Source organism: Colwellia sp. MB3u-41, from assembly GCF_014076845.1.
Lineage (GTDB): Bacteria > Pseudomonadota > Gammaproteobacteria > Enterobacterales > Alteromonadaceae > Colwellia_A.
Window position 1 is genome coordinate 115,344 of sequence record NZ_JACGUT010000084.1, and the last position, 57,671, is coordinate 173,014.

Genomic DNA, 57,671 nt, shown 5'->3' on the forward strand with positions numbered 1-57,671 from the left:
ATGTCAGAAAAAAACGATGTTTTTATAGGGAATTCTTATGATTATCTTTCGTTATTTACTCAAAGAAGTCGCTAAAACTCAATTAGCGGTATTTTTAGTGTTGATGACTATATTTATCAGTAATAAGTTTGTCAGTATTCTTGATGATGCGGCAGAAGGTGGCACTCCCGGACATTTGGTTATGGTCTTTATTGGCTTGAAAATACCTGATTTAGCGGGAATGATTTTGCCCCTGAGTTTATTTTTGGGGGTTTTACTGGCTTACGGGCGTATTTATGCCGATAGCGAAATGACAGTATTGCATGCCTGTGGAGTCAGTGAATGGTATGTGGTGCGTGTTACGCTTATTTTAAGTTTAATTACGGCCATTTTTACCGGTGTTTTTACCTTATATCTGTCGCCAATGGCTTCGGAATACGAGTATCAAGTTAAAGAACAGCTAGCGACAGATTCGGGTTTAAGTTCTCTTATCGCGGGTCGTTTTCAAACAACAGGTAATGAAAAAGCCGTTGTTTTTATTCATGATAAAAATCGTGATGATAATACCTTTGAAAAGGTTTTTGTTGCACAGTTACCAGATAAAAAAGCCACCGATAAAAGCATTATCAATGCAAGTTTGGTTTATGCACAATCGGGTCAGGTGATTGAAGAAGATAGTGGCTCTCAGCGTTTAGTGCTGAGTGATGGTACGCGTTATCAAAACGATACGAAGAGTAAGGAGTTCAAAGCAGTCTTTTTTGATAAATACTATATTCAAATACAAGATCAAAAAGTGGCGCACAAAAATCGAAAATTAAGGGCTATTCCAACGCCTGATTTATTCAAAGATGACACCGCGCAATATAGTGCTGAAATACATTGGCGTATTGCTTTTCCTATTGCGTGTTTGATCATGACTTTAATCGCAGTACCATTAAGTGTTGTGAACCCAAGGCAGGGGAAGTTTGCTAAAATGTTACCTGCATTATTGTTGTTTTTAGGGTATTTTTTAATGCTTACTGCGGTACGTTCTGGCGTTGAATCTTCAACCATACCTAAAAGTGTAGGGTTATGGCCTGTACACTTTTTTGTATTTGTTTTAGGCGTAAGCTTACTGGTTAAAGATCGCAGTAGCTGGTTGAAAGTGAAAGCTAAATTGCCTCAGTTAATGCGAAACTTTACTCGTAAAGGAATATCATCATAATGCGTATATTAGACATATACATTGGCCGAATTATAGCATCGACGACCTTTATAACATTATCCGTTTTTGTAAGCCTAAGTGGCATAATTAAATTTGTTGAAGAAATTAAAACAGTAACAGAAGGAAAGGGCGATTATGATATTGCTCATGCCGCTTTATTTGTGCTTTATAAAATCCCCCCTGATATTGAAATGTTTTTTCCAATGTCGGCATTGATTGGTGGTTTGATTGGTATGGGCATGCTCGCATCAAACAGTGAACTTGTCGTTATGCAAGCCGCAGGTTTGTCTCGTGTAGATATTATTAAGTCAGTGATGAAATCAGCGACTATTCTTGTGCTTATTAGTATGGCTGTAGGTGAGTGGTTAGCACCTGAAAGTGAATTGGCGGCAAGACAACTCAAAGCACAAGCCATTTCAGGAGGAAGTTTGATTCCCTCTGCTGATGGTACTTGGGCAAAAGATGGCGATTATTTTGTTCATATAGGCGAAGTAGAAGACAAAGGTAAATTAAATGATGTTCAAATATACCGCTTTGACAAATCATTAAAACTAGCCAGTTGGCTGTCTGCAGAGAGTGCCATTTACCAAAAAGATGCCTGGCAGTTACGAGATGTTGTTGATACCCATTTAAATGAAAATAAAATGACTAAAGAGTTATCATCTATTAAAATGTGGACATCGAGTTTAACCCCTGAAAAACTGGGTGTCGTTATGGTAAAACCTGAGCTTTTATCACTACGTGGCTTGTCAGAATATTTAAGTTATTTGGAAGAAAACAATCAAGACCCTAGCCGCTACGTGTTAGCTTTTTGGCGAAAAATAGTTCAACCTTTAACGGTAGCGGTAATGTTATTACTTGCATTATCCTTTGTCTTTGGGCCTTTACGATCTGTTTCTATGGGCGCAAGAATTATGATGGGGGTAGCGACGGGAATTTTGTTTTTTATTACTAATGAAGTACTCGGCTCGTTAAGTTTAGTATATCAACTGCCTGCCGCTTTTGGGGCGCTAATGCCCAGCTTTATCTTTGTGTCGTTAGCGTTATATTTAATGAATAAACGGCCCAGTTAACACCTTTATTTGAGCATTATTTCACTTGTCAGAGTTCGCAGGGTAAAAGCTTTTTATCCTGCTCTGGTATACTATAGACGACCACGATTAGCTTCTAACGTTAAAAGCACAACCTCTGTCTTTGTCAGCCTATCTTGTAAACTCAACTTATTTTTACGATCAAAAATTACGTTAAGGTTTCCTAGACCAAGTAGCGTAGGTAGCAATCTTTTTAAGCCAGTAACTTTATTGATTAAAGAACCATCTTGATTTTGGACACGTAAACGCCACGCTTTCATTCCTAATGTTTGACCTGTCTTAGACCAAAACCAAATAAAGAAAAATGATACCCAAGCAATTTTCCAAAATTCATTTGGCCATTTTAACCAGACCGTATTGGCGATGGTATCAGAAAAGTGATCATAGCCTTGCAATCCAAACAAACCAAAGTGAAAGCCTAAGTACATGAGTAGAAAAGATATTGCACCTGCGGTCATGTAAACCGCAATGGCAATTAACAGATCATAAACCCAAGACGCTAAGCGGCGACGAAAACCAGCTCGAGGGAAAGTTTCTACACTATCAGAAGTTACAGATGTCATTAAAAGCCTAAAAGAGTGAATATAAAAATTTCAACTATTCTAGCAAAGCTATTGATAAAAATTAACCAATGAAAATTTAAATAATTCTGTAAACATCACAAACGTATAAATATTCAGCAAACAGTCGGCTGAGTAATAAAATATATTGCTAAATTAACTGATGTTCGTATAATGCCGAACAGATTCATTAATGCAGTCATTTTGATGAAGAAGAATTTAAATTTTTGGTAAATATGGTGGTACGTTATTTACTTACAAAGCTTTGCAAAGTTATTTGGTAAATTCAGAAAATTTTGCAAAGCTTATAAAGCTTAAATTCCTTAGCCGCAGTGGTGGAATTGGTAGACACGCCGGATTCAAAATCCGGTTTCGAAAGAAGTGACGGTTCAAGTCCGTCTTGCGGTACCACATATAGATAGCCCTGATTCGAAAGAGTCGGGGCTTTTTTTTTTCCGAAAGATAATATTAAATAGTTAATTTATGAACCGCTATAATATGCGTGTTTATCTAATAGTATTAAAAAGGTTTTTACATGGCAGCTACAGCGCACGCACTTCATATATTGGTTAAGCACAAAGAAATTGCCGAAGATATTCTTAAGCAGTTAGGTAAAGGCGCTAAGTTTCAAACGTTAGCTAAAAAATATTCGTCATGCCCGTCTGGTAAAAAGGGCGGTGATTTAGGCGAGTTTAAACGAGGCCAAATGGTACCTCAGTTTGATAAAATAGCCTTTAAGGGCGCAATATTAGAGCCTCATCTTGTTAAAACTAAATTTGGTTGGCATGTGATTAAAGTGCTTTACCGGACTTAACTTGTAACTACTTTTCTTTAGGCGTCATTGGTTTAACATCGCGTAGATTTAAGATAAATATTAATAGTTCAAAAAATTTTGAATGAAAAGTGTTTGTCGGTAGGGTCAAACCGCTGAAATGACTAAATTACTGTTATTGTCAGTGTTAGTTTTGTAAATAAAATCACAAAGGTTAACCATCACTGGATAAGTTTGGCCATAAATGATGTTGTTAAATGGACTTACAGTGAGGATCTCATGATTTTAAGTCAGTAATGTTGCGGAGCTGCAAGCACTCATTATATTGCTTAATCCTATAAGTAATCATTTTTAATAAAATTATAACCCGTTAATATTTTACTATAATTTACTGCATTATCTGTATCGACTTTGCTTTGCTTAATATTGTCCTTTGGTTTATAACTAAATCAATCCTGTTAATAAATTACACTAATTAATGATTAAACAAACGATAAAAATCAATTCTATTCGACTGAGAATAATTTTTTTAATAATTTTGATTTTTACGATTGTATTATTGTTTTTTTCATATTTTTTAAAAGATTTTATTACTGGAGTCGAGCAAGATTTAGGTAAAAAAATGGTGCTTCAACATGCCATTATCAACAAAGAAAAAGTCATTAGTCATTTTACACAAAACTTAAATCTAATTAAACGTTCCTTACTCAATAACACGTATCAAGATTGGATGAAAAATAACGATAATGAAAAATTTAAAGAAAAAGCGATTCAGTCTATTGAAGCCGATTGTCAAGTTATAGAATGTTATGGCTGGTTTATCCTTTCAATTAACCCTCTTACGAGTATTGATTGGAACCAAGGGAGCAATACCATAAAAACGGTTCCGCTTAAATTAGAAGAAAATTCTTGGTTACCAAAGAAGCTAGAAGAAAATAATGAGTTTTATGTCGATGCTGACATTAATACTATTGATGGTAATACCTACGTTTTTTTTGATTATTTAGTAAGGGATAATGATCAAGTGATTGGAACAGTTGGAAGCTACGCACAAGTTTCAACAATTGCTAATCAAATACTCAGTTCCTCTGACCAAGATATTTTAGATGTACTTATTGATAATCATGGTGTATTTCGTACAAGTTTGAATGAAAATACCAGTCGTTACCATCCAACGCTTGCAAAGTTTTTGTATAATAAGGAATGGCATCAAGTCATTGGAGGGGATTTAGATAAAAGTAGTTTAACGCAGCTAAAAAATAATACTAACAGTGATTTAATAAAAACGATTGATATCACAATTAATGAAGTTAACTATATTGCCGCTATTGTGTATATCGAGGAAATAGAGTGGTATGCAATGAGTTTGTTTTCAAAAAAAGCAATGGAAGGAAGTATTGTTATTATTCCTCTATTATTAGTGGGTGCTTTGTTACTGTTTAGCGTTATTGGACTCACACTTTATTTTTTGAATAAGCTGATTTTTAAGCGACTTATCGTGATGAATAAATCAGTTAATAATATTGCATCAGGTAATTATAAGTACTTAATTAAAGATTCTAACTCAGATGAATTAGGTACTTTAGCTCAAGGGATAAACACCATGAGCCAAGAAATTTCAAAAAATTTATCAAAAATAAACTCTCAGAATGATGCGCTAAATGATGCTATTGATAAAGCAAATGCAGCAAATAATGCAAAATCTATTTTTCTCTCCAACATAAGTCATGAAATTAGAACCCCTATGAATGCAGTGTTAGGTTTTGCTGAAATAGGAAGAAACACTCACTCTTTATCTGAAAAAAATGAATCACTTGACCAAATAGAACTTTCAGGTGGGCACTTGCTCCAAATAATTAACGATGTATTGGACTTTTCTAAAATAGGATCAAAGCAATTGGAGTTGGAAAATATTGGGTTTAGCTTTAGTGCTATTCTTGAAAAAGTCACACAAATCTGTAGGCCTAGTAGTGATAAAAAAAATCTATCGTTCAACATCCTATTAGATGATTCTATACCTAGGAATTTAATTGGTGATCCTTTGAAAATAGAAAAAATCATCATTAATTTGGTTAGCAATGCTATAAAATTTACTGAACATGGCTGTATTGATATAAATACTCGTTTAAAAAAACAAAACGAAAGAGGTGTTATCATCGAAATAAGTGTTAAAGATACAGGAATAGGTATAACGCCAGAACAACAAAAGAACTTATTTATAGTTTTCTCTCAAGCCGATAATTCTATCACCAGAAAGTTTGGTGGCACAGGATTAGGATTAGCAATAAGTAAACAATTAGTTGAATTGATGTGTGGGGGAATAACACTAAAAAGTGAACCTGATAAAGGTACTGAATTCAAACTCACTATCCCGTTAGCATACTCTACTGAAAAGTTAGATAATGAAAAAAAAGAATCATCCTATTTTGATTTAGTAAGGTTAAAAGCGGCTTTTTATGGAAAAAAAATATTGCTAGTTGAAGACAATAGAATTAATCAAATTGTAGCCAAAAAAATGCTAGCGCCATTAAATATTTCAATTGATCTTGCAGAGAATGGCTTACAGGCAGTAGAAAGAATGAGGACAGACACTTATTCGTTAGTGTTAATGGATATACAAATGCCTGAGTTAGACGGACTTCAAGCTACAAAGCAAATTAGAACATTTGATAATGATACTATAATCATAGGTATGTCAGCGCACGCTAGTATCCAAGATACTGAAAAAGCGATTAAATCAGGAATGAATGATTATATGACTAAACCTATTAAACAAGAAAAAGTGTTTTTGATGATGTCAAAATATATCTTTTAGTCTGTAAGTAACTCACACCAATAAATCTTGTCTTTAGAAGCAAAATCACCCGAAGTACAGGGATACGTTTCTTAAACGTTCAATAGCAATAAACTTTATGTTATGCCCACAATAATAAAATTAATACGCTAGTAATAATTAAAGCCATCCCTAAGAACTCTAGTAAAGATATTTTTTCTTTAAATATTCTATAGGTAATAAACAAGGTAATAAAAAACTCAACTTGCCCTAATGCTTTTACATAAGCGGCATTTTGAAAACTTGCTGCAGTAAACCAACCGATAGAGCCTATGACACTGGTTACGCCAACAAACAAACAAATACGCCAATACTTAACCATTTGCAGTAATTGATTTTTGTCTTGAAAATAGACATAAATAAAAGATATAACTGATTGAACGGTGATCATAAAGACTAACGTGACCGCAGCACTGAGTAGTAAATCGGTTTCTAATGCTAAACTTGATTGTCTTATCAGTAATGTTGTTATGGCCAAACCTAAGCCAGCAGCAAGGCCAAATCCAGCACCCGGGTTACGAAATATATCGTCAAAAGTAAATTTTACTTTTGACGCGAGTAAAACACCGACAACACCAACAGCAACAGAAAACCAACCCAGGTAAGTTAAACTTGTCGAAAAGAGTAAGGTGCCAACAACTGCAACTAGAATAGCCTCTGTTTTTGCTAAACTAGAAGCGACTGAAAAATTACGATATTTAAACGCAATAACTAAGCAGACTGTACCAATTATTTGGGTAAAACAAGCGATTACTGCATATTTTAGGAAGTTTGGATTAATTGTTGGCATGGCTAGCTGGCGATATTCAAGTATCCACCATAGATACAACCAAGCAAAAGGTAACGCATATAAGTAGCGTACGCCAGTAGTTGCCATGGCATTTAGGTGGTTTGAAAGCTGCTTTTGTCCAGCGGTGCGAATGGCTTGCATAAGCGCAGCTAATAAAGTGAAGTAAATCCAAATATCCAAAAAAATTCCTAAATATTATTTTATGCTTGTTTAATAAATAGCTGCAGCGTGAAAGTGATCGTATTACTTTTATCTTGTAGATAAATGAATACCAGCTAACATACAGCGAATAGAGCCCCCAGCGATTTCTATTGTAGATACATTAATAGGGACAATCTTAACGTAATTTTTAATCATCAATATCTGACTTTCAGTCAACGAATTATAGGCTGTTGTAGACATTGTTAAAATATTACCATTAGGTGTAGAAAGCTCTAATGCATTGCCGGCAAATTGACATATTTGCTCATAGGTTAGTTCAATGATTTCTTTATCACTTTGCTGAAAACGATCGATTAAACTTGTGCGTTCGACTAAGTTTTTAACACAATCTAGTCCAATAAGCACAAAGTTAGTCGCCATACTCATTAATACATTGGTATGGTATACGGCCACATTATTATCATCTGTGGCGGTAAATGGAACTGGCTGATAATCGAAGTCCTTACAAAATTGATTTAGCACGCATTCACTCATGCGATTTGAAATAACGGCATAAGCATATCTATTTGAATGGTCTAATACCATAGAGCCTGTGCCTTCCAAAAAAAGATGCTGTTTTTCGAGCATAGAATAATCGACAACTTTATTGACTTGATATTTTTTTGATAATAATTTTATGATTTCAGGGTTCTTTTCTTTGCGACGATTCTCACAATACATGGGGAAAATGCCAATAGTGCCATCTTCATGTGTTGTAAACCAATTGTTCGGAAAAACAGAGTCCGGCGTGTCTTTTGTAAAGTCATCAAAAGCATGGACGGTAACACCATGTGATCTCAATATTTCAATCGTTTTTTGAACCTCTTTTCCTGCTTCTGCTGCAATATATTCAGCTGACATAGCCAGATTTGTCTGTTGAAATACATTATCCGCAGCCGTTTCAGGGTTCGCCATGAAATGGTGCGGACGGATCATAACAACAGCTGAAGGTGATTGATTAGCGTTTTTCATTAAGGTGTCCTTTAAGCTAGAAAAATAACTAGTTAAGTCATGTAAAAAGATTTTTTTGATCGGTAAGCTCAGGCACTAACTCGATAATTTCGCCGATGTTATGTCCCACGATTAGATCCTTGAGTAATCTCAGCGCTGAATAATCTTCCAATGCAAAAACAACCGAATCAAAGATGGTAATATCATCAGCTGAAGTTCTACCAAGGTGCTTGTTAGCAATCACTTGCCAAAATTCAGTAACAGGGTGATCGTTGGCAATTGTTGAATGTCAGTAAAAATAGTCAAAATAATTCCTTGGTTAATTAATAGGAATTATGAACCTTATAAGCGGCAACTATTAGTCTAAGCTTTTCACTAAATTGATAACTAACTATGCAGTTTGCTATGTGTTTTTTTTATTTTGATAGGTTTCTTTGTGGCTAGCAGGTTAATTGTGTATGACTCATTAAAATATAATTTTCAATGAGTCATGATTAACTATGATCTAACTTGATGGGAGGAGAGTAAAATACTGGTTTCAGAAGCAGAAATTTCAGGTATTCCTCTTATTCTACATAATATTCTATCAAACTCTTTAAGTGAACTTGTTTGCAACTCAACAAGCATATCCCAACGACCATTAGTTGTATGGATAGTACAGACACTAGGCTCTGACATTAGGGCAAACTTAACATTTTTAGTTGAACTGCCCTTTATTTCAATATTCATATGAGCACGAACCAAAGACATTTTATCATCAGTTTCTGTCGAGACTAATATAGTATAACCTGTGATGATATTGCGCTTCTCTAATTTGGTTAATCTATTTTGTACTGTTGCTCGAGAAACATTAATTTTTTTAGCTAAGTCTGATACAGAGGTACGAGCATCAGTTCGAAGTATACTAATTAATTGTCTGTCGATATTATCAAGTTCGCTCATACTGAAAGAAGACCTTAGCAAATTGTAATTATATTGTGTAATACTAGTTAATTAACGAACTAATTAAAAGCACATGTTTGTGCCACAATAAGTTCATGAATATTCAAAAAAGAATAATATGAAAATAATCTTAATGGGTATAATCGCATTACTGTTAAGTTCAAACGCATTTGCATCCGAGCTAACTATCGATCAACATATTGATCAGCTACTTGTACCTATAGCCGATTTATTTACCCGTATCATTTTTTACAGTGTTGATGTGGCAGGAACTCAGTTCCCGCTCATTGTTATGTGGCTTATCATCGCTGCTGTGATTTTTACGGTCTATTTTGGCTTTCTTAACATTCGTGGATTTTCTCATTCTTGCAAGGTTATACGTGGTGATTTCTCAAATCCTGATGATCCAGGTGAAGTAAGTCACTTTCAAGCATTAACCACCGCACTTTCTGGCACTGTAGGTTTAGGTAATATTGCCGGTGTCGCTATTGCTGTTTCAATTGGTGGGCCTGGCGCGACATTTTGGATGATTGTCGCTGGTTTTATGGGCATGTCTACAAAATTTCTTGAATGTACTTTAGGTGTAAAATATCGGCACATAAATGCGCAAGGACAGGTTCATGGCGGACCTATGTATTATCTTAAAGATGGTTTAGCGGAATTAGGCTTTAAAAAGCTTGGTAAAGTATTAGCGAGTTTCTTTGCTGTTTGTTGTGTAGTGGCATCACTGTGCGGCAGTAATATGCTGCAGTCCAACCAAGCCTTTCAGCAATTTGTTATTGCTATGGGTAATGAAACGAGCTTTTGGGCAGACAAAGGTTGGCTCTTCGGTAGCTTACTCGCTGTTGTGATTGGTGTTGTTATTATTGGTGGTATTAAAAGTATTGCTAAAGTTACTGAAAAAGTAGTGCCCTTAATGGCCGGGCTCTATTTGTCAGCGGCTCTTTTTGTTTTGGCCTATCACTATACAGAAATTCCACATGCGGTTAGCCTTATCGTTAATGGCGCATTCAATCCCATAGGTGTTGTTGGCGGTATTATTGGTGTGATGATTCAAGGCTTTAAACGTTCAACATTTTCAAGTGAAGCTGGTGTTGGTGCCGCTTCAATTGCTCACGCAACCGCCTCTACAAAAGAGCCAGTTAGAGAAGGTTATGTGGCGTTACTTGAACCTTTTATCGATACAATTGTTATCTGTACTATCACTGCATTGGTGATTGTTATTACCGGGGCTTATCAAACAACAGAGGGTATTGATGGGGTTGCGTTAACCTCTAGAGCTTTTGCCAGTGTTATTTGGTGGTTTCCTTATGTGCTTAGTATTGCAGTTTTGATGTTTGCCATTTCAACCATGATTTCATGGGCATATTATGGCTCTATTGCTTGGGGATATTTGGTGGGGGAATCGAAAGTGTTAGACTTGCTTTATAAAGTCGTTTTTTGTATGTGTACAGCCCTAGGTGCTTCAGTAAGTTTAAATGCTGTTATCGCAATTTCAGATTCGATGTTTTTTTCGATGGCTATTGCAAATATCATTGGATTGTATTTATTGGCGCCACAAGTCAAACTTGATTTGAAGCAGTACCAAAAAACATACTGCCCCAAATAATGTAAGGTTAAGTTATTGTTTTAATGTATTTTGATATATCACTAAAATTTAACAGCAAAACCGACCGATATACTTCCCTCAAGCCACATACTATTTTCTAATAAAGCGTGACAGGTGGTTCCTTGACAAAATAGTTGATTATCCTCTTCAATATAGCTTGCGTAACCTCGAAGTTCAGTAACAATTGCGAAGTTACTGGAAAGTTCGTAGCGGGTACCCAAAGCAACCGTGACTGAAGGGTATATTTTGTCTTTATTATCAGTTTCAAAAAATGTTCCACCAATCCCTAATGATACTGTTGAAACATAGCTTTGTTGTTTAAACTGCGCAACACCACTGAAATGTAGATAGGTAACATCAAAGGAATGTACTTGTAAATCAGTCGTACTGATGAAGTTATGACTCACCGTATTGAGTAATATTTGCCCTTGGCCCTTAGGTGAATCTTGCCACGCTATAGCTAAACCATAATTGGTAGCATCATTTACAGCTAAATCAATACTACCTTGACTGGTTACTAAATCGGAACTGAACATCTGCCCTATAAAGGGAGTGATTTCAATATCTCGAGCATCGCTTGAAAAAGGTAAAAGTAATAAAGCGGTATTGATAAATATGATGTAGTTGAAATTCACAGACATTAATAACGTTCGCATTTTATTACCTTTTTCAATAAACAGTAAACAATACTGTTATTATTAGCTTTATTACTAGGAAAATTCAAGCTTTACAATGTTTTAGTTATCTGCAGCTTACCTGCTTGATTATTTAAAAAGATAAGTAATTGTTCAAATATCTCAACACCAATTGTTTGACCTTGGCTGGCAGTTTCTTTATGAGCAGTTACTAATTCAAAGCGGGGTAAAATTTTTGTTATGGTCTGACCATTTTCATTATTTACTATCTGTAATACTCCAGCGTTAACAATAACTTTAGTGATTTGTAATAAGGGAAGTGTCACTTTACCTTGTTGCTCATCCTCAATAACGCTTGTTGCCATAATCAATTGAGGGATATTCTTTTGAACGGTGGATAGCAGTGTTTCTGCATTTAAACTCTCTCTGTTGATATGAAACAATGCGTTTAAGCCATTAATGGTAATACTGTCAATGATGATGACGTCTTCGCTTAAGGTATCTCTGTCAATCACTAAATCAATTGAAGCAATACTAACTGTCGGCTGGGTAGACGCTTTAAAGTTTGTTGGTTGAGAAGGGCTGAACACTAAATTGGTAATGGTACCGCTACTTTGATAGCCCCGCATGGTGACATTTTCAACATTTACATTTTGCTGGCTTAGTTGGGAACCAATATTTTGAAGTTGATTTTTAATATGAAAGTTTAAAGAGTCACTGGCTAAGAACCATAGCGCAGCACCACATGATAATAATAAAACAAAAGCTATGGGTGCAAATTTATTCAAGGGGTAATCCTAGGTGAATAGCAAAAAATTATTATAACGTACTTTTATTATTGAATTTTACTTGGATAAATATTTTATGTGAATCAAGTGTCAACCAGGATGTTTTTTATTCATCTTGATTAAAAACAATACATGATATATAAGATAGCTGAATAATAAAAATCAATAATATTAATAAAGATTCAAAATAATAATAAAAATAAGGATCGTTAATGGTGAATATCAATAAAAAGTTATGGTCATTTAATTTTGGCTGTTTAATTGCGGGTACATTTTTTTGGTTAACCAGTTTTGGTGTTTCTGCTCCAATATTTGAAGTTTTTTATGATTACCCTCATTTTATACTTCATTATTATTCAAGTTTAGTAACCGCCTTTTCAGCTTTTCTACTTACCAGTGTTATTATCTTTATTATGGGGCGTTTTTTTAATGTTTGTGCAAGTGAACATACTTTTTGGTTAGTTTTACCTAGTTTAGGATTTATTATTTTAGCTATGCTCTTTAGTCAATCAATATTGATCACTATGTTGTATGCCGCATTTCCTGCACTTATTGTTATGTTTACTATTGCGATAATGAGACGAATGCCTAAATATAAAAGGCTAGTATAGTGTATGTTAAATTAGGATATATTGTATGCAATAATGGCTTGGTGATATGATAATTCATCTTACTCGCTAATTAGCTATTAAAAAATTACGCAAACTCTTTCAGCGGCAACGTTGAATCGTAATTTACTCTATCCAAAATTAATCAATGCGTTGCAAAAATATTTTACTGAAAATATAATGTTACTTTTCCGTATACATTTTGATATTGAAAACCCTCAAGAAATCCGAGAAATAACATTATTGATAATGCAGGCAAGGCAAGTAGGTGATGTTGATGGTATTAAACTGCTTACAGTAGCCCCACAATTAATAGCAGCACATGCAAGTGTTCGTCGGATTAAAACAGTGTATGTCTGGGGCGAAGTTTATTGAAAGCTCAGCTTGTTTTTCCGCAAATTAAACAGCTAAATATTCACTGCGAAGCCATTGAAAATTTAAAAGAGTTTGCCAATAAGGAGGATACTATTTCTTGTGCTACGCTAAGTACAGAACCATTAATTTGGGGGGGAATGGTTACAAAAAGGTTATATTTAGACATGGTTGCAGATTATCGCCCTGATATATGTGAAATGGATGATCAATGTTTACTACGCTAAAAATTTTTTGTAGATAATATGGAAAGTGCATTACGTGAAACTGGACATTTGGTTATCTCGTTGCAAACTAAAGTGATACTACCTGAACATATTAATGCTGATTTATTTCCCTGTGTAGTCACCAGTATATTTTTGAGAGGAAGTGAGAAGATATTACTATTTTTAAGTCAGTAGTACATGCGTTGGAAGACCTTATCGCGGCTAAGCTTTTTGCAGAATATGTTCATATGAGTTTGTAACGTTAAATATGTTGATTTTAATTGTTTTTTAGTATGTTAATGTTGTTTTTCTATTGACATTAAACAGCATCAATATTTTAATGATGCATATCTTGTTTCAATATTATGGGCACTCTTACCCATATTCTTACTTTTAATTGATGGTGTGATAAATGGATAAATCTGGATCATTTAATAGTAAATTAAGCCGCAGGGTACTTGTTTACATATTGCTCTGTAGTTCTGTACTATCTATTAGCTCAACTTTCCTTCAATTATATGTTAATTATGATGAAAGTCTTACTACACTAAATCAACGATTTGATAATATAGAAACAAGTTATCTTCAGTCTATATCTACAAGTTTATGGGATTTTAACGAACCTCTCGTACAGCAACAGATTCAGGGTATTGTTAAATTACCTGATATTAGCCATGTTAAAATAGTGACTGGCTTTGGTAAAACCTATCAGTTTGGCGATGAAGATATTTCGGCTGACAAAGAGGTAGCATACCCTATTTTTTACAGTGGAAATGATATTGGCGTACTGATTGTTACAGCAAGTTATGACGATATATATCATCGGCTTTGGCAGCAAGCGGGCTTCATACTTACCGCTGAAGTGATTAAAATTTTTATTGTGGCTTTTTTTATTATTTTTATTGTTCATTGGCTTATAACTCGCCATATTTATCATATTACTTATTACTCTCAACAAGTCGCTGCTGAAAAAATAGATTCGCCATTAGTGTTAAACTCGCGGCCCAAAGTTAAAGACGAACTTGATGAACTTGCCGATACTATTAATCACATGCGAACAACATTGAAGAATGATATTTTAAAACTTGAAGATGCTGAAAATGCATTAATTAACCTTAACGGTGAACTTGAGGTAAAGGTTTATGATCGCACGTCTAAGTTGGCATCGAGTAATAATCAGTTACAGCAATCATTAGACGATTTAACTTTAGCAAAAGATCAATTAGTACAATCAGAAAAAATGGCTTCTTTAGGGCAGCTTGTTGCTGGTGTTGCGCACGAAGTAAATACCCCTTTGGGGATTTGTGTCACTTCAATTACAGCTTTGAAAGAAAAAGTGTTGGAATTAAACCACTCAGTAGAAACTGAAAACCTGACAAAATCACACTTAACCAAAACGCTTGATCTATTGATTGAATACCAAAATATTATTGAAAGGAGTTTGAACAAAGCGGTTGAATTAATTAGGGGGTTTAAATCAGTTGCCGTTGAACAGCATACAGACCCTGAATTGAAAATTAATTTATCCACTCATGTGAATGATGTTGTCAACACAGTAAAAACACTTTTCAAACGTAAAAATTATACGATTAATATTGAAGTAGACAAAAAAATCAATTTAATAACCTACCCAAGCGCATGGAATCAAATTCTCACTAATTTTTTAACAAACTCTCATATACATGGCTTTGATGGAATCGAAAATGGTGAGATATCTATAAAATTTGTTGCGTATAATCGCTTTTTAACGCTCACTTATAGCGATAATGGCAAGGGCTTACATGGTAGTGTGGTCAACCGTATCTTTGATCCTTTTGTCACGACTAAACGTGGTCAAGGTGGTTCAGGATTGGGCATGAATATTGTTTATAACTTAGTCGATGCAAAATTAAAAGGCACCATTAAATGTTTAGAAACAACACAGGGGTGTAGTTTTGAAGTTAAGGTGCCGATAAAAAATAAAAAAGGAGCGCTTGAAGCATAGATTGTCTATTTAAGTAAAACGCAAAAAAGCCGTCAAGGCTTTTTTAGTGTTCGTTAATACCCGCCTGATATTATTTCTGTTTTAATCTAGCGTAGATAATTGGTTAATTGATTTATCAGTATCGTCTACAAATAATACTGAAATAAACTGCTGCAATTTATCATTAAAGATGATGGCAAGCTCAAAGTATTCGTTTTTAGTTGTTGTTTTGCATGTGCTATATTCTGTTATTCCATTGTCAGGTTTTAACAATGGTTTTACTTTTTCGCCACCTTCATTAGCCAATTCAGAAAAAGCTGTCATACAAGTGACACTCTTAAATTTTTGGTTAATTTGAATTGTTTTTGATTCTGCTGATGCAGTCGAAAGTGTACAGCACAATCCAATGATACTGAATATGGCACTCAAGGCTACCGTTTTAAATTGTGATTTCATGTTGCGATCCTCGTCTTATAAATTCACAGAGCATTACTATTGTAACTAAAATGTGTACACATTAACTATAAATTGTAAAAAAACATATTGCTAGGGGTTTAAGCTCAATGGTTAAAAAATTGGGTTTAATAGCCTAAATACGCATACACTTGTTATAAATTATCAATAAATAGATGCAGTCATAGTAGACAGGTAATTACCGTGTAAAGTTTCACCGGGCTGAAAATAAAAAAAGAAATATTGTGATAAATATTTCTTTTTATAATGAGAGCCCAAATAAATTAACTATGCTGTTTTACCTTAAGACGATAGCTATGTAATAGAGGCTCTGTATAACCATTAACCTGTTTAGTACCTAAAAAGACTAAATCACAAGCGGCTTTAAAAGCGATACTATTTTCAAAATCATGTGCCATGGATAAATAGTTAGCATCATTTTCATTTTGACTATCGACTACTTTGGCCATTTTCTTCAAACTGGCTAAAACTTGCTCTTCACTGCACACTTTATGGGTTAGCCAGTTTGCCATATGTTGACTGGAGATACGTAAAGTTGCTCTGTCCTCCATTAAGCCAACATTATTAATATCAAGTACTTTTGAACAACCCACACCTTGATCAATCCATCGAACGACATAACCTAAAATCCCTTGTGCGTTATTGTCTAGTTCATCAGATATCTCTTGATCACTCCAGTCAGTATTTTTAGCCAGAGGAATTGTTAAAATATCATCTAGGCTAGCGGGCAAACGTGCTGATAATTCTTTTTGTAGAGCGAATACATTCTCTCTATGGTAATGCAAAGCATGTAGGGTTGCCGCTGTAGGGGAGGGAACCCAAGCCGTATTTGCGCCTGCTTGAACATGATTTATTTTAGTTGCTAGCATATTCAACATTTGGTCTGGAATTGGCCACATGCCTTTACCTATTTGTGCTTTACCACTGAAACCACAAGCTAAGCCAACATCAACATTGTTATCTTCATAAGCAGCTATCCACGGTGTTAATTTGATATCTGCTTTTTTGGCCATGATACCTGCTGCCATTGAAGTATGAATTTCATCTCCGGTGCGATCTAAAAAGCCTGTATTAATGAAGACCACACGAGATTTTGCTTCGGCGATACAAGCTTTTAAATTAACACTGGTACGGCGCTCTTCATCCATAATGCCCATTTTTATGGTGTTCTTTGCTAAATTTAATGCATTTTCTACTTGCTCAAATAAAGTATTTGCAAAAGCAACTTCTTCCGGGCCATGCATTTTAGGTTTAACAATATAAATAGATTTTTCTGCACTATTACAATAGAGAGCTTTTTCTGAAGTGCTCTCTAAATTGGTGGTAGCAATCAATGAGGTAACCATGGCATCAACAATGCCTTCAGGCACTTCAGAGCCGTCAGCTAATAATATGGCATTATTTGTCATTAGGTGGCCAACATTTCGAACAAACATTAAGCTACGACCTTTCAGTGTTAAACTTTTACCATCAATTTGATGATACTTTCTATCAGCCGCCATTTCTCGTTGAATTTTTTTGCCATTCTTCGTGAGTGTCGTGGTTAAGTTGCCTTGCATTAAACCTAACCAGTTTTTATAAGCAATGACTTTATCTTCTGCATCTACCGCTGCCACAGAATCTTCGCAGTCCATGATGGTGGTTAAAGCCGATTCAAGAGTGATGTCAGAAATACCGGCATTGTCACTTTTTGCTATTTCACTTATTTCATCAAAGTTAATCTCAAAATGTAATCCATTATGTTCAAATAAGAGTGCTTTGGGGGTTTTAGAGTCCCCCTGGTAGCCTTTAAAAGCATCAGGTTTTTTCAGTTCCGCTATAGCACCATTTTCAAGCTGAATTGATAATTGAGCACCTGATATTCTATATTGGTTTGCGTGCGCATGACTTCCTTGTGTAAGTGGAATGCTTTGATCTAAAAACTGTCGTGCAAATTCAATGACTTTTTGGCCACGAGCAGGGTTGTAAGCCATCGAATTTTCAGCACCATTTTCTTCAGCAATAACGTCACTACCATAAAGTGCATCATATAAACTGCCCCAACGTGCATTTACGGCATTAAGTGCAAATCTAGCATTCATTATGGGAACCACTAATTGGGGCCCCGCCATTGTTGCTAATTCAGCATCTACATTTTGTGTCGTTATTTTGAAATCTGCTACCTCAGGTACAAGATAATTAATGTCGTTCAGAAAACGTTTGTAGGCAGAAAAATCAAATTTATCGCCAAAGTTATTCTGATGCCAACAATCTATTTTTTCTTGTAAATCATCACGCTTTATTAATAAAGATTTATTAATAGGACTCAGTTCTTCAATAATCACTGAAAAACGTTGCCAAAATTCAGTAGGCGAAATTGTACTATGAGGAAGTACATCTTGTTCAATAAAGTGATGTAAACATTGAGCTACTTGTATATTTTGGGTCTTTACATATTGGGTCATCATACTTTCCTCTTGTGCAATAATTCACGCAAGTTGTTATTTGAATGTTGTGTCATGGCGTAAAATTTTTTAAATCGCCCTTAAAAATAGGCATAAAACATAATTAATGACGTTATCTAAGTGCAATGTAGGAGGTATTATTTTTTCATGCAATAGCTGACAATTATTATGTGGGTGGGCTAACTTACTGTTTTTTATTTAACATATAAGTCTACCTTGGTAATTCATTGATAAACAAAGAGTCTTTTGTTTTTTGTTTTGTTTTTTCATTAAGTGACAATAATTATTGTTATTTATAATAGTTATCATAAATATTATGAATGTAAGTTGTTTTATTTGTTTTTTCTGTGAATGTTAGTTTAACGGCATAATAAACTTTATCGGTTAAACAAATAACACACGAGCTCTTTATACGATTAATCCAAGCTACTGTAAAAAATGGGCTAGTGTATTAATGATTAAAGGGCTAAATATTGCAGTAACTACCGCTGAAATAATCAATGCTAAAGAGCTGTAGGCGGCATGCTCATAACTCACCTTACTGATTGTTGCTGTGCCAAGTGCGTGGCTGGCGGCACCAATTGCTAGTCCTTGCGCTTTAGCAGAGGTAACATTGATCAATGAAAGCCAAGGTGGGCCTAATAGAGCACCAAATAATCCAGCTAAAATAATCGCAAATGCGGTGATTGAATTATTGCCATTTAGCTGCTCTGTTAATGCAATACCTATAGGTGTTGTCACTGACTTTAAAGAAAGCGAGACGGCAATATCATATTGATTAATTATCCATAAAGTCATAATAAAACTTATAGAAATAGCAATAAAAACACCCATCAATAACAGTATTAATATATGTCGCCATTGTTTTCTAATGGTTTGAAGGTGCTGATATAGCGGGAATCCCAGAGCAACAACAGCAGGTTCTAAGAGTTTATTTAATGGATAAGTGGCTTGATAATATTGTTCGAACGGCACGTTAAAAAATAATAAAAGGGGGATCAGCGTTAGAATCGATAACAGCATTGGATTCAGCCATGCTTTTTTTAATGATTTTTGAAGGCGAGCATAAACTTGATAAACTGCAATAGTAAGCACTATATAGAGTAAGCCGGCGCTTAGCGTCGTTATAAATGTTGGACTTATCATTTGCTCAGCCCTTCATCGTCTACTGACGCTTGTTTATTAAGTTGTCGCTGATAGCTGAGCCCAACGAAGGTGAGCAATAAAAATGTAGTCAAAAATATGATCGCCACTAAGGCAAAGCCATGATTCTTGATGAGTTCAAAATGATTAATTATTCCTACCCCTGCGGGAACAAAGCACACTGCCATGTTAGCAAGCGCCCATTCAATACAGGGTTGAATTCGTTTAGCATTAAGAAGTCGATAATGAAGTAAAGCGGTAAACATCATCATGCCATATAAACTTGCAGGCAGAATTGGCAAAAAAATCTCAATTGCTTTCCCTGTTAGCAAACAAATACCCACCGACAAGATACTGTAAATTATATGACCTATCATTTTTTATATTACCCTTGTTCTGCCGCCTCTATAACCAATTGTCTAAACCAAATGTGGCTAGCATCATGGTGTAATAACGGGCTCCAAATCATTTTTAATTCGATATCTGGAATGTCAAAAGGGGGGGGGACAATTGTATATTTATGATCATCTTTATGAAGCATTGCTGCTTTTGTAGGTAGAGTAGCAATTAAGCCGTCTTCATAGGCGAGTTGCATGGCGACATGATAATTACGGGTAAAGACCTTTATATCTCGGTGCTTACCTAAACGGGCCAACGCTTCATCTACCCATCCTAATTTTTGTACATCTTTAGGGTCCATGCCCACGCCAACCCCAAAGCCTGTCTTTGATACCCAAACATGTTTTGATGAAAGGTATGTGTCTAAATTAAATTCGGCAACATAAGGGCTCTCAGCACTCAACAAACATGAGAATGAATCACGCCATATTGTTTTTTGATGAAAAGACTGTGGTAATTCATCAAAACGATTTATGGCCATGTCAATTTTCCCGGCTTCAACATCATGAAAAGTTACATCACTTGGTGTCATAATATCAATGGTGACATTTGGAGCAATTTCATTGATCTTTCTTAATAAACGTGGCAATAACGTTGAAGCAGCATAATCACTCGCCATAATACGGAAAACACGTTGGCTATGCTTTTCATTAAATTCTTCTTCGCCTTGCAGTGCCTCTTCAAGTTCTAATAAAATTTTTCTGATCACCGGCGCTAAAGCTCTAGAGCGTTCCGTGGGCACCATACCGTCTGATGTTCTTACTAATATCGGATCGTTAAACAAATTTCTGAGTCTTTTTAAACCGTTACTCATAGCTGGCTGGGTAATATTAAGCTGGCTTGCTGAGCGGGTAACATTTTTTTCTCTAAGTAAAACATCAAGATAAATAAGTAGGTTTAAATCAATTTTAGCAATATTCATAGTTTTTATGACCAATAGAAATAATATAACTAATGTATATGTCACGAGCAGAAAAATAAATCAAGAAGTTTTCAGTACTAAATAAAATTTTAGATCTAATTTTTTAAGACTAAAGTCTTGTTTTTTGTTTTTTACTCATTGAAAAATATGAATATATATTTTTATGTGATTATGTATTTATCTTGTGAATGGTAGTGATAGATATTATATATTTTAAGAATACTCTCAGTATGTTCTAGACTTTGTGTTGTTCGGTATGTTTGCTTTTATATTTACTTTCATCACAAATGCTAAAGCGAACAACACCATTTAAAAAAATTACAGACTCTTGGAGAGTAACATGTCTAATTATCAAAGTGCGATAGAAGCAGTTCAAGCAATTAAAGCCAATGCAGGAAGCTCTTGGGATGCTATAAACCCAGAGTCAGTTGCTCGTATGCGTGCACAAAACAGATTTAAAACTGGTTTAGAGATTGCTCAATATACTGCAGACATTATGCGCAGTGATATGGCTGCTTTCGATGCTGACAGCTCTAAGTACACTCAATCGTTAGGTTGCTGGCATGGTTTTATTGGCCAACAAAAAATGATTTCTATTAAGAAACATTTTGATGGTCAAACAGACCGTCGTTACTTATACCTTTCAGGTTGGATGGTTGCTGCATTGCGTAGCGAATTCGGTCCTCTTCCTGACCAATCAATGCATGAAAAAACCTCAGTAGCTTCTTTGGTTGCCGAACTTTACACTTTCTTACGTCAAGCAGATGCCCGTGAACTTGGTGGTCTTTTCCGTGAACTAGACGCTGCAAGCGATGGCGATAAAGCCGCTATTCAGTACAAAATTGATAATCACGTTACACATGTTGTGCCAATTATTGCCGATATCGATGCCGGTTTTGGTAATGCTGAAGCGACTTACATCATGGCTAAGCAAATGATTGAAGCTGGCGCTTGTGCCCTTCAAATAGAAAACCAAGTGGCTGATGAAAAACAATGTGGACATCAAGATGGTAAAGTGACTGTTCCTCATGCTGATTTTCATTCAAAAATTCGCGCATTGCGTCATGCATTTTTAGAACTAGGTATTGATAACGGTATTATCGTTTCACGTACAGATTCTGAAGGTGCTGGCCTGACTAAAGAAATCGCGGTTGTTAAAGAGCCAGGCGATCAAGGTGATATTTATAACTCTTTCCTAGACGTTGAAGAAATTGACGTAAGCGATATGGCTGAAGGCGATGTGTGTTTCAACCGTAATGGTAAGTTAGTTCGACCTAAACGTTTACCTTCTGGTTTATACCAATTCCGTCAAGGTACGGGTGAAGAGCGTTGTGTATTTGACAGTATTGAAGCGATTAAAGCTGGCGCAGATTTGCTATGGATAGAAACAGCAACACCAAACGTTGCTGACATTACTGCAATGATGAATGAAGTGCGTAAAGAAATTCCAGATGCTAAGCTTGTTTATAACAACAGCCCATCATTTAACTGGACACTTAACTTCCGTCAACAAGCATACGATACCATGGTTGCTGCTGGTGAAGATGTATCAAACTATGTTCGTGCTGATTTAATGAATGTTGATTACGATACGACTGAGTTAGCTGCATCAGCAGATGACAAAATTCGTAGCTTCCAATCAGATACAGCACGCGAAGCAGGTATTTTCCATCACTTGATTACATTACCTACTTATCATACGGCTGCGTTATCTACGGATAACCTTGCTAAAGAATACTTCGGTGACCAAGGTATGTTGGGTTATGTTGAAGGTGTTCAACGTAAAGAAATTCGTCAAGGTATCGCCTGTGTTAAACATCAAAACATGTCTGGTTCAGACATGGGTGATGACCATAAAGAATACTTTGCCGGTGAGAATGCCCTTAAAGCGGGCGGAGCGAACAACACTTCTAACCAGTTCTCATAATAATTAAAAACAGTTTTCTCTAGAAGTAAAAACCGAATAACATTTATTGTTATTCGGTTTTTTTATGTACAGGATGTACGGTATGTCGTGGTGCCATGGATGGCAATGAGCGGCGAATGGTCAGGATGTACGGTCATGATTTTTGTTCCAGACAAATCGTAAGTACCTACATCGATGTAGGCAATGTCGTGGTGCCAATGAATAACCCATATTTAACTTTACCCATATTCAAAAGAATCATTACCCTCTCTTTATTTAAAAAAATACCTATATAAACAAGTTACTAAAGTTAATTTCGTTTTATTTAAAATAAGTTGTAATAAAACGCTTAAGGCTGAGACTATATGTTCGATATTTTAAAAGGAATAAAATAATGAATAGAAAATGGCAAAGTCTTCTTGCATTAAGCTTACTGAGTTTTAGCTCACTACTCTTGGCTGATGATGCAGAGACACAAAACAATAATAATGAAGTGTTAACTTTGGAAAACTGCCACCTAAAAGGCATTAAGTCACAAGTTCAATGTGGCAAATTACAAGTACCCGAAAATTATAGTCTACCAAATGGCGAACAAATAGCGGTTAACTTTGCGGTATTACCTGCAATTGATAATAGTCAAAATAAAACCCCTTTAATGTTCTTGGCAGGCGGACCAGGACAAGCAGCGGTTGAATTAGCGGCACATATATTTACAACGTTTAGTGAAATAAGAAAATCGCACGACATTATTTTAGTTGATCAACGTGGTACAGGAAAATCTCATCCGCTAGAGTGTGACGAAAATACGGTAAGCAATGTTTATGAAATTATTCCTGAAGATTTTTCAGCACAAGAGATCAAAGATTGTATTGCACAATTTAAAGGCGACTTAAGTCAATATAACTCAGAAAATGCCATTCGTGATTTTGATGCCGTTCGTCGTGCGTTAAATCATAACAAAATTAATATTTATGGTGGTTCTTACGGTACACGAGCAGCTCTAGTCTATATGCGCATGTTTCCAGACGCACTTAACAGTGTGGTATTAGATAGTGTAGGACCGATTGAAGTGCCTATTGGCGCTTTTGGTCAAAGCTCAGCCCGTTCATTTAATTTATTACTTGAAAATTGTAAGCAAGATGAAAGCTGTAACAAAGCTTACCCAGCACTCGCCGATGAATTTAAAGCTGTTGTTGCCCGGTTAGAGCAAGCATCCGTTAAGATTGAAATAGCTCATCCACGTTTAGGCTCAAAAACTGATTTTGTGTTAAGTCGTAGTAAGTTCATTAGTAATATACTTATGCAGTTATATTCGATGGAAACACGACCTTTAGTGCCATTGGTTATTCATCAAGCCTTTTTAGGTAATTATCAACCTCTGGTTGGTTTAATTGCGATGTCAGATGGTGGCATGGGCATGTATGTTGGTTTAACGTTAAACATTGTCTGTAATGAAGATTTCCCTAAAATTAGCGCTGAAATGTTTGCCGCTGATGCGCAGAACGACTTCGGAGGTAGTGAAAGCCATAATGCGTGGTTGCAAGCTTGCCCGTTATGGCCTAAATACTCGGTGAGTAACGAATTCTACCAAAGCGTAACCGCAAATATTCCAACCCTTATTTTATCAGGTAGTTTAGACCCGGTAACACCACCAAGTAATGGCGATAAATCTGCAGCAACGTTACCTAATAACCATCATATCATTTCAAAAAACAGTGCGCATATTGTTGCTTCAACGGATTGTGGGGTTGATATCGTTAATGAATTTCTAGAAACACTTGATCCTAATAATTTAGATGAGTCGTGTTTAGCTGAACTAAAAAGTGTAACGTTTATGACCCATCTAAACGGCACCCTATAAGGATATTATTATGATTGAAGTTAAAAACTTACATAAAAGTTTTATTGATAAAAAGAATACAGTAAAAGCGCTTGATGGTTTGTCGTTTACGGCAAAAGATGGTGAGATAACCGGAATATTAGGTCCTAACGGAGCAGGTAAAACAACTTGTTTACGAACCCTTTATGGTTTACTTAAAGCGGATGAAGGCTCGGTATTGGTTGATGGTTTAAATGTATTAGAAGACCCCTTAGCGGTTAGGCAGCAACTGGGTGTTTTCCCTGACAAATTTGGTTTATACGAGCGCTTAACCGCTTACGAACAAGTGGACTACTTTGCGAGTCTTCATGGTATGCAAGGGGCAAAGAAAAAAGCGGCGATAGCACAAATTTTTAAAGATTTAGACATGGAAGAATTAGCCCACCGTAAAACAGTAGGATTTTCTCAAGGACAGCGAATGAAAGTCACTTTAGCTCAGGCTTTAGTGCACCAACCGAAAAACTTTGTCCTTGATGAGCCCACGCGTGGTCTTGATGTAATGAGTACACGAGTTTTACGTAACCATTTAGCGAAATTTAAAGAAAAAGGTCATTGTATTTTATTTTCATCACACGTCATGCAAGAAGTTGCCGCGTTATGTGATCGCGTGATTATTGTTTCCAATGGTAAATTAGCTGCTCAAGGTACTCCGCAAGAACTTTGTGACTTGGCTGGAGAAAAATTATTAGAAGATGCGTTTGTTAAATTAATTGGTTCAGATGAAGGAGTAGCCGCATGATCCAGTTTAAAGCGTTATTAATTAAAGAATTAAGAGAAGCGTTTCGTGATAAACGCGCACTGATGGTTGCGTTAAGTATGAGTTTTTTATTACCTATAGGCTTAATGGTTGCGTTTAATATCATCATTGAAAAAAATGTTGATAATCCTGCAATTTATGTAAAATTTACAGGTAGTGAACATGCCCCTAAATTGATTGAGTCACTTAAAGATACCAATATCTTGTCATTTGCTGATGTACCAGCAGAAAATAAACGTCAATGGGATCTACAAAGTATCGAGCTTGTTATTCCCGATACTTTTGCCAAAGATATGGCTACAGGTTTACCTATTGATGTTATTTTACGTGCTGATTCAAATGAACAGTCTTTACTGACACCCTTGATGCGTATTAAAGCTAACGTAAGTGCATACTCTACAAACATAGGTTATAAACGCTTAATAGTACGTGGAGTTGATCCTAAATTATTACAACCTATCGTACTACAAGAACAAGATATGGCATTGCCTAGCAGCACTGTGATGATTATCTCATTATTTTTAGGGCTGTATTTGATCCTGACCGCTTTTATGTCCGGCTTATCTATTTCTATAGATTCTAGTGCCGGGGAGCGAGAAAGAAATGTGCTAGAAATGTTACTTTGCCAACCAGTAACGACACTTAAGATTGTATTGGCAAAGTTATTTTGTTCGAGCTCGGTATCAATTCTTGCGATAGTTGTGATGCTAGTGTTGACATCCATAGCAATGGATTTTGTTGATTTAACTAAAATAGGGGCAACATTTAGCATTGATGCGTTTACTTTTATCGCCTTGTTAATGTTGCTGATACCACTTTGCTTTTTAGCATCTGCGTTGCAGTTGTTTTTATCTTTTCAGGCAAAATCATTTAAAGAAGCACAGTCAACGGTAACCATGTTAATAATGGTGCCTAGCTTTATTCCTTTTGTCATGTCTATGATGGATAGTAAGCCTGTCTGGCTTGAGTGGCTTCCTATTTCAGGCCAATCAATTATTATGGAGGACTTATTTAAAGGTCTACCTGTGGATTGGGCGACGTTGGCAATTACCAGTAGTAGCACCTTAATATTAACTGTTGCTGTTATTTTAGGATTGGCACAAATCTTAAAATCTGAAAAAGTTGTTATGTCTCTAAGTTAATAGAGTATATACAGCGTTGGTGTTTAGATGAATAACTCGATAGAATTAACAATAGAGCAACAAGACCGTTCTAAAACGGCGTATAGTAATTTATTGAGTTATTCTTTGAACCCAACTTCAGATTATCAAAAAGTATTCACGCAGTGGATGACAGCGTATGAAAAGCTACTCCGTCATATCATTAACGGCTTTGAAGCAAAACCGGCTATTCAAGATGAGCTTTTTCAAGAGATAGCCCTCAATATTTGGCGGGCACTGCCTAATTTTAGAAACGATTCAGCAGTGAAAACATTTGTTGCACGAATTGCTCATAATGTTTTAGCGACTCATGTGGCAAAAGCGGTTAAATCCATAAAGGCTGACCAAGATATTGATGAATTAAGTCAAGAGGCTGAACACGACCAAATTCAGCCTACACCTTATCAAAGCTTAGATAAACAGCAAAGGCAACAGCGTTTAGCACAAGCAATCAGGCAACTTAAACTGGATCAGCAGCAAGTGATAACCCTCGCTCTTGAAGGGATGAGTTATCAGGAAATTTCTGAGGTGTTAGTGATCACCACAAACCTTGTCGGCGTGCGATTACAGCGTGCAAAAAAGGCTTTAGCACAATTGTTGGAAACGTTATGAACGATAAAGAATCCCCTTTGAATGAAAAAAGCAAAGTAACTTTGCAGACAAAAACTCAAGCAGAGACAATACTTGATGTGATCAGTTTACCAGAGAAGGCTAACAGTGTCCCACCTGAGCCTGCTATGTTCGATGAGCAGTGGGCTGAAATGGCGCAAGACTGGCAAAGCCAACCGACGGCTAAAACTGATATTGCTAAATTACTTAAGCAAACAAAGCAAAGAACTGTTTGGGCAAAGCGTTTGTTAGCCATAGATATTATCGCCACAGTGGGTATGGTTTTAGCCGCTTTATATATGTGGCTTACGGGGTCGGAAGATCAAGCAACTATAATTTACTTTGGCATCGGTAGTTTTTTGTCTGTTGTATTTGTTTACTTCGCGATTAACATTCGACTGGCTGCATGGAAAGTTAATTGTGGTAGTCCGGATAAAGCGATTGATCACGCTATTTCTGGCTGTCTGTCTTCTATTAGCTATATTAAGTTAATTAAATTATCATTCTTTGTTTTTTTACCCTTTGTCAATTGGTATATTTTTACCATGAGTGAGCAAGAAAGTCAGTCACCTGTTTTAGGTTTGGTGTTAATGAATGTATTTGTTCTTTTAATATCGGCTATTACTCATTATTTTCATGTAAAAAGGCGTAACGAATTAAAACAGTTACAGGGACTTCTTTCAAAATAAAATATGGGTAATTCATATAAAGTTAGATTATGTTTTGTTTTTACGTTTTATGTTGTTTAAAATTCCTTGTTATTGTTTTTTTTCTTGGTTATATTCTGTCATACTAAAAGTATTGTTCGAGACTTTAAAAGTTTTTATCAAGAATAACAAAAACACTTACGGCATATTAGATGAATAAATGAGCTAAGAATTGTACCTTTACTCGTGTACAACTAAGCTGATTTGAGGCAAAATATGTCGCATAAATTTTGCTATCCATTAGACAATTGTCTGTAACAGCCTTGGCTGAATTATTGAGGAAAAACCATGTTTACACGTGATATGAATATTGCTGATTTTGACCCTGAACTTTATCAAGCGATGAGCAATGAGAAAGTTCGTCAAGAAGAGCACATTGAACTTATTGCTTCAGAAAATTACTGTAGTCCTCGTGTGCTTGAAGCACAAGGTTCTCAATTAACCAATAAGTATGCGGAAGGTTACCCTGGCAAGCGTTATTACGGCGGCTGCGAATTTGTAGATATTGCTGAACAGTTAGCCATTGACCGTGCCAAAGAATTATTTGGTGCCACTTACGCTAATGTACAACCACATGCTGGCTCTCAAGCTAATGCAGCTGTATTTCAAGCCTTAGTTACACCCGGTGGTAAAGTATTGGGCATGAGCTTAGCGCATGGTGGTCATTTAACACACGGTTCACATGTGAGCTTTTCAGGTAAATCTTACGAAGCTTTTCAATATGGTCTTCACCCTGAAACAGGCGATATCGATTACGAAGAAATGGAACGCTTAGCACAAGAACATAAACCAGAAATGATCATTGGTGGTTTTTCTGCATTCTCTGGTGTTGTTGATTGGGCGCGTATGCGTAAAATCGCTGATGGCGTTGGCGCTTACTTCTTCGTAGATATGGCTCACGTTGCTGGTTTAATTGCAGCAGGTCTATACCCAAATCCAGTTCCACATGCTCATGTTGTTACAACAACAACGCATAAAACATTAGCTGGCCCTCGTGGTGGTTTAATTATTTCAGGTTGTGACGACGAAGCTATTTATAAAAAATTGAATTCTGCTGTCTTCCCAGGTGGCCAAGGTGGCCCATTAATGCACATTATTGCGGCTAAAGCGGTAGCATTTAAAGAAGCATTAGAGCCTGAATTTAAAGTATACCAACAAAATGTTTTAGATAACGCTAAAGCGATGGTTGCTGTTCTTCAAGAACGTGGTTATAAAGTTGTTTCTAACGGTACTGAAAATCACTTGTTATTACTTGATTTAATCGATAAAGATATTACGGGTAAAGATGCTGATGCTGCATTAGGCCGTGCACATATTACGGTTAATAAAAACTCAGTACCCAACGACCCTCGTTCTCCGTTTGTAACGTCTGGTTTGCGTTTAGGTACTCCTGCGATTACACGTCGTGGTTTTGGTATCGTTGAAACCAAAGCATTAACAGGTTGGATTTGTGATATTTTAGACGACATTAACAATGAAGATACGATCAGTAAAGTACAAGCAAGTGTTAAAGAACTTTGTGCACGCTTCCCTGTTTACGCATAAGTTAAGTTTATGTTGAGCATAAAAACTCAAGATAAATAAGTTGATGTAACAACAGCTTAATTAGATTAAAATGGCCGCATTAGCGGCCATTATTGTTTCTAACGTATAAACAGAGCTATTTGCTGATAAAACCCAATCAATAACGTTTTTACACTGAAAAACTTATTGGAATAGGTATAAATAATTTTATTGGAGCTTCCCATGTATTGTCCTTTTTGCCGAGCGGTAGACACCAAAGTTATTGATTCTCGTTTGGTCTCTGATGGTCATCAAGTTCGCCGTCGCCGCGAATGTCTCGCTTGTCATGAGCGCTACACTACTTTTGAAACCGCTGAATTAGTCATGCCGCGTATTATCAAAAATGGTGGGTCGCGTGAACCTTTCAATGAAGACAAAATGCGAAATGGCTTAGTGAGAGCTTTAGAGAAGCGCCCCGTTAGTGTCGAACAAGTCGAACTCTCAATTAATAAAGTGAAATCAAAGCTGCGTGCTACTGGTGAAAGAGAAGTCTCGAGTGGCCTACTTGGCAATATCATTATGGAACAATTAAAAGATTTAGATAAAGTCGCTTACGTTCGTTTTGCGTCGGTTTATCGGTCTTTTGAAGATATTCGTGAGTTCAGTGAAGAAATTGCCCGTTTAGGTGATGAAAAATAATATGAGCCAATTTTCTAGTGACGATTATCACTTTATGCAACGTGCCATCATGCTTGCCAAGGAAGGGCACTTTACTACCTCTCCTAATCCGCGAGTGGGTTGTGTCTTGGTTAATAAAGGGAAAGTTGTTGGTGAAGGTTATCATCAAAAAGCGGGTGAAGGTCATGCCGAAGTTAATGCCTTAACAATGGCTGGTGAGAAGGCAAAAGGCGCAACCGCTTATGTAACCCTTGAGCCTTGTAGCCACTATGGTCGAACGCCACCATGTGCTGAAGGGTTAATCAACGCGGGTGTCAAACACGTTGTAGCGGCAATGGTTGACCCAAACCCTAAAGTTGCGGGTAATGGCTTGAAAATGCTAGAGCAAGCAGGCATTTCTACGCAACATGGTTTACTAACCGCTGCAGCTGAAGCATTAAATATCGGTTTTATAAAACAAATGACGAGCGGTTTACCGTATGTTCGTTGCAAATTAGCGGCAAGCCTAGATGGAAAAACCGCCATGAAAAATGGAGAAAGTAAATGGATAACTTCTCCACAAGCTCGACAAGACGTTCAGCGTTTACGCGCACAAAGTTGTGCCATTATTAGTGGCGCTGACAGCATTCTAATGGATAATGCTAAAATGACCGTTCGTTGGTCTGAATTGGGTGAATTAAAAAATAGTTATAAAAAAGAAATGGTTAGACAGCCTATTCGGATTGTTATCGATACTAAAAATCGCTTAACACCTCATTTAGCGTTTTTTAATGAAAATAGCCCCATAATATTAATTAGAAACACCATTGAAAACATTCATCAATGGCCTCACTTCGTAAAGCAAGTGCCTTTACCTTTTGCACCAACATCAACAAGTGAACAGTACATTGATTTGCGCGCTTTATTGAAATATTTAGCACAGCTAAACTTAAATGATGTGCTCATTGAATCCGGTGCTCGTTTAGCTGGCGCGTTTATCGAGCAAGATTTAGTTGATGAACTGATTTTATACCAAGCACCAAAATTGATGGGGGCTGACAGTAAAAGTTTAGTAAATATGGAGAGTATTGAAAACTTGAGCCAAGCAAAAGTACTAAATATAAGTGATATACGTATGATCGGCAAAGATATCCGTATTATTGCTAAACTTTTACCTTGAAATTTTAGTATTATGTTTAGATTAAATTGACCTACAAATCACGTAAAGAGTAATTATGTTCACAGGGATCATTGAAGCCGTTGGAACCATTCAGGCTATAAATATTACCGGGCAAGGCGCAAGACTTGTTATTTCAAGCGGATTATTAGACATGAGCGATGTTAAACTGGGTGACTCAATAGCCACTAATGGCATTTGCTTAACGGTCGTCGCGTTTGACTCGTCAACTTACAGTGTTGATGTGTCTAATGAAACATTAACTCGTACCGGTTTTGTCGATTATCAAACAGGGCAATCAGTCAACTTAGAAAAAGCCATGTTACCAACAACTCGTTTTGGCGGGCATATGGTGTCTGGCCATGTTGATGCTGTTGTTGCTATTAGCTCGATCGAACATAATGGCAATAGTATTGAATATTGGCTTGAAATGCCAAGCGATTTAGCACCATACATTGCTGAAAAGGGCTCTATCACCATCGATGGTACAAGCTTGACAGTGAATAGCGTTACCGATAATCAATTTCGTTTAACGATTGTACCGCACACTACAGCGCAAACTATCATTGCTCATTATAAAGTTGGCACTAAAGTAAACCTAGAGGTTGACTTAATTGCGCGTTATATCGAAAGGCTCTTAACAAAAAAAGACGCTAGCACCGGTGATAATTATAGTGGCGGCGTGACGCATGATTTATTAGCACGTAGCGGCTTTATGAAATAATCTATCACAGTGCGTATTTATACCAAGACGCACTGTGGTATTCTTCAAGAATTATTCAGAATTAAGTTAACCAAAAAGTTAAATAAAAGAGATGATCATGAATTTAAATACCCCACAAGAAATTATTGACGATATTGCTCAAGGTAAAATGGTCATTTTGATGGATGACGAAGACAGAGAAAATGAAGGTGACTTCATTATGGCCGCGGAGAAAGTAACACCCGAAGCGATTAATTTTATGGCGACTCATGGCCGTGGTTTAATTTGTATGCCAATGACCGTTGAAAAGTGCCAACAGTTAAAACTACCACTAATGGTTGAAAAAAATGATGCTCAGTTTAGTACTAACTTTACTGTGTCAATTGAAGCTGCCCACGGGGTAACTACCGGTATTTCTGCTGGCGATCGTGCAACCACTGTTTTAGCCGCTGTTGCCAAAGACGCTAGCCATTTAAATATTGTTCAGCCGGGTCATATTTTTCCTTTAATTGCTAAGGACGGTGGTGTATTAAATCGCGCAGGCCATACCGAGGCAGGGACCGATTTAGCACGTTTAGCGGGTTTAGAGCCTGCTGCTGTTATTGTTGAAATATTGAATGAAGATGGCACCATGGCGCGTCGCCCAGATTTAGAGATTATCGCTGAAAAGCATGATTTGAAAATGGGAACCATTGCCGACTTAATTGAATATAGAAATGCAAATGAAACAACTATTGAACGTATTTCAAAATGTAAACTGCCTACAGCGTTCGGTGAATTCGATTTAACCGTATTTAAAGACACGATTGATGGCCAGGCACACTTTGCTTTAACTAAAGGCGAAATTAAAGCTGAAGAGCCAACCTTAGTGCGTGTACATTTAGAGAACACCTTCCGAGATTTATTATTTAGTCAGCGGGAAAGTGTTGCGCAATGGCCAATGGCGAATGCATTAGAAAAAATTGCTAAAGAGGGGGGCGTGTTGGTTTTACTCGGTAAGCATGAATCTACGGCCGAGCTTATTTCTCAAGTGGAAAAATATGCAAAAATAGATGCTGGCGAAGAGGTTAATGAAGTTAAACGTCATGTTGGCTCTCGTAATGTCGGTGTTGGATCACAAATCCTTTCAAACCTTGGTGTGAGTAAAATGCGCTTATTAAGCTCTCAAACTAAGTATCATTCGTTATCAGGTTTTGGTCTTGAGGTTGTTGAATACATCGCGGAATAATTTTGTTTTAATGAATTTCGCTCATCTATAAAGTAACTTTGTAGATGAGCGTTAATGCTTATCAGTGAGATTAAAACTGATAATGATAGCTCACTGACACCTCTCTGCCTTTTCCGGGCACTTCACCATTAAAAACTCTAGGATCGAATACGTCGTAGTCTTTGTTAAATAAATTTTGCGCAAGTAATGAAACTTTTTGTTTTTCATCAATGTCATAACTGATTTTTCCTGAAACCAGCAAGTATTGTTTTTGCACAAAACGTACCTCGTTAATTTGGGGAAGCTCAACCTTATTTCGCCAAATGGCGTTAGCGTTAAATTTCCATCGTCCTAAGTTATAAGTGAGGTTGGCACTACCGAAGCGTTTAAAACTCTCATTGACTGGGTCATCAAATAGGTGAGTGTAATTTAGCGACAATCGGAGTTGCTCACTGAGTTCAAACGTTGCACTGTTTTCCAAGCCACTAATTTTCATATCAACGGCATTATCAAAGGTAAATTGTGCTTCACCATTGTAGGGCACTTTATTGATAAAATCTCGTAGATCATTATGGAAAAAGACGATTTCACTGGAAAATTTATTCGCTTGGTATATCCAAACTAATTCAGTTGTTTTTACAAATTCAGACGTTAAGTTAGGGTTGCCAGTCGTAACACTGTCATTTGAATAGAGCTCGTTATTGACGGGAGTACGAAATGACTCCCCGTACTGTAATTTTAAACTATGGTTTGAACTGGCTTGCCAAACCAGTGCTGCACGAGGTGATAATTTATCATCAATCCCTTTTACGTTGTCGTACCTTGCACCTAGAAATAAATTAATGTCAGTTGCTATTTGCCATTTAAGTTGGCTGTAAATACCTTGCATTTCATGTGATTGATTTAATGCTTTTGTTTCAGGCATGATGGCAATAGGCACAATTTTGTCTAGATAGATATCATCGTTAATAATTATGAGATCTTGTTCATAATCATAATGAGTTACGGCATTTCCTGACTGAAATTGATTGGCTTTTCTGTACTCAATACCCGAATTAAGGTTAAGTACTTTATTTATTTTCCAGCTGTGATCAAGGTTTAAATCGGTAGACTCTGTGCGCCAAAAAGGACCCACTAAAAAATCATTCCGGATAAAACCAGTATCTTTAGCTAAAGCCATACCGGCCGACTTTATTTCAAATAGACTGTAAGACGCTTTAATATCTAACTGGTGTGTCTCACTCTGAAAAATTTCACTTTTACCTGATATTGAAAAGCTTTCACTGGTGTGGATATTATCAACAGAGTAGCCTCCAAGATTCATAAATTCGTTGAGTTCATTATCACTGTAGCGTAAATTTATTTGATTATTTTTATAGTGCATACCGACTTCTAAATAGGCATTTTTATAAGGGTCTTTTACTTGGCGGTTTAAAGGCGAAATGTATCGATGCCCCGTCGATCTTTCAACTGAAACATTGCTATGCAATCGCAAGTTTTTAGAGACTTCATGTTGCCAACTCGTAGAAAGCTGCTGATACCCTTTTTCACCTAAACTGACAGTAAGTTGTTTATCAGATGTTTGGGTAATAATATTTAACACACCCAAAAAAGCATTACTGCCATAAAGTGCTGAACCGGGTCCGCGAATAACCTCGATACGTTCAATAATATCGATAGGAATGTGTGGCGTATAGACAGAGGCTTTACCAAAAGAGACTTCATTTAGCCGTTCGCCATTGATCATCACGAGAATATAACCGTTGTCTAGATAAACGCCACGGGCATGCTCTTTGGGAACAGCACCAACCCAGTCACCTCGCGTCATCTGAAAGCCAGGTACAAAATTCATCACATCATAGGCATTTTTGACACCCAATGATTGAATGTCTGAACGTTCGAAAACAGTGATGGTTGAAGGCACTGTTAAGACAGTTTCTTCAGTTTTAGTGGCTAAACTAATACGTACTTGCATTAGCTCTTTTATACTAAGGTCAAATATGTCTTTTTCAGTTTTAGCAGCTAAGCAACTATTGTTAATAACAATGAAAAGACAGCTAATAACCCAAACGGCAATTTTCATATAATATTAATAAATCAGTAGCTTTGTCATTAAATTAGTTGGTTATACTGACGAATGCAAGATAAAAGAGCGCTATTGGTAATAAAGGGGGCGTCAAGCACTAATTTTAACTACATATTCTCTAGTTTGAACGGCTAAAATATAAAATTAAAAACAATTTGTTATGCAGAAAACCCTCAAATTATTGGTGAGTTTTTATACCCTACACGCGAATATATTACGCATGGCAAGCATGACTTTAAGTGGGGCTTGTAAATAGAATTATAGGGTTGGAAGTTTGAGTGATGACTAAAACTCAGTGACTAATAACGGTGTTACTAGTCACTATTGAATATTTTAGATATTTAAAGTTTACGAAAGGCGTTAATTTTATCAATAATACCTTGGCTGTCTAGTCCAAGTTCTTGATGAATTTCTTGCTGGGTACCGTGTTTAATAAAGCTATCAGGCAAACCAATATTTAATATTTTAATTGCAATACCTTGGCTCAGTATATATTCATTAACACCTGAACCAGCACCACCGGCGATGGCGTTATCTTCAACCGTAACAATAATCGTATGGTTTTTTACGACATCGTCGATGAGTGCTGAATCGAGTGGTTTGATAAAACGCATATCAACAAGCGTTGCATTTAACTGTTGAGCCGCTATTTGGGCTTCATCTAACGTGCTGCCAAAATTTAAAATCGCAACTGCTGACTCAGTATCATCAGTTACGGCTTGTATAATTTTTCTTGCCTTACCCATTTCAATGGTTTCGTCTATGCTAGGTAATGTTGCACCATTACCTGAACCTCTTGGATAACGAACGGCCACTGGACCATCATGCTTGAAACCCGTCGTGAGCATCATCTGACATTCCCGTTCATCTGATGGCGCCATAATAACCATGTTTGGCACACAACGTATAAAGCTTAAATCAAATGAACCCTGATGTGTTGGTCCGTCTGCGCCGACAATACCCGCACGGTCAATTGCGAATAATACCGGTAAATTCTGAATCGCCACATCATGAATTAATTGATCGTAACCACGCTGTAAAAAACTTGAATATATAGCGACTACTGGCTTTTTACCACCAATAGCCAGACCAGCAGCAAAAGTTACCGCGTGCTGTTCGGCAATTGCAACATCAAAGTATTGCTTGGGGAAACGTTGGCTAAATTCCACCATGCCAGATCCTTCTCCCATAGCAGGGGTAATCGCAATAAGCGATTCATTTTTTTCAGCTGTTTTACAAAGCCAATCACCAAATATTTTTGAATAAGTCGGTAAGCTTGGTTTACTCTTGGGTAAACTTGTTTGTGTGGGATCAAATTTAGGTACAGCATGGTACTTTATCGGGTCTTGCTCAGCGGCGTAATAGCCTTTACCCTTTTTAGTGGCAATGTGGAGAATTTGAGGCCCTTTTAAATTACGCATATTGGAGATGGTATCAACTAATCCATTAACATCATGACCATCGATAGGGCCAATATAGTTAAAGCCCAACTCTTCAAAAAATGTACTTGGTACGACCATACCTTTTAAATGTTCTTCAGCACGACTGGCTAATTCTTTGATTGGAGGCATGTTTTTAAGTATGCGCTTACTACCTTCACGAATACCGGTATATATACTACCAGATAATAATTTCGCAAAATGATTATTTAATGCGCCAACATTTTCTGAAATCGACATTTCATTGTCATTTAAAATAACTAACATGTCGCTTTTAATGTCGCCCGCATGATTCAATGCTTCAAAAGCCATGCCTGCCGTCATCGCGCCGTCACCAATAACAGCAACCACTTTACGTTGCTTGCCTTCTTTCTCTGCAGCAACAGCCATACCGAGTGCCGCAGAGATCGAAGTACTTGAATGCCCAACACTTAAGACATCATACTCACTCTCTTCACGCCACGGGAAAGGGTGCAAACCATCTTTTTGGCGAATAGTATGCAGTTGGTCGCGTCGACCGGTTAAAATTTTATGCGGATAAGCTTGATGGCCAACATCCCATACCAGGTGATCAAAGGGGGTTTTATAAACATAATGTAATGCGACCGTTAATTCGATCGTGCCTAAGCCTGAAGCAAAGTGCCCACTACTCTTACTTACCGAACTTAATAAGTAACTACGTAGTTCTGTACTGGCCTGAGTTAACTGGGGTTTATCTAACATACGCAGATCGTCAGGAGAATTTATGTTGGCCAATAAAGGGTAGTCGACAAGATTTATAGTCATATTTATTTTGTTTATTCTTTAGATTGCTTGTTACAAGATTAATGCACGCGTTTTATTATAAACGTCGCAAATTCAGCTAAGTTATTTGTATTGTAGGGTAAAGTGGCTAAAGCTTGAAGTGCTTGTTGATATAAGTTGTCAGCTTTTTGTTGAGCACCCGCTAAACCTAACAGTGCAGGGTAGGTGCTTTTATTGGCAGAAACGTCGGAACCTGCTGGTTTTCCGAGTTCTTCTTCACTGGAAATAATGTCAATTATATCATCTCGAACTTGATAGGCTAAACCAACATGCTCAGCATAAATAGCTAATTGGTCTTTTTCATCAGTTGAAATATCTTGGCTTATTTCGGTGACCATAGTCACAGATGCTTTTAATAATGCGCCTGTTTTTAGTGAATGTAACTTTTCTAATTCAGCTAAGGTTATTATTTTATCGGTTGCAGAAATATCAAGCGCTTGTCCGCCACACATGCCTTGATAGCCTGAAGCATTGACTAATTGACGAATTAACGTAAGGCGTTTAGGTTCAATTTGAGCGCTAAATTCATGATTAACTAAAATGTCGAAGGCAAGTGTCTGTAAACTATCACCGGCTAAAATTGCTGTAGCTTCGTTAAAAGCTTTATGGCAGGTCGGTTGACCGCGGCGTAAATCGTCGTCGTCCATTGAAGGTAAGTCATCGTGTATTAATGAAAAAGCATGAATGCATTCTAATGCGGCGGCAATGCCGTCAACGTCAGACAATTTAAGTCCAAGTGCTTCGCCAGTAATATAGCTTAAATAAGGGCGCATACGCTTGCCACCAATTAATAGCCCATATTGCATTGCTAAGAACAAATTTTTATCATTGATTTCATATTTTGCTAATTTATCAGCAAGATATTGATTAATGCGAGTTTGATAAAAATCGAGCTGATTTAATTGGGTCACTAATTGTTACTCGTATCGTCTGAATCACCTTCATTCTCAAAAGTTTCAAGTTGAGTTTTACCATTTTTAGTAAGCAATATCTGAATTTTTTGTTCAGCACTTTTTAACTTGTCTTGACTCGCTTGACTGAGATTTAAACCACGCTCAAAAAGCATCATCGAATCTTCTAAGCTCAACGCACCTTGTTCTAAATTTTGAACAATAGTTTCGAGTTCTGAAAGCGATTCTTCAAAGCTTAAATTTTCTATTTTTTTCTTAGCCATTAACAAACAGTTCAGTGATTGAATATCTAGACGCAAATCTATACCAAACGCATAAATTAATCAATCAACTTCCAGTGCTTTTACCCCCTAATTGTTATCATGAACTTGATTTTAGTAAGCTGTTTATATGTATTATGAGACTTATATTTATGTTGGTTAAGCCTCATGCACTCTTGCGATAACGGGGAGATAAACTTGCCGCTTTTACTGAATAAATTTTGTACCTATATTTAATTTTTCAGGCAAGGTCTTATTAAATATTTTGCTGATAACTTTAAACATTACAAGATCATCACTAATTACTTAAGTTATTGACAATATGAACGATAATAAACTTCTATTGTGTGGGTATATAAAAATATAAGTATTCGCGTATCGTAATACCTTAAGGTATTATCAAATAATACGAAGGTACGTTTTATTTCTTTTTGGAGATTTTTGTGGATATAGCAACAATATTAGGTATTGTGGGCGCAATAGGCTTACTCATTATGGCGATGATGTTGTCTGGTGATATCGGTATGTTTATTGATGCGCAGTCAGTTATTATTGTTTTTGGTGGTTCAATATTTATTGTGTTATCTCAATATAATCTCAGTCAATTTTTTGGAATGGGAAAAATTATAGTCAAAGCTTTTATGTTCAAAATTGAACAACCTGACGACCTTATTGAAAAATCAGTTGAAATGGCCGATGCAGCCCGAAAAGGTGGTTTCTTGGCATTAGAAGAAGCTGAGATCACTAATGGTTTTATGCAAAAAGGTGTGGATATGTTAGTCGATGGTCACGACGCTGATGTAGTTAGAGGCACCTTACAAAAAGACATTCATCTCACCTCAGAGCGACATGAATCAGGTGTGGGCATGATGATGGCGCTGGCGGATGTTGCACCTGCAATGGGCATGATTGGAACCTTAATTGGTCTGGTGGCGATGTTATCAAATATGGATGACCCAAAATCTATTGGTCCGGCCATGGCTGTTGCATTACTAACAACGCTTTATGGGGCATTTCTCGCTAACGTTGTTGCTACTCCTATTGCTTCAAAATTAAAGCTTAGGTTAGCTGAAGAAAAAATGAATCAAGAACTCATTCTAGATGCTATTTTAGGTATTCAAGATGGTCAAAATCCACGTGTTATTGAAGGTTTGCTTAAAAACTATCTTGCTGAAGGTAAGCGTGCTGTAAATACAACGGAAGAAGAATAACGGGAGTAATTTATGGCTGAAAAATGTAAATGTCCACCTCCCGGACTCCCGGCTTGGATGGGTACTTTTGCTGATTTAATGGCACTATTAATGTGCTTTTTTGTTTTACTTTTATCTTTTTCTGAAATGGATGTTTTGAAATTCAAACAAATCGCGGGTTCAATGAAGTTCGCCTTTGGTGTTCAAAATAAAATTGAAGTAAAAGATATTCCCAAAGGCACCAGTATTATTGCGCAAGAATTCCGTCCAGGTAAACCAGAGCCAACTCCTATTCAGGTGATCCAACAACAAACCATGGAAATGACACAACAGATGTTGGAGTTCCAAGCAGGTGATGAAACGTCTGCCGGAGGTCGACAAGAGCAGCGTGGTACAGAACGTGGTGGACAGTCGCAAAGTACGGCTGATGAAATGTCTGCACAAGCGATGCAAAAAGCCAAAGATGAACTTGAACAATCTTCACAGGAACAGGTGAATGAGCTCGTTAAAAAAATTGCTCAGCAGCTAGAAAAACAAATTCAAGATGGTGCAATAGAGCTAGAGTCGTTAGGTCAGCAAGTAATCATTCGCATTCGTGAAAACGGTTCCTTCCCTTCAGGTTCTGCTTTCTTACAACCACAATTTCGTCCTATTATTAGAGAAATTGGCGAACTACTTAATACGGTGCCTGGTGAAATTATGGTTTCTGCCCATACCGATAATCGTGGTATTAATTCTGAATTATTTTCTTCCAACTGGGATTTATCAAGTAAACGAGCGGTAGCTATTGCACATGAACTGATTAAAGTTTCTGGGTTTGAACAGTCACGTCTACTGGTAGTAGGTCATGCTGACACAAGACCGTTAGTACCTAATACTAACGCGCTTAATCGCCGTCGCAATCGTCGTGTTGAGATTTCAATTAATCAAGGTAAAGCAAAAGAAACTGAACCCATTTCTATCTCTAAAGAATAAATAAAGATCATAAATTTCAAATGTTGGCAAGACGTTAGGCAATGAATACCTCGTTTATTATCTAACGTCTTCCTTTTCAACTTAACCTTCATTCCTGTTTCGTGTATAATTCGCGCCATTATTTTACAGGTCGATTGTGGCCTACATTATCCCTTTATATTTAGGATCGTTTGTTCATGAAATTCATCGTAAAACTCCAATCTGAAATTGCTGTAAAGAGTCGCCCGGTTCGTAAGCGCTTTACTAAAATTTTAGAATCCAGTATTAAAAATGTTTTACGACGAGTTGATGAACAAATTACCACTCAAGCAAACTGGGATAATATAGAGGTTAATACTAAAAATAATTGTCCTAAAAATCGTTTGGCAGTAATTGAAACCTTAAAGTGTATACCTGGTGTTGCTCATTTTCTTGAGGTCCAACAAACGTTATACACTGATGTTCATAATATTTTTGAAAAAACCTTAGCAGTGCACCAAAAAACTATTGAGAACAAAACCTTCTGCGTTAGGGTAAAACGTAAAGGAACTCATGATTTTAGTTCATTAGAAGTTGAACAATATGTTGGTGGTGGTTTAAAAAAATATGTTGAGTCATCGAAGGTTAAACTGAAAAAACCTGACGTAACTATATTATTAGAAATTAAAGAACAATATTTATTTATTGTTGCTGAGCGTCATAATGGCTTAGGCGGCTTCCCCATAGCAACACAGGAAGATGTTTTATCATTGATGTCAGGGGGATTTGATTCAAGCGTTTCAAGCTTTCAAATGATCAAAAAAGGCACTCGTACTCACTATTGTTTCTTTAATTTAGGTGGCACGGCTCACGAGGTTGGTGTGAAGCAAGTTAGCTACTATTTGTGGAATAAATTCGGTGCCTCACACAAAGTTAAATTCTTTTGTGTTGATTTTGAACCCGTTGTTGCTGAGATTTTAGAAAAAGTAGATAACGGACAAATGGGCGTTATTCTTAAACGTATGATGATGCGAGCAGCATCCAAAATAGCTAAAAAAGTGAAAATACAATCATTAGTTACCGGTGAAGCGTTAGGTCAAGTATCTAGTCAAACATTAACTAATTTAAATGTGATAGACCAAGTAACAGATACGTTAATTCTTCGCCCATTAGTGGCTTATGACAAACAAGATATTATTGATATAGCACGTAAGATTGGTACGGAAGATTTTGCTAAAACTATTCCGGAATATTGTGGTGTAATATCAAAGCGTCCAACGATTAAAGCGATTTTATCTAAAATTGAAGCAGAAGAAGAAAATTTTGATTTTGATGTTTTAGATAAAGTTGTTGAAGAAACGCGTGTTTATGATATACGTGATATAGGCAAAGAAAGTGAAGAAGAAATTCATGCGGTTGATACAGTAGAAGATCTTCCTAGTGATGCAATTGTTATTGATATCAGAAGCCCTGATGAAGAAGACGAAAATCCACTAGATCTTGACAATGTAAAAGTGGTTCATATTCCTTTTTATAAATTATCGAATAAATTTAGTGAGCTTGAGCAAGAGAAAGAGTATTTGTTGTATTGTGACCAAGGAGTGATGAGCAAGCTACAAGCACTTTATTTAATTGGTGAAGGCTATAAGAACGTTAAAGTTTATCGCCCTTAATTTTACTTTGTTTACCGCAATAAATACTGCCTTTCAAGCGTTTTAACCGCTAGCCATAATTGTGTATTCACCGTTGTGGTTAGTTGGTGCTTTTTGGCTAAACGGTCAATGTAACCGTTGATATAATCTATTTCGGTACGACGCTTGTTAAGTACATCAGCACGCATTGATGATGTGTTTCTTGCCGTACCTTCAGCAACGTTCTTCACTAAATTTAGCAATAGATGCTCAGTTAACACGACGCCTTCTTTATTGGCTACCTCAACGACCTCGCTGATAATGCTTTTAATTTTTTCTTGGTACACTTGTTTATTTATTTCGCCATTATTAATATTTTCTAGTGCCGAAATAGGGTTAATAACGCAATTAATGGCTAATTTTTTCCATTGAGCCTGCTGAATGTCTTCTTGCCAGTTAACCTGTTTAAGGCTTTGTTGAAAATAGTCTAACAGTTGTTTTTTATTTTTTGCGTCGAGCTTTCCCCAAACAATACCCAAGTCGCTGTTTCCTATTCCCGTATGCTCAACATGATAATCAGCCACTTTTTTTGCGCCTTGTGTTAGCAAAAATGCCAGTAAACACTGTGATGGTTTGAGTAGAGGGGATATCTCTTCGAACGTACCTAAACCGTTATGAGCCAAAACAATAATAGCGTTTTCTGTCAGTAAATGATGGATGGCTTTTAAAGCAGTAGTGACCTGGTAAGACTTTACGCAAAGAATAATAATGTGGGCATGTGTTAATGCTTGGCTATTAGCAATATTTAAGGGAAATTTATTAGCTTCTTCATCCATTTCATTAAAATAATAATCAGCGAACGAAGGTACTGTTGACGGCCAAAGCGAAACTAATTTATTGGGCTGTTTATTTTCTGTAAACTGAGAAAACCGATGATAACAAAGTAAACCTATAGCACCTTGGCCAACAATAACGGTCTTCATATTAATTTTTTAATCGCGGAGGCTTACCATAAACGGTAAATACCCAATAGAAAATAGCAAAGAGAGAAACACCGACTATGTTAGCAATAAAATCAAAAAATTCACCACGGCGAAAGCCTAAATAATATTGGCTTAATTCTGTAAGCCCGCTATAAAAAAACAAACAAATTACAGTATTGATTAGCGGGAGCTTAAGTAAACCGACTAAAAGTAAAGTTAGTCCAAAAAAACCAATAATATGGCCAATAGTATCTATCTGTATTTTATTAATGACACTCGTTTTAAAATCACCGGGGATTAAAAAAATCAGCACCAGAACCAATAAAGAAATTAAGATAATTAATAGTTGAAGGTAACTTTTCATTGAGACGTATTTTTATGGATGTATAAATTTGTAATAATCCATCATAACATGTGAAAATAGCCGTTGCGATGACCTTTACCCACTAGTAGTGCTTTGTTAAGATTACCAGTACTTATATTATTGAATTAGCGAAAGGCCAATATCATGCCATCAATGGATGTCGTTTCCGAAATTAATTTGGAAGAAGTAAGAAATGCAACTGAAAATTGTATTAGAGAATTAGAAACGCGTTTCGATTTTCGCGGTGTTGAAGCAAGTATTGAATGGAAAAAACCCAATGTCGTATTGAAAGCTGAAGCCGACTTTCAAATAAGACAATTAGTCGACATGGTGCGCGGACAATTGGCAAAACGTAATATTGACGCTAAAGCTTTAACCCTTTCTAATACCGAACACTCAGGTAGAACCTTTACTCAGAAACTTTCATTTAAAGAAGGTATTGAGCAACCTATCGCGAAAAAAGTGATTAAGCTCATTAAAGACAGTAAGTTAAAAGTGCAAGCGGCCATTCAAGGTGAGCAAGTGCGCATAACAGGTAAAAAGCGTGATGATTTACAAGCGGTGATGCAACTCATTAGGGAAAGTGATTTAGATCAGTCGTTTCAGTTTAATAACTTCCGCGACTAATTAAGTCCCTTACTTTGAGCCAACTTAATCTATAAGGTGATCCAATCGAATATAAAAAAACAGCGCCACCAGTGCTGTTTTTTTATACATTGATTTTGAACTTTACTTAATGAGTAACCTTATCTTTACAAGGGTTAGATGATTTTACTGACAAATTGCTTACTTTTACGCAATTAAGGCTGTTTATTTGTTGGTACATTAAGTAAATTAACCGCATTCTAATAATAATAAAGATTATGTTTAATGAGTGTTTCAAGAGGTGGGTTTAGTTCTCGCATTGGTTTTATCATGGCAGCGGCAGGCTCGGCTGTTGGTTTAGGAAATATTTGGGGTTTTCCAACGCAAACAGCAAGTAATGGTGGTGCTGCTTTTGTTTTGGTTTATTTAGTTCTAGCTTTCTGCTTAGCTTATCCGGCTTTTATGGCTGAATTATTGATAGGCAGATATGGGCAGGCAAATGCTGTTAGCTCGCTAGAAAAAATGTCGCGTAGTTTTTGGCAGAAAAAATTCGCCTTTTTTGTTGGTTTTGGTGGCATTGTCTGTGCAGCACTTATTCTCAGCTTTTATGGGATTTTAGCCGGTTGGATGATGGCTTATGCTGTAGAGCCTGTTTTGAGCTTTATTGGGCTTAGTGATGCGGCTCAATGGGTTATTGCACAATCATTATGGCGTAATTTAGGTTTTACCGCTTTATTCATGGTTTTAACGGTTTTTATTATTCGCCATGGTGTTGAAAATGGTATTGAAAAATGGTCTAAACGGTTAATGCCGATGCTTATTGGCCTATTAATTTTATTAATTATTTATGTTGTGACCTTAGACGGTGCTGCAGAAGGTCTAAATGCTTATTTGAACCCCGATTTTTCACGTGTATTTGAAGCTGATTTATTGATCAGTGCACTCGGACAAGCCTTCTTTTCTTTATCGCTAGGTACCAGTGTTATGATTATCTACGGTTCATATATTTCAAAGAAAGAAAATTTAGTCACGCTTGGCGCGCAAGTCACTTTAATTGATGTTTCTATCGCATTTTTAGCCGGTTTATTAATTATTCCTGCTATGTATGTTGCTCAAGCTCAAGGCGTAGCTATTTTTGCTGAAGACGGTAGCTTAATTAATGGTTCAAATTTAGTGTTTACTGTATTGCCAAGCTTGTTTGAAAGTATGGGAAATATGGGCGCGTTTGTTGCTTTTGCTTTTTTTTTACTGATGTCTATTGCTGCTTTAACGTCCTCTATTTCGATGCTTGAAGGTCCGGTATCTTATGTCGTTGAACGCCACGATACCCCTAGAGAAAAAGCAACAACCTTAATTGGTCTCGGTATTTTTGTATTGAGCGTTGGTATTATTTTAAATATTGAAACAATGCTCGATTTTGTTGCTATTACAGCAACACAATACGGACAGCCAATTATAGCGATGTTATGTTGCGTATTCGTTGGTTGGATCTGGCACAGAAATGATGTTTTGATGGAACTAAAGGAAGGCAATAAAGATGCCAAACATAGTGTTTTTTGGAAAATTTGGCCTTGGTATACTAAGTTTGTTTGTCCAACGGCTATTGGTGTCGTTTTTATTCATTCTTTGAATCTTTTTTAAACACACAGAATTTAAAAATTTGATTAATAAAAAGCGAGCTTAGCTCGCTTTTTATGTTCAGGATGAACGGTGCTCTGCTCGTTATGACCGTTCAGTATCTACAGCCGCTAACTTCTACTTGGCCAAGCAAGTGACCATGGTTCTTTGATATTTTCTAATTGTTGTTGGCAAGGTTGTGTTAAGTATTTTTCGCCAAAAGAAGGGGGCAGCATATACTGATAGGTTTGCTCGTTTAAAGTAAACTTCAGCGCATATGCATGTAAATAGCCACGTTGCTCTTGATCAGAGGTTTGGGTTGCGTAAAGCGGATCGCCGAGTATGGGTGAGCCGATACTTGATAACGCCACGCGTAATTGATGAGTCTTGCCACTATAGGGTTTCAATAAATATAAACGTTGTCCATCATTGAGTGAATACGACAAGAACTGTGTAATAGCTGGGTTTACTTGGCTACGCAGTAATTTCCACATACCACGGCGACTTTTTTCCATATCACCTTGAATTAATCCTTGTTTTTTCTTTGGTTTTTTATCACTTATTGCAAGGTAGTATTTTTCAATATTATGTTGTTCAAATAGTTGCTGAAATTGTTGAGCAGTAGGTAAGTTCTTTGCAAATATCATCAGGCCAGACGTCATTTTATCAAGGCGATGAACTGGATATAAATCGTTAATGTTACCTTGCTCCTTTTGCTGTTTTTTTATCTGATTAAAAAAACCATTATCTAGCTTACCTTCATCATGAAAGTTAACGTTTGCCGGCTTTTCTGCGATGATAAAATCATCGTGTTGAAAAATTATATTTATCAATTGCACTTATGAAAGTCCTAAACCGACGAAGATATAAAGAATAATGGTTATCACGCCACCAAATAATGCATAGGGTAATTGTGTTTTAACATGTTCGAAATGGTCACACCCGCTGGCGATTGAGGCGACTACGGTTGTATCAGAAATAGGCGAAGCGTGGTCGCCAAAGACACCACCGCCTAATACGGCAGCGACTAAAAACTCTATAGGTAAACCACTTTGCTGAGCAATAGGCACAGCAATAGGTACCAATATCGCGAAAGTCCCCCAAGAGGTTCCTGTTGCAAAAGCCATTAAAGCAGCGGCAATAAAAATAACCGGAGCCATTAAATATAACGGTAATTCAATATTAAACAATTCACTGACATAAATTCCTGTACCCAAACCTTTTATTGCATCACCAAAGGCAAACGACAACACTAGAATCGCAACTGCAGGGAATATGTGTTTAGCGCCCTCTATGGAGTTCATGGTGATTTCTTTAAAGTTAAGTAATTTATGAAAGCCAATGAATACGACTAACAAGATGAAAGCGCTGGTGATTGACCAAAAGACAGAAAATGAGCCTGAGCCGCGACGAATATCACCATCACCTGTTATCCATAATAAAACTAAGGTCATCGTTAATAATGATAATAGGGGGAGCCACATTATATAGGCAGGAGCCGTTTTTTTGATCGCGTCTTGTTGTTGCGCTGTCACTTTTGACTCAGCTCTTTTCATTGGCCCATAAAGCTTACCGCTATAAGCGGTGTAAAAAGCCAATACAATAGCGATTATCGCATAAAAGTTATAACTAACAGTACCAATTAAAACACCAACCGAGTCAGCAAGTTGATAGTCATCAAGTAAGCCTAATACATAAGCGCCCCAGCCATTCACTAATAATAAAATACTGACAGGTGCACAAGTTGAGTCAATAAGGTACGCCAATTTTGCGCGACTCATTTTATATTTATCAAATAATTTTTGACTTGCCATACCGGCAGTAAACATACTTAAATTAGTGTCTGTAAAAATACTAGTACCAATTATGGTCGGTAACATACTTGCTTGACGCGCGTTTTTGACTAAATTTAAGGATGACAATTTTTCGATAAAGCCATTTACTGCACCAGACTTATTCATTAAGGTAACTAAAGCACCAATGAGTAAACTGAAGCTAACAATATAGAGATTACTCGTTGAGGTGAATACACCGCCAATCGCTAGAAAACCATCGGTTAAGCCATTTATTACTTGCCAATTTGACGACATTATAGTGGCTAAAATCACACCACAAAATAACGCTAATAAAGAATTTTTTCGCCATACGGCAATAACAATGGCGATAAAAGGGGGAAGTAATGATAAAGGACTATCTTGCATGATTTTAACTATTTTCTTATTATTATTTTGTTGAACACTTTACCGTAAGCGCAAATTTTTAGAAACTGCTTTAAACAGAGTTTGAGTTTTATTTTGAAAATAAATGCAGAGTATTACGGTCTTGTGTTTTTAGAAAAATAAATAATATTTTGAGGGTGCTACTTTAGATTACCTTTTTAATACAGTAAAGTATTGAAAAGCTAATTATTACCCTCAAATAGTGATTAGCAGTTACGCTTAATGTATTTAGGGATTATTTTTGAAACTTTCTTTTGATGACTATGTAATGGCATTTAGCCAAGACGAACATTTATCTTCCTTAACAGGCATTGGGCGAGGCATAGAACGTGAAGGTTTACGTGTTTTGCCTGAAGGACGTTTATCGTTAAAACCACATCATAAGAGCTTAGGCTCTGCACTAACACATCCTAATATTACAACAGACTATTCAGAAACATTATTAGAATTTATCACTCCGGTAAGTTTTAACCCTGAAACCACTATCGCGCAACTGCAAGATATTCAAAAGTATACCTTAAGTAAAATTGATGGTGAATTGATTTGGCCAATGAGTATGCCGTGTTTTGTTGACAACGACGACGCTATACCACTGGCAAACTATGGGTCGTCAAATGTGGGTCAGATGAAAACTGCTTATCGTCAAGGGTTGAAGAATCGTTATGGCAGTATGATGCAGGTTATTTCGGGGATTCATTTTAATTTCTCATTTTCTCAAAGTTTTTGGCAAAGTATGCAAAAAATTTCAGAAAATAAGGCACCTATAAATGACTTTATATCGCAAGGATACTTTGCATTATTACGTAACTACAAACGATATTGTTGGTTAATACCTTACCTTTACGGTAGCTCGCCGACCATTTGTGGTTCATTTTTGAAAAATAAAACGACCTCATTACCTTTTAAAAAGTCAGCCAGTGGGTATATGTATCTTGAATATGCGACCTCATTGAGAATGAGTGATTTAGGCTACACCAATAGTGAACAATCATCACTGGAGATTTGTTATAACGACCTAGACGGTTATTTAGATGGTGTGCAAAATGCAATTCATTTACCCTCAGAAAATTTTGCAGCCTTTGGTGTAAAAGTTAATGGTAAATATCAGCAGCTAAATAGCAACATTCTGCAGATTGAAAATGAACTTTACGCGCCTATTCGACCTAAACAAGTGGCTAAATCTGGTGAGAAGCCTTCAGAAGCATTGAGAAATAGAGGGGTTGAATATATTGAAGTACGTGCTCTTGATGTTAATCCATTCTCAGATACGGGGATAAGTATTGATCAAGTTTACTTCCTTGATGTTTTTATCACTTATTGTGCATTAGCAGAAAGTCCTTTATTTACTTGTCAACAACAACAAAGTTGTGATGAAAATATGGATGAAATTGTAGTTCGCGGTCGAGATCCTCTTTTGCTACTTAATGATAATGGTTGTGATAAATCAGTTAAAGCGTGGGGCAATGAAATTTTCAAAGAAATGCAGAAAGTAGCAATCTTGTTGGATAGTGCGTATGGCGGTGAAAAATATAGTCAGGCTGTAGCGAATGAACAAAAAAAATTGATTGATCCCAATTTAACGCCTTCTGCTCAATTACTTGATTGTGTAGTAAACCAAAATAAGAGCTTAACGGGAATCGCTTTAGGACAAGCACATGAATACCGTCAAGAATTACTTAATAGAGATTATCAAATTTATAGTGAGCAGTACTTTACTGAAGCGGCGATAAAATCACATCAAGAACAAAACGACATTGAAAGTGCAGATAAAATCGACTTTGATACATTTTTAGCCGATTACTTTTCTGCATAGATTGCGTTTATTAACTCGTTAATAGCGTGAAGGTTACGCGCTATTAACTTATCTGAAAGCACTTTTGAATATGCCACTTTCTATACCCCTTAACGGATGACGTTTTTATTCGCTTTTTAAATACAGCTGCATTTTACAATTACCCTTTTCTTTATCTTTGTTAAAAAAAAGCAAAAAAAAACGCATTACTTAAAAAAGAATGCGCAATAAAAACATAAACACTAAAGGAAATATAACTCTCATAAAGTAGGAGTGATTGTTGATGGTTTAGTTCAATTTATTTAGGTGTCTTTTTACTTTTTCTTTGGTTGAATTTAAGCAAAAAAAAACGCATTACCTAAAAAGGAATGCGCAATAAAAACATAAACACTAAGGGAAACATAACTCTCATAAAGTAAGAGTGATTGTTGATGGTTTAGTTCAATTTATTTAGGTGTCTTTTTACTTTTTCTTTGGTGGAATTTAAGCAAAAAAAAACGCATTACTTAAAAAAGAATGCGCAATAAAAACATAAAAACTAAGGGAAACATAAAACACTTAATCAGTAAGAACAGGAATACTTGTTATAGTTCAATAAATTTCATATAAATTACAAAAAATTTTATCATCACCTCTTTCTAAAAATTATCTAGTTGGTATAAAGCTATGTTTCTGGCATGATAACAATATCTAATTCAATAACGTATTGATGTTATGTCGTTTATTAAGCCTTTTTTTATTTCATTGTTGAGCATTGTACTCCTAGCAAGTTGTGCAACTTCACCGCCCAAAAATCCTGAAAATATTTGTGATATTTTTCGTGAACATCGTGATTGGTATTTTGCAGCCAAGGAAGTACGAGAGCGTTGGGGGGTACCTATTCATGTACCTATGAGCATGATGTATCAAGAAAGTTCATTCAGAGCGGGAGCTTTACCCCCTAGAGATTATCTGTTGGGTTTTATTCCATGGGGTCGGGTAAGCACTGCCTATGGTTATTCACAAGCAAAAACAATGACTTGGGGTGATTACATTAGAGAAACAGATAATTCAGGCGCGGATCGTGATGATTTCGATGATGCAATCGACTTTATGGGGTGGTTTATTTTTAAGACACAAAAAATTAATAAGGTCTCTAAATGGGATGCCTATAATCAATACTTAAATTATCATGAAGGTTGGGGGGGGTTTAAGCGCCGTTCTTATAAAAAGAAGCCCTGGTTGGTCAAAGTTTCACGAAAAGTGGATAACCGAGCACGACGTTACAGTAGTCAATTGAAAAGCTGTGAAGCTGATTTAAATCACGGTTGGTTGTGGCGATTATTTTTTGGTTAATAGGATTTACTTAAGATCGCAGTATATAAGTTTACTGCTAATTCATTAATTAGATGCTCTACTTTATACGTTGTTATTGGTTATGTTAACCGTGAAATGATCAGATAATGAGTGGGGTTGTAATTAGCATGATCTTTTATAAAAGATTATGCTTTTCAATTTTTAGGATTAAATAATCAATCATTAATCCTCCATATAGTCGCTAGCAGAAAGAGTGCCCACATAACTTTTCTACAGTAAAAATTCTCGTAAATACCCAAGTTTTATATAATTAAAACCCTTGTAAAAAAACTTCATAAATTTTAAAGAAAGGCATTGCATTATTCGAGGGCTGGCTCTTATTGGGCTGTGTTTTGTTATCCACAGAAATTGTGGAAAAATCATTAATAGAACAATGGTTGTGGGTAACTTTGTTAATAACTTTGTTTGTTGATGGTATTATCCACAAAAGAGGATGTAAGCACATAAAAATAAAATTACTTGTATAACTAGTTAATTATAAACAAAGGCCTTAAATGGGGGGTTTAAGGCCTTTGTTTTTATCAGAGACAAGACAATCGTTGTTACTTTTCTTTCTCTTCATCAATATAAAGTTCTGGCAGGATCCTAACTGTTTTTATCATGTTATCTGAAACATCAACAATTTCTAATGGGTAGCCAGCGATACGAACACTCAAATTAGCTTCTGGAATATCTTCTAAATATTCGATAATTAAGCCATTTAATGTTTTAGGGCCATTGGTGGGGAAAGTCCATGTCATTTCTTTATTAATGTCTCTAACGGTGGCACTACCGTCAACTAAGTAACTACCATCAGGCTGAGCATTAACTTCCTCGCTTGTGGTGGGTGTCATCGTTGTGGTGAAATCACCAACGACTTCCTCTAAAATATCTTCTAGGGTGACTAAACCTTGAATATCGCCATATTCATCGACAACTAAGCCCAAGCGTTCTTTAGCATGCTGAAACTTTAAAAGTTGTACATTGAGTGTTGTGCCTTCAGGAATAAAATATAATTCTTTTATTGCTCGGATTAAAGTGGTCTTAGTAAATTGATTTTTGAATAAGAGCTTTAGTGCATCACGAAGGTGAATGTAGCCAACGACATCATCCATGTTGTCTCGATATAATAAAACACGAGTGTGATTTGATTGGGCTAATTGTTTCTGAATTTTTTTCCAGTCTTCATTGATATCAATACCCACTAATTCATTACGAGGGATCATAATATCTTCAACCGTTACCTTTTCTAAATCAAGAATGCCCACCAACATATTTTGATCACGTTCTGGCAACATTGCGCCAGAGTCATTCACTACCGTTCTTAGCTCTTCAGAGCTTAAGCTATGCTGTACACGTTGTTCAGAGCTTACGCCAATCAACATTAATAAACCGTTAGTTATCCAATTTACAGCAACAACAAAGGGGAACAACAGCTTTAATAAAAAAGATAAGACAATTGAGCTCGGAAACGCTATTTTTTCAGGGTATAACGCGGCTAATGTTTTTGGAGTGACTTCAGAAAAGATAAGCACAACAAGTGTTAATGCAATGGTTGCAATTAACACACCCATGTCACCAAATAACCGTAAACCGATAATAGTGGCTATCGCAGAGGCTGCAATGTTAACCAGGTTGTTGCCAATGAGTATCAAACCAATTAAACGGTCTGGACGTTCTAACAATTTACTAACGCGTTTAGCACCCTGATGATTTTGTTTTTCTAAATGGCGAAGTCGATAGCGATTAAGCGACATAATGCCAGTTTCAGATCCTGAAAAATAGGCTGATAGAATAATTAGAATGCCAAGAATGGCAAAGAGCATTTCCGTTGATATGTTGTCCAAAAAAGGAACCCTATATTGTGTTGTAGATAATCATTGGGTACGTTATAACGTACTTAATGACCATTATTATGATAATTTACAGTAAAATAAATTCTTTAACAAACCGACTACCAAAATATGCCAATGTTAATAAAGCACTGCCAGTAACCATTAATATTAACACACGATGACCGCGCCAACCTCTATTATAATGTCCCCAGAGTGTTGTTGTATAGACTAGCAGGGCTAAAATAGACAATACGGTTTTATGTACATTTTCATGTGAGATCATACCATCTAAAAATAAGAAGCCAATAACCTGACTGAGTAATAAAAAACACGTGCCAATACTTAAAATAATAAAAAGCTGACCTTCAACCTGCATTAGTGGGGGTAGGTGGTTAACCGCTGATAAATTTTTTGTTTTTAATTTAAAATTGATGTAAGCGACTTGAAACGCGTAAAGTGTCGCAATGACTAAAGTACAATAAGAAAGCAGCGCAAGTGTCACATGGCTTATCACACTTAATTGATGATTAATTAAGGGGGCTTGTTCTACGCTAGGTATGAATACCATCAGTAATTGCCAAATACCTGCAAAGCCATAAATAACCGGTAATAATAAATTCACTTTATAGCGTAATGCAAAGGCAGAGATGGATAAACAAATAATTAAACTGACTAAAGAAATAACATTAGGCAATGCAAAGTTAATGTCCGCTTGAGCCACTAAAAACTGTGCATTACTTAAGGTATGTAGCACCATAGCTAAACAACCAAAAAATAGCACAAAAATTAAATTAGGTCCTTTAGGGTGAAACAAACGTAATAACATTGCAGAAGTTGCAACCGCATAAGCAAAAAATGCAATTAAAGAACAAATATCCGAAAAACTCACAACGTGCTCCCACACAAGAACTTAAAATTTAGGTATTTATACCGGCAAACGATTCTATCAGAATGCGGGTAATACACCCTATATTAAAACTATAAAACTAATTTTCTTAAGGGTTTTATCGATAAGAAGGCAATTAAACCTGCGCAAGTTATTCCAAACCAAAAAGGCAGTAATTCATGGCTGTGTTGCATTTGCTGAGTAATGTTTATATCGAAAAACAGTAAGCCCCAATCAAGTAACAGACCAAAGCCTATCGCACATAACGAAATGCCTAATAAGTATTTTATTAAAACACTGCTGCCCATTTCATTTTTAATGACGCCTAATGTTGAAATATTTGTTGCTGGGCCTGCCATCATAAAGACTAATGCAGTGCCGGGTGATATACCGGCTAAAATAAAACCCGCAGCGACAGGTGTTGATGCGGTCGCGCAAATATACATTGGAATTGAAATAATAATCATCACTAACATTGCGCCTAAACCACTGCCATAGCTGAGTAAAAAAGAGGCGGGTAGGAATGTCTTTATTAAGGTAGCAAAAATCAGACCGACTAATAACCAGATGATGATGTCGTCAATCAATTGTGTTGCGGCGTAATGAATACCTGAGGTGGTTTTACTGAGAAAGCTTGCTGATTTTTTAGTTGTAGCTATTTTTTTTTCACTCGCACAACACGAAGACTTAACATCTTCGGTTGTTAGTAATGGCTCAACAGCGACTTCTTTCTTACTCGGACAACAACTAGGGGTATCTTTAGATGTCGCTTTAGGTAGGGTAATATCTTCTTTTTTTATTGTTGAAACGAGTAAGCCCGTGATAATGGCAGAAAATATTGCCGTTATTGGTCGATAAATAGCAAAAACGGGGCCTAATAAAGCGTAAGAGACTGAAACTGAGTCAACGCCTGTTTCGGGAGTTGCCACTAAGAAGGATGAGGTTGCTGATGCTGAAGCACCGCTGCGGCGTAATTCAGTCGCTACTGGGATAACACCACATGAGCATAAAGGTAGGGGGGCACCAATAATAGCCGCTTTAATAATGGCGAGTTTTCCTTCACCCAAATGTTGACTTAAAATTTTAGTCGGTACCCAAGATTTCATCAAACCTGCAATGAGTAAACCTAATAATAACCAAGGACTCGCTTCAGCACTTAAGGCTAAAAAGTTTGTCAGTAATGTAGATAAATATTCCAAGACATTCACACTGTTATTTATGTAAAAAGTTAAACAAGACTACAGCTTACCATATTTATTTTAAGGTGCATTACACTACATCAAATAACGATGATTTATTTATTTCACCGGCTGTTATCTAATGCCGTACCCAATTGATAAATTTAATGCGTGTTGAATGCGAAGAAACTTATTGGAATTGCTATTAATCCTTTCGCTTATTTTATTGGCGGGTATAATATGCAATAATTTTTATATTCAGCACAATATAGAGTCGCACATGTTTGAGAATCTTTCCGATCGTTTAACCAAAACGTTAAAAAATATCAGTGGCCGAGGCCGGTTAACTGAAGACAATATCAAAGAAACGTTACGTGAAGTGCGTATGGCACTTCTTGAAGCCGATGTCGCTTTACCTGTTATTCGTGACTTTATCGCTAAAGTAAAAGAAAGCGCAGTTGGTCAAGATGTCTCTAAAAGCTTAACCCCTGGGCAAGTCTTCGTAAAAATTGTTCAAAAAGAACTTGAACATGCCATGGGTGAAGTGAATGAGACACTTAATTTAAAAGCGGCTCCACCGGCTATTGTATTAATGGCTGGTTTACAAGGTGCGGGTAAAACCACCTCTGTTGCAAAGTTATCAAAATATCTCACTGAACGAGAGAAGAAAAAAGTATTAGTGGTCAGTGTTGATGTTTATCGACCTGCAGCTATTAAACAACTTGAAACATTGGCCAATGAAATAAGCGTTGATTTTTTTCCAAGTGATATTTCACAAAAGCCAATAGATATTGCTAATGCGGCTATTGATCATGCGAAAAAGAACTTCTTTGACGTATTAATTGTTGATACAGCGGGTCGTTTACATGTCGATAAAGACATGATGACTGAGATTCAAGATCTGCATGCCGCTATAAATCCAATAGAAACATTATTCACCGTTGATGCGATGACGGGACAAGATGCTGCTAACACGGCGAAAGCCTTTGGCGACGCTTTACCGCTAACCGGTATTATCTTAACAAAAACTGACGGTGACGCCCGAGGCGGTGCTGCGCTTTCTATTCGTCATATTACCGGCAAGCCTATTAAATTTATGGGTGTTGGCGAAAAAATTGAAGCATTAGAACCTTTCCATCCTGACCGTATTGCTTCTCGCATTCTTGGTATGGGTGACGTACTTTCTTTAATTGAAGAAGTTGAGCAAAAGGTTGATAAGAAAAAAGCTGAACAACTCGCTAAAAAGTTTAAAAGTGGTAAAAGCTTTGACTTAGAAGACTTTCGTGAGCAACTCGTGCAAATGAAAAATATGGGTGGCATGACCAGCATGATGGACAAATTGCCAGGTATGGGCAATATGTCTGATAAAATCAAAGATCAGATGGATGATAAATTGACCTTACGTATGGAAGCGATTATTAGCTCTATGACAAAAGGTGAACGTGCGCGACCTGATATTATTAAAGGTTCTCGAAAGCGGAGAATTGCAGCAGGGTCTGGCACACAAATTCAAGATGTGAATCGTTTATTAAAACAATTTATGCAAATGCAAAAAATGATGAAAAAAATGTCGGGTAAAGGTGGTATGCAAAAAATGATGCGTTCCATGAAAGGCATGATGCCTCCAGGCGGTGGTGGTGCAGGTGGCGGGATGTTCGGCCGTTAAGATAACATCATTTATAAAAAATAATGATGCGGCAATACCCTATGGAAAGGCATGATGCCCCCAGGCGGTGCAGGTGGTGGACCAGGTGGCGGGATGTTCGGCCGTTAAGATTAACAATATTTTATTTCAAAAGGTAGCATTCGCTACCTTTTTTGCTTTTAGTCTTTAGTCTTTCAGGTTTATCATTCGCACTGGGCGATCTTTATACTTGCTATTTATCCTAGGAAGCGTAAAATACGCGAGCTTTTCTGTCACCTAGGGTGTCAGGAAATGTCTGGAAAATTCGTTTTAACACTTTAAATAATAGAGGGCGATATGGTAACCATTCGTTTAGCTCGTGGCGGCGCCAAAAAGCGTCCATTCTATCAGGTTGTTGTTGCAGATAGCCGTAACTCTCGCGATGGTCGTTTCATCGAGAAAGTTGGCTTTTTCAACCCAACAGCAGAAGGTCAAGCTGAGAAATTACGCTTAGACCTAGACCGTATCAACCATTGGGTTGGTCAGGGTGCTGGTTTATCTGATCGTGTGGCTAAGTTAGTTAAAGACGCTCAAGTAGCAGCTTAATTAATTTAGTAGGTTGAGGAGTTGTTGTGGAAGAAATAAATAAAGAAGTCATCCTAGGTAAAGTAGGCGCAGTTTACGGTATCAAAGGTTGGTTGAAAATTCATTCATTCACTGATGAAACCGAAGCTATATTAGACTATTTTCCTTGGTCTCTAAAATTAGGGAATAAAATACAATCAGTCGATATATCTGATTGGCGCAAACACAATAACGGTCTTGTTGTTCATGTTGCAGGCATTGAT

Annotated in this window: 53 protein-coding genes and 1 tRNA gene (1 of these 54 only partly in view); 31 read left to right on the forward strand and 23 right to left on the reverse strand. The window is 36.6% G+C overall.

Features of this window, described 5'->3' with window-relative positions; genetic code table 11:
* Nucleotides 1–37: 37 nt before the first annotated feature.
* Together lptF and lptG are read left to right on the forward strand one after the other, a co-directional pair.
* Nucleotides 38–1,183: an LPS export ABC transporter permease LptF gene (gene lptF, locus H4J73_RS17175; RefSeq protein WP_182181720.1), complete on the forward strand. Its 1,146-nt coding sequence runs from the start codon at nt 38–40 to the stop codon at nt 1,181–1,183.
* Nucleotides 1,183–2,256, forward strand: coding sequence for an LPS export ABC transporter permease LptG (lptG, locus tag H4J73_RS17180; RefSeq protein ID WP_182181721.1), 1,074 nt, complete (start codon nt 1,183–1,185; stop codon nt 2,254–2,256). Before lptF ends, lptG begins: the two co-directional genes overlap by 1 nt.
* 71 nt (nt 2,257–2,327) lie before the next feature.
* On the opposite strand, the gene H4J73_RS17185 is transcribed toward lptG, so the two are convergent.
* Nucleotides 2,328–2,837, reverse strand: a complete 510-nt coding sequence (locus tag H4J73_RS17185) for an RDD family protein (protein WP_182181722.1) — start codon at nt 2,835–2,837, stop codon at nt 2,328–2,330.
* A 323-nt stretch (nt 2,838–3,160) separates the two neighbouring features.
* Between H4J73_RS17185 and H4J73_RS17190 the strand changes: the two genes are divergently transcribed.
* The 3 genes from H4J73_RS17190 (at nt 3,161) to H4J73_RS17200 (ending at nt 6,421) form a co-directional block, all read left to right on the forward strand.
* Nucleotides 3,161–3,245: transfer RNA gene (locus tag H4J73_RS17190), tRNA-Leu, on the forward strand.
* Between the two features lie 124 nt (nt 3,246–3,369).
* Nucleotides 3,370–3,648: a peptidylprolyl isomerase gene (locus H4J73_RS17195; protein ID WP_182223303.1), complete on the forward strand. Its 279-nt coding sequence runs from the start codon at nt 3,370–3,372 to the stop codon at nt 3,646–3,648.
* A 436-nt stretch (nt 3,649–4,084) separates the two neighbouring features.
* Nucleotides 4,085–6,421, forward strand: a complete 2,337-nt coding sequence (locus tag H4J73_RS17200) for a hybrid sensor histidine kinase/response regulator (RefSeq protein ID WP_182181724.1) — start codon at nt 4,085–4,087, stop codon at nt 6,419–6,421.
* A gap of 100 nt (nt 6,422–6,521) precedes the next feature.
* Here H4J73_RS17200 and H4J73_RS17205 read toward each other — a convergent pair whose 3' ends face one another.
* From H4J73_RS17205 to H4J73_RS17220, 4 genes are all read right to left on the reverse strand, one after another.
* Entirely contained in the window at nt 6,522–7,409 is an 888-nt protein-coding gene (locus tag H4J73_RS17205; protein WP_182181725.1) for a DMT family transporter, read from the reverse strand.
* A 69-nt stretch (nt 7,410–7,478) separates the two neighbouring features.
* On the reverse strand, nt 7,479–8,402 hold the full coding sequence (ctlX, locus tag H4J73_RS17210; protein WP_182181726.1) for a citrulline utilization hydrolase CtlX: 924 nt from the start codon (nt 8,400–8,402) through the stop codon (nt 7,479–7,481).
* 37 nt (nt 8,403–8,439) lie between these two features.
* Nucleotides 8,440–8,661 carry a hypothetical protein gene (locus tag H4J73_RS17215; protein ID WP_310649600.1) on the reverse strand — a complete coding sequence of 74 codons (222 nt, stop codon included), beginning with the start codon at nt 8,659–8,661 and terminating at the stop codon, nt 8,440–8,442.
* A gap of 218 nt (nt 8,662–8,879) precedes the next feature.
* On the reverse strand, nt 8,880–9,323 hold the full coding sequence (locus tag H4J73_RS17220; RefSeq protein WP_182181727.1) for an Lrp/AsnC family transcriptional regulator: 444 nt from the start codon (nt 9,321–9,323) through the stop codon (nt 8,880–8,882).
* Nucleotides 9,324–9,441: 118 nt separating this feature from the next.
* Between H4J73_RS17220 and H4J73_RS17225 the strand changes: the two genes are divergently transcribed.
* The gene (locus tag H4J73_RS17225; protein WP_220460119.1) at nt 9,442–10,932 is read left to right on the forward strand and encodes a sodium:alanine symporter family protein; all 1,491 of its coding nucleotides are present in this window, start codon (nt 9,442–9,444) and stop codon (nt 10,930–10,932) included.
* A 41-nt stretch (nt 10,933–10,973) separates the two neighbouring features.
* Here the strand turns inward: H4J73_RS17225 and H4J73_RS17230 are convergent, their stop codons facing one another.
* A complete protein-coding gene (locus tag H4J73_RS17230; protein ID WP_182181728.1) occupies nt 10,974–11,588 on the reverse strand; it encodes a hypothetical protein in 615 nt (204 codons plus the stop codon).
* A gap of 71 nt (nt 11,589–11,659) precedes the next feature.
* A complete protein-coding gene (locus tag H4J73_RS17235; RefSeq protein ID WP_182181729.1) occupies nt 11,660–12,355 on the reverse strand; it encodes a hypothetical protein in 696 nt (231 codons plus the stop codon).
* A gap of 212 nt (nt 12,356–12,567) precedes the next feature.
* On the opposite strand from H4J73_RS17235, the gene H4J73_RS17240 reads away from it, so the two are divergent.
* From H4J73_RS17240 to H4J73_RS17255, 4 genes are all read left to right on the forward strand, one after another.
* The gene (locus H4J73_RS17240) at nt 12,568–12,966 is read left to right on the forward strand and encodes a hypothetical protein (RefSeq protein WP_182181730.1); all 399 of its coding nucleotides are present in this window, start codon (nt 12,568–12,570) and stop codon (nt 12,964–12,966) included.
* A gap of 111 nt (nt 12,967–13,077) precedes the next feature.
* Nucleotides 13,078–13,338 carry a hypothetical protein gene (locus H4J73_RS17245; protein ID WP_182181731.1) on the forward strand — a complete coding sequence of 87 codons (261 nt, stop codon included), beginning with the start codon at nt 13,078–13,080 and terminating at the stop codon, nt 13,336–13,338.
* Nucleotides 13,335–13,562, forward strand: a complete 228-nt coding sequence (locus H4J73_RS17250; RefSeq protein WP_182181732.1) for a hypothetical protein — start codon at nt 13,335–13,337, stop codon at nt 13,560–13,562. Before H4J73_RS17245 ends, H4J73_RS17250 begins: the two co-directional genes overlap by 4 nt.
* A 391-nt stretch (nt 13,563–13,953) precedes the next feature.
* Nucleotides 13,954–15,525 (forward strand): ATP-binding protein, encoded by a 1,572-nt coding sequence (locus tag H4J73_RS17255; RefSeq protein ID WP_182181733.1) that lies wholly within the window; start codon nt 13,954–13,956, stop codon nt 15,523–15,525.
* An 81-nt stretch (nt 15,526–15,606) separates the two neighbouring features.
* Here H4J73_RS17255 and H4J73_RS17260 read toward each other — a convergent pair whose 3' ends face one another.
* The 5 genes from H4J73_RS17260 to H4J73_RS17280 form a co-directional block, all read right to left on the reverse strand.
* Complete coding sequence (locus tag H4J73_RS17260; RefSeq protein WP_182181734.1) at nt 15,607–15,960, reverse strand: hypothetical protein; 354 nt, start codon at nt 15,958–15,960, stop codon at nt 15,607–15,609.
* A gap of 281 nt (nt 15,961–16,241) precedes the next feature.
* The gene (locus H4J73_RS17265) at nt 16,242–18,422 is read right to left on the reverse strand and encodes a malate synthase G (protein WP_182223404.1); all 2,181 of its coding nucleotides are present in this window, start codon (nt 18,420–18,422) and stop codon (nt 16,242–16,244) included.
* Nucleotides 18,423–18,848: 426 nt separating this feature from the next.
* A complete protein-coding gene (locus tag H4J73_RS17270; protein ID WP_182181735.1) occupies nt 18,849–19,568 on the reverse strand; it encodes an LrgB family protein in 720 nt (239 codons plus the stop codon).
* Complete coding sequence (locus H4J73_RS17275) at nt 19,565–19,942, reverse strand: CidA/LrgA family protein (protein ID WP_182181736.1); 378 nt, start codon at nt 19,940–19,942, stop codon at nt 19,565–19,567. Before H4J73_RS17275 ends, H4J73_RS17270 begins: the two co-directional genes overlap by 4 nt.
* A gap of 8 nt (nt 19,943–19,950) precedes the next feature.
* Complete coding sequence (locus tag H4J73_RS17280) at nt 19,951–20,886, reverse strand: LysR family transcriptional regulator (protein ID WP_182181737.1); 936 nt, start codon at nt 20,884–20,886, stop codon at nt 19,951–19,953.
* Between the two features lie 340 nt (nt 20,887–21,226).
* Between H4J73_RS17280 and H4J73_RS17285 the strand changes: the two genes are divergently transcribed.
* From H4J73_RS17285 to ribBA, 11 genes are all read left to right on the forward strand, one after another.
* Nucleotides 21,227–22,813 carry an isocitrate lyase gene (locus H4J73_RS17285; protein ID WP_182181738.1) on the forward strand — a complete coding sequence of 529 codons (1,587 nt, stop codon included), beginning with the start codon at nt 21,227–21,229 and terminating at the stop codon, nt 22,811–22,813.
* Nucleotides 22,814–23,186: 373 nt separating this feature from the next.
* On the forward strand, nt 23,187–24,653 hold the full coding sequence (locus H4J73_RS17290; RefSeq protein WP_182181739.1) for an alpha/beta fold hydrolase: 1,467 nt from the start codon (nt 23,187–23,189) through the stop codon (nt 24,651–24,653).
* Nucleotides 24,654–24,663: 10 nt separating this feature from the next.
* Nucleotides 24,664–25,410 (forward strand): ATP-binding cassette domain-containing protein, encoded by a 747-nt coding sequence (locus H4J73_RS17295; protein WP_182181740.1) that lies wholly within the window; start codon nt 24,664–24,666, stop codon nt 25,408–25,410.
* Complete coding sequence (locus H4J73_RS17300; protein ID WP_182181741.1) at nt 25,407–26,570, forward strand: ABC transporter permease; 1,164 nt, start codon at nt 25,407–25,409, stop codon at nt 26,568–26,570. Before H4J73_RS17295 ends, H4J73_RS17300 begins: the two co-directional genes overlap by 4 nt.
* A 27-nt stretch (nt 26,571–26,597) precedes the next feature.
* Entirely contained in the window at nt 26,598–27,200 is a 603-nt protein-coding gene (locus H4J73_RS17305) for an RNA polymerase sigma factor (RefSeq protein WP_182181742.1), read from the forward strand.
* Nucleotides 27,197–27,886: a hypothetical protein gene (locus H4J73_RS17310; protein ID WP_182181743.1), complete on the forward strand. Its 690-nt coding sequence runs from the start codon at nt 27,197–27,199 to the stop codon at nt 27,884–27,886. The genes H4J73_RS17305 and H4J73_RS17310 overlap by 4 nt, the downstream gene beginning before the upstream one ends.
* Before the next feature lie 306 nt (nt 27,887–28,192).
* Nucleotides 28,193–29,449: a serine hydroxymethyltransferase gene (gene glyA, locus H4J73_RS17315; RefSeq protein WP_182181744.1), complete on the forward strand. Its 1,257-nt coding sequence runs from the start codon at nt 28,193–28,195 to the stop codon at nt 29,447–29,449.
* 201 nt (nt 29,450–29,650) lie between these two features.
* Complete coding sequence (gene nrdR, locus H4J73_RS17320) at nt 29,651–30,106, forward strand: transcriptional regulator NrdR (RefSeq protein ID WP_182181745.1); 456 nt, start codon at nt 29,651–29,653, stop codon at nt 30,104–30,106.
* A gap of 1 nt (nt 30,107) precedes the next feature.
* Nucleotides 30,108–31,244, forward strand: a complete 1,137-nt coding sequence (ribD, locus tag H4J73_RS17325; protein WP_182181746.1) for a bifunctional diaminohydroxyphosphoribosylaminopyrimidine deaminase/5-amino-6-(5-phosphoribosylamino)uracil reductase RibD — start codon at nt 30,108–30,110, stop codon at nt 31,242–31,244.
* Between the two features lie 55 nt (nt 31,245–31,299).
* Nucleotides 31,300–31,965 (forward strand): riboflavin synthase, encoded by a 666-nt coding sequence (locus H4J73_RS17330; RefSeq protein WP_182181747.1) that lies wholly within the window; start codon nt 31,300–31,302, stop codon nt 31,963–31,965.
* Nucleotides 31,966–32,062: 97 nt separating this feature from the next.
* Nucleotides 32,063–33,172 (forward strand): bifunctional 3,4-dihydroxy-2-butanone-4-phosphate synthase/GTP cyclohydrolase II, encoded by a 1,110-nt coding sequence (gene ribBA, locus H4J73_RS17335; protein ID WP_182181748.1) that lies wholly within the window; start codon nt 32,063–32,065, stop codon nt 33,170–33,172.
* A gap of 70 nt (nt 33,173–33,242) precedes the next feature.
* Here ribBA and H4J73_RS17340 read toward each other — a convergent pair whose 3' ends face one another.
* From H4J73_RS17340 to H4J73_RS17355, 4 genes are all read right to left on the reverse strand, one after another.
* A complete protein-coding gene (locus tag H4J73_RS17340) occupies nt 33,243–35,234 on the reverse strand; it encodes a TonB-dependent siderophore receptor (protein ID WP_182181749.1) in 1,992 nt (663 codons plus the stop codon).
* A gap of 344 nt (nt 35,235–35,578) precedes the next feature.
* The gene (gene dxs, locus H4J73_RS17345; protein ID WP_182181750.1) at nt 35,579–37,462 is read right to left on the reverse strand and encodes a 1-deoxy-D-xylulose-5-phosphate synthase; all 1,884 of its coding nucleotides are present in this window, start codon (nt 37,460–37,462) and stop codon (nt 35,579–35,581) included.
* Nucleotides 37,463–37,500: 38 nt separating this feature from the next.
* Nucleotides 37,501–38,391, reverse strand: a complete 891-nt coding sequence (gene ispA / locus H4J73_RS17350; protein ID WP_182181751.1) for a (2E,6E)-farnesyl diphosphate synthase — start codon at nt 38,389–38,391, stop codon at nt 37,501–37,503.
* Nucleotides 38,391–38,654, reverse strand: coding sequence for an exodeoxyribonuclease VII small subunit (locus H4J73_RS17355; RefSeq protein ID WP_182182106.1), 264 nt, complete (start codon nt 38,652–38,654; stop codon nt 38,391–38,393). The genes ispA and H4J73_RS17355 overlap by 1 nt, the downstream gene beginning before the upstream one ends.
* Nucleotides 38,655–39,094: 440 nt before the next feature.
* On the opposite strand from H4J73_RS17355, the gene pomA reads away from it, so the two are divergent.
* From pomA to thiI, 3 genes are all read left to right on the forward strand, one after another.
* Complete coding sequence (gene pomA / locus H4J73_RS17360) at nt 39,095–39,862, forward strand: flagellar motor protein PomA (protein ID WP_182181752.1); 768 nt, start codon at nt 39,095–39,097, stop codon at nt 39,860–39,862.
* 12 nt (nt 39,863–39,874) lie between these two features.
* The gene (locus H4J73_RS17365; protein WP_182181753.1) at nt 39,875–40,816 is read left to right on the forward strand and encodes a flagellar motor protein MotB; all 942 of its coding nucleotides are present in this window, start codon (nt 39,875–39,877) and stop codon (nt 40,814–40,816) included.
* Between the two features lie 176 nt (nt 40,817–40,992).
* On the forward strand, nt 40,993–42,447 hold the full coding sequence (gene thiI / locus H4J73_RS17370) for a tRNA uracil 4-sulfurtransferase ThiI (RefSeq protein WP_182181754.1): 1,455 nt from the start codon (nt 40,993–40,995) through the stop codon (nt 42,445–42,447).
* Nucleotides 42,448–42,458: 11 nt separating this feature from the next.
* Here the strand turns inward: thiI and H4J73_RS17375 are convergent, their stop codons facing one another.
* Together H4J73_RS17375 and H4J73_RS17380 are read right to left on the reverse strand one after the other, a co-directional pair.
* Nucleotides 42,459–43,388 (reverse strand): ketopantoate reductase family protein, encoded by a 930-nt coding sequence (locus tag H4J73_RS17375; RefSeq protein ID WP_182181755.1) that lies wholly within the window; start codon nt 43,386–43,388, stop codon nt 42,459–42,461.
* Nucleotide 43,389: 1 nt separating this feature from the next.
* Complete coding sequence (locus H4J73_RS17380) at nt 43,390–43,752, reverse strand: hypothetical protein (protein ID WP_182181756.1); 363 nt, start codon at nt 43,750–43,752, stop codon at nt 43,390–43,392.
* Nucleotides 43,753–43,896: 144 nt separating this feature from the next.
* Here H4J73_RS17380 and H4J73_RS17385 point away from each other — a divergent pair, with 144 nt between their 5' ends.
* A complete protein-coding gene (locus H4J73_RS17385; RefSeq protein WP_182181757.1) occupies nt 43,897–44,379 on the forward strand; it encodes a YajQ family cyclic di-GMP-binding protein in 483 nt (160 codons plus the stop codon).
* Between the two features lie 243 nt (nt 44,380–44,622).
* Nucleotides 44,623–45,978, forward strand: coding sequence for a sodium-dependent transporter (locus H4J73_RS17390; RefSeq protein ID WP_182181758.1), 1,356 nt, complete (start codon nt 44,623–44,625; stop codon nt 45,976–45,978).
* 107 nt (nt 45,979–46,085) lie between these two features.
* Here H4J73_RS17390 and H4J73_RS17395 read toward each other — a convergent pair whose 3' ends face one another.
* Together H4J73_RS17395 and H4J73_RS17400 are read right to left on the reverse strand one after the other, a co-directional pair.
* On the reverse strand, nt 46,086–46,793 hold the full coding sequence (locus H4J73_RS17395) for a TIGR01621 family pseudouridine synthase (protein ID WP_310649590.1): 708 nt from the start codon (nt 46,791–46,793) through the stop codon (nt 46,086–46,088).
* Nucleotides 46,794–48,155 carry a Na+/H+ antiporter NhaC family protein gene (locus H4J73_RS17400; protein WP_182181759.1) on the reverse strand — a complete coding sequence of 454 codons (1,362 nt, stop codon included), beginning with the start codon at nt 48,153–48,155 and terminating at the stop codon, nt 46,794–46,796.
* Between the two features lie 259 nt (nt 48,156–48,414).
* On the opposite strand from H4J73_RS17400, the gene gshA reads away from it, so the two are divergent.
* Together gshA and H4J73_RS17410 are read left to right on the forward strand one after the other, a co-directional pair.
* A complete protein-coding gene (gene gshA, locus H4J73_RS17405) occupies nt 48,415–49,986 on the forward strand; it encodes a glutamate--cysteine ligase (RefSeq protein ID WP_310649591.1) in 1,572 nt (523 codons plus the stop codon).
* 693 nt (nt 49,987–50,679) lie between these two features.
* Nucleotides 50,680–51,300, forward strand: a complete 621-nt coding sequence (locus H4J73_RS17410) for a hypothetical protein (protein WP_182181760.1) — start codon at nt 50,680–50,682, stop codon at nt 51,298–51,300.
* 563 nt (nt 51,301–51,863) lie between these two features.
* Here H4J73_RS17410 and H4J73_RS17415 read toward each other — a convergent pair.
* From H4J73_RS17415 to H4J73_RS17425, 3 genes are all read right to left on the reverse strand, one after another.
* Nucleotides 51,864–53,147, reverse strand: coding sequence for an HlyC/CorC family transporter (locus H4J73_RS17415; RefSeq protein ID WP_182181761.1), 1,284 nt, complete (start codon nt 53,145–53,147; stop codon nt 51,864–51,866).
* 76 nt (nt 53,148–53,223) lie between these two features.
* Complete coding sequence (locus H4J73_RS17420; RefSeq protein WP_182181762.1) at nt 53,224–54,024, reverse strand: cytochrome c biogenesis protein CcsA; 801 nt, start codon at nt 54,022–54,024, stop codon at nt 53,224–53,226.
* Nucleotides 54,025–54,113: 89 nt separating this feature from the next.
* Entirely contained in the window at nt 54,114–55,220 is a 1,107-nt protein-coding gene (locus H4J73_RS17425; protein WP_182181763.1) for an SO_0444 family Cu/Zn efflux transporter, read from the reverse strand.
* 259 nt (nt 55,221–55,479) lie between these two features.
* Between H4J73_RS17425 and ffh the strand changes: the two genes are divergently transcribed.
* The 3 genes from ffh to rimM form a co-directional block, all read left to right on the forward strand.
* Nucleotides 55,480–56,865 (forward strand): signal recognition particle protein, encoded by a 1,386-nt coding sequence (gene ffh, locus H4J73_RS17430; protein ID WP_182181764.1) that lies wholly within the window; start codon nt 55,480–55,482, stop codon nt 56,863–56,865.
* Nucleotides 56,866–57,180: 315 nt separating this feature from the next.
* A complete protein-coding gene (rpsP, locus tag H4J73_RS17435; RefSeq protein WP_070375880.1) occupies nt 57,181–57,429 on the forward strand; it encodes a 30S ribosomal protein S16 in 249 nt (82 codons plus the stop codon).
* 26 nt (nt 57,430–57,455) lie between these two features.
* Nucleotides 57,456–57,671 carry the beginning of a ribosome maturation factor RimM gene (gene rimM / locus H4J73_RS17440; protein ID WP_404842677.1) on the forward strand. 315 nt of this gene lie beyond the right edge of the window, so the window shows 216 of its 531 coding nt (coding positions 1–216); its start codon is at nt 57,456–57,458; the stop codon falls past the right edge of the window.

Bases quoted from the DNA above. Each gene is read 5' to 3' on its own strand.
- lptF (WP_182181720.1), top strand. From the start codon at position 38: ATGATTATCTTTCGTTATTTACTCAAAGAAGTCGCTAAAACTCAATTA.
- lptG (WP_182181721.1), top strand. From the start codon at position 1,183: ATGCGTATATTAGACATATACATTGGCCGAATTATAGCATCGACGACC.
- H4J73_RS17185 (WP_182181722.1), bottom strand. From the start codon at position 2,837: ATGACATCTGTAACTTCTGATAGTGTAGAAACTTTCCCTCGAGCTGGT.
- H4J73_RS17195 (WP_182223303.1), top strand. From the start codon at position 3,370: ATGGCAGCTACAGCGCACGCACTTCATATATTGGTTAAGCACAAAGAA.
- H4J73_RS17200 (WP_182181724.1), top strand. From the start codon at position 4,085: ATGATTAAACAAACGATAAAAATCAATTCTATTCGACTGAGAATAATT.
- ctlX (WP_182181726.1), bottom strand. From the start codon at position 8,402: ATGAAAAACGCTAATCAATCACCTTCAGCTGTTGTTATGATCCGTCCG.
- H4J73_RS17220 (WP_182181727.1), bottom strand. From the start codon at position 9,323: ATGAGCGAACTTGATAATATCGACAGACAATTAATTAGTATACTTCGA.
- H4J73_RS17225 (WP_220460119.1), top strand. From the start codon at position 9,442: ATGAAAATAATCTTAATGGGTATAATCGCATTACTGTTAAGTTCAAAC.
- H4J73_RS17230 (WP_182181728.1), bottom strand. From the start codon at position 11,588: ATGCGAACGTTATTAATGTCTGTGAATTTCAACTACATCATATTTATC.
- H4J73_RS17240 (WP_182181730.1), top strand. From the start codon at position 12,568: ATGGTGAATATCAATAAAAAGTTATGGTCATTTAATTTTGGCTGTTTA.
- H4J73_RS17255 (WP_182181733.1), top strand. From the start codon at position 13,954: ATGGATAAATCTGGATCATTTAATAGTAAATTAAGCCGCAGGGTACTT.
- H4J73_RS17260 (WP_182181734.1), bottom strand. From the start codon at position 15,960: ATGAAATCACAATTTAAAACGGTAGCCTTGAGTGCCATATTCAGTATC.
- H4J73_RS17265 (WP_182223404.1), bottom strand. From the start codon at position 18,422: ATGACCCAATATGTAAAGACCCAAAATATACAAGTAGCTCAATGTTTA.
- H4J73_RS17270 (WP_182181735.1), bottom strand. From the start codon at position 19,568: ATGATAAGTCCAACATTTATAACGACGCTAAGCGCCGGCTTACTCTAT.
- H4J73_RS17275 (WP_182181736.1), bottom strand. From the start codon at position 19,942: ATGATAGGTCATATAATTTACAGTATCTTGTCGGTGGGTATTTGTTTG.
- H4J73_RS17280 (WP_182181737.1), bottom strand. From the start codon at position 20,886: ATGAATATTGCTAAAATTGATTTAAACCTACTTATTTATCTTGATGTT.
- H4J73_RS17285 (WP_182181738.1), top strand. From the start codon at position 21,227: ATGTCTAATTATCAAAGTGCGATAGAAGCAGTTCAAGCAATTAAAGCC.
- H4J73_RS17290 (WP_182181739.1), top strand. From the start codon at position 23,187: ATGAATAGAAAATGGCAAAGTCTTCTTGCATTAAGCTTACTGAGTTTT.
- H4J73_RS17295 (WP_182181740.1), top strand. From the start codon at position 24,664: ATGATTGAAGTTAAAAACTTACATAAAAGTTTTATTGATAAAAAGAAT.
- H4J73_RS17300 (WP_182181741.1), top strand. From the start codon at position 25,407: ATGATCCAGTTTAAAGCGTTATTAATTAAAGAATTAAGAGAAGCGTTT.
- H4J73_RS17305 (WP_182181742.1), top strand. From the start codon at position 26,598: ATGAATAACTCGATAGAATTAACAATAGAGCAACAAGACCGTTCTAAA.
- H4J73_RS17310 (WP_182181743.1), top strand. From the start codon at position 27,197: ATGAACGATAAAGAATCCCCTTTGAATGAAAAAAGCAAAGTAACTTTG.
- glyA (WP_182181744.1), top strand. From the start codon at position 28,193: ATGTTTACACGTGATATGAATATTGCTGATTTTGACCCTGAACTTTAT.
- nrdR (WP_182181745.1), top strand. From the start codon at position 29,651: ATGTATTGTCCTTTTTGCCGAGCGGTAGACACCAAAGTTATTGATTCT.
- ribD (WP_182181746.1), top strand. From the start codon at position 30,108: ATGAGCCAATTTTCTAGTGACGATTATCACTTTATGCAACGTGCCATC.
- H4J73_RS17330 (WP_182181747.1), top strand. From the start codon at position 31,300: ATGTTCACAGGGATCATTGAAGCCGTTGGAACCATTCAGGCTATAAAT.
- ribBA (WP_182181748.1), top strand. From the start codon at position 32,063: ATGAATTTAAATACCCCACAAGAAATTATTGACGATATTGCTCAAGGT.
- H4J73_RS17340 (WP_182181749.1), bottom strand. From the start codon at position 35,234: ATGAAAATTGCCGTTTGGGTTATTAGCTGTCTTTTCATTGTTATTAAC.
- dxs (WP_182181750.1), bottom strand. From the start codon at position 37,462: ATGACTATAAATCTTGTCGACTACCCTTTATTGGCCAACATAAATTCT.
- H4J73_RS17355 (WP_182182106.1), bottom strand. From the start codon at position 38,654: ATGGCTAAGAAAAAAATAGAAAATTTAAGCTTTGAAGAATCGCTTTCA.
- H4J73_RS17365 (WP_182181753.1), top strand. From the start codon at position 39,875: ATGGCTGAAAAATGTAAATGTCCACCTCCCGGACTCCCGGCTTGGATG.
- thiI (WP_182181754.1), top strand. From the start codon at position 40,993: ATGAAATTCATCGTAAAACTCCAATCTGAAATTGCTGTAAAGAGTCGC.
- H4J73_RS17375 (WP_182181755.1), bottom strand. From the start codon at position 43,388: ATGAAGACCGTTATTGTTGGCCAAGGTGCTATAGGTTTACTTTGTTAT.
- H4J73_RS17380 (WP_182181756.1), bottom strand. From the start codon at position 43,752: ATGAAAAGTTACCTTCAACTATTAATTATCTTAATTTCTTTATTGGTT.
- H4J73_RS17385 (WP_182181757.1), top strand. From the start codon at position 43,897: ATGCCATCAATGGATGTCGTTTCCGAAATTAATTTGGAAGAAGTAAGA.
- H4J73_RS17390 (WP_182181758.1), top strand. From the start codon at position 44,623: ATGAGTGTTTCAAGAGGTGGGTTTAGTTCTCGCATTGGTTTTATCATG.
- H4J73_RS17400 (WP_182181759.1), bottom strand. From the start codon at position 48,155: ATGCAAGATAGTCCTTTATCATTACTTCCCCCTTTTATCGCCATTGTT.
- H4J73_RS17410 (WP_182181760.1), top strand. From the start codon at position 50,680: ATGTCGTTTATTAAGCCTTTTTTTATTTCATTGTTGAGCATTGTACTC.
- ffh (WP_182181764.1), top strand. From the start codon at position 55,480: ATGTTTGAGAATCTTTCCGATCGTTTAACCAAAACGTTAAAAAATATC.
- rpsP (WP_070375880.1), top strand. From the start codon at position 57,181: ATGGTAACCATTCGTTTAGCTCGTGGCGGCGCCAAAAAGCGTCCATTC.